The 57,671-nt window shown below is 72.0% G+C and carries 45 protein-coding genes and 2 pseudogenes (2 of these 47 only partly in view); 30 read left to right on the forward strand and 17 right to left on the reverse strand.

What is annotated here, in order from left to right; all coding sequences use genetic code 11:
- Window positions 1-1,250: the 3' portion of a pyruvate kinase gene (gene pyk, locus QP119_RS01595; protein WP_284773216.1), read on the forward strand. 196 nt of this gene lie to the left of the window's left edge; only the last 1,250 of its 1,446 coding nucleotides appear in the window; the start codon falls outside the window, past its left edge; its stop codon occupies window positions 1,248-1,250.
- 102 nt (window positions 1,251-1,352) lie between these two features.
- Here pyk and QP119_RS01600 read toward each other — a convergent pair whose 3' ends face one another.
- The 3 genes and pseudogenes from QP119_RS01600 to QP119_RS01610 all read right to left on the reverse strand — a co-directional run bounded on the left by QP119_RS01600 (window position 1,353) and on the right by QP119_RS01610 (window position 6,639).
- Complete coding sequence (locus tag QP119_RS01600; protein ID WP_284773217.1) at window positions 1,353-3,746, reverse strand: glycogen/starch/alpha-glucan phosphorylase; 2,394 nt, start codon at window positions 3,744-3,746, stop codon at window positions 1,353-1,355.
- 98 nt (window positions 3,747-3,844) lie between these two features.
- Window positions 3,845-5,107 (reverse strand): annotated as a pseudogene (locus QP119_RS01605) (amidohydrolase).
- A 206-nt stretch (window positions 5,108-5,313) separates the two neighbouring features.
- The gene (locus QP119_RS01610) at window positions 5,314-6,639 is read right to left on the reverse strand and encodes a DUF4921 family protein (protein WP_284773218.1); all 1,326 of its coding nucleotides are present in this window, start codon (window positions 6,637-6,639) and stop codon (window positions 5,314-5,316) included.
- Window positions 6,640-6,669: 30 nt separating this feature from the next.
- Here QP119_RS01610 and QP119_RS01615 point away from each other — a divergent pair, with 30 nt between their 5' ends.
- Entirely contained in the window at window positions 6,670-7,065 is a 396-nt protein-coding gene (locus QP119_RS01615; protein ID WP_284773220.1) for a hypothetical protein, read from the forward strand.
- Here the strand turns inward: QP119_RS01615 and QP119_RS01620 are convergent.
- Complete coding sequence (locus tag QP119_RS01620; RefSeq protein WP_284773222.1) at window positions 7,035-8,159, reverse strand: glycerate kinase; 1,125 nt, start codon at window positions 8,157-8,159, stop codon at window positions 7,035-7,037. The genes QP119_RS01615 and QP119_RS01620 overlap by 31 nt on opposite strands.
- Window positions 8,160-8,358: 199 nt before the next feature.
- Here QP119_RS01620 and gdhA point away from each other — a divergent pair, with 199 nt between their 5' ends.
- The 15 genes from gdhA (at window position 8,359) to ffh (ending at window position 30,958) form a co-directional block, all read left to right on the forward strand.
- Window positions 8,359-9,702 carry an NADP-specific glutamate dehydrogenase gene (gdhA, locus tag QP119_RS01625; RefSeq protein WP_284773224.1) on the forward strand — a complete coding sequence of 448 codons (1,344 nt, stop codon included), beginning with the start codon at window positions 8,359-8,361 and terminating at the stop codon, window positions 9,700-9,702.
- An 82-nt stretch (window positions 9,703-9,784) separates the two neighbouring features.
- Entirely contained in the window at window positions 9,785-10,594 is an 810-nt protein-coding gene (locus QP119_RS01630) for a DivIVA domain-containing protein (RefSeq protein ID WP_284773225.1), read from the forward strand.
- A gap of 14 nt (window positions 10,595-10,608) precedes the next feature.
- Complete coding sequence (locus QP119_RS01635) at window positions 10,609-11,139, forward strand: YceD family protein (RefSeq protein ID WP_284773226.1); 531 nt, start codon at window positions 10,609-10,611, stop codon at window positions 11,137-11,139.
- Window positions 11,136-11,912: a ribonuclease III gene (rnc, locus tag QP119_RS01640; protein ID WP_284773228.1), complete on the forward strand. Its 777-nt coding sequence runs from the start codon at window positions 11,136-11,138 to the stop codon at window positions 11,910-11,912. Before QP119_RS01635 ends, rnc begins: the two co-directional genes overlap by 4 nt.
- Window positions 11,905-12,777, forward strand: a complete 873-nt coding sequence (gene mutM / locus QP119_RS01645) for a bifunctional DNA-formamidopyrimidine glycosylase/DNA-(apurinic or apyrimidinic site) lyase (protein ID WP_284773229.1) — start codon at window positions 11,905-11,907, stop codon at window positions 12,775-12,777. Before rnc ends, mutM begins: the two co-directional genes overlap by 8 nt.
- Before the next feature lie 24 nt (window positions 12,778-12,801).
- A complete protein-coding gene (locus QP119_RS01650) occupies window positions 12,802-14,313 on the forward strand; it encodes an alanine/glycine:cation symporter family protein (protein WP_284773230.1) in 1,512 nt (503 codons plus the stop codon).
- Window positions 14,310-14,594: an acylphosphatase gene (locus QP119_RS01655; protein ID WP_284773231.1), complete on the forward strand. Its 285-nt coding sequence runs from the start codon at window positions 14,310-14,312 to the stop codon at window positions 14,592-14,594. The genes QP119_RS01650 and QP119_RS01655 overlap by 4 nt, the downstream gene beginning before the upstream one ends.
- A 40-nt stretch (window positions 14,595-14,634) precedes the next feature.
- On the forward strand, window positions 14,635-16,023 hold the full coding sequence (locus QP119_RS01660) for a YibE/F family protein (protein WP_284773234.1): 1,389 nt from the start codon (window positions 14,635-14,637) through the stop codon (window positions 16,021-16,023).
- Between the two features lie 42 nt (window positions 16,024-16,065).
- Entirely contained in the window at window positions 16,066-19,623 is a 3,558-nt protein-coding gene (gene smc, locus QP119_RS01665; RefSeq protein WP_284773235.1) for a chromosome segregation protein SMC, read from the forward strand.
- A 93-nt stretch (window positions 19,624-19,716) separates the two neighbouring features.
- The gene (locus QP119_RS01670) at window positions 19,717-23,205 is read left to right on the forward strand and encodes a hypothetical protein (RefSeq protein ID WP_284773236.1); all 3,489 of its coding nucleotides are present in this window, start codon (window positions 19,717-19,719) and stop codon (window positions 23,203-23,205) included.
- 110 nt (window positions 23,206-23,315) lie between these two features.
- Window positions 23,316-25,199, forward strand: a complete 1,884-nt coding sequence (gene ftsY, locus QP119_RS01675) for a signal recognition particle-docking protein FtsY (RefSeq protein WP_284773237.1) — start codon at window positions 23,316-23,318, stop codon at window positions 25,197-25,199.
- A 182-nt stretch (window positions 25,200-25,381) separates the two neighbouring features.
- Window positions 25,382-26,686: an ammonium transporter gene (locus QP119_RS01680; protein WP_284773238.1), complete on the forward strand. Its 1,305-nt coding sequence runs from the start codon at window positions 25,382-25,384 to the stop codon at window positions 26,684-26,686.
- A gap of 42 nt (window positions 26,687-26,728) precedes the next feature.
- Entirely contained in the window at window positions 26,729-27,067 is a 339-nt protein-coding gene (locus QP119_RS01685; RefSeq protein WP_284773240.1) for a P-II family nitrogen regulator, read from the forward strand.
- A 4-nt stretch (window positions 27,068-27,071) separates the two neighbouring features.
- The gene (locus QP119_RS01690) at window positions 27,072-29,240 is read left to right on the forward strand and encodes an HD domain-containing protein (RefSeq protein ID WP_284773242.1); all 2,169 of its coding nucleotides are present in this window, start codon (window positions 27,072-27,074) and stop codon (window positions 29,238-29,240) included.
- Window positions 29,241-29,317: 77 nt separating this feature from the next.
- Window positions 29,318-30,958 (forward strand): signal recognition particle protein, encoded by a 1,641-nt coding sequence (gene ffh / locus QP119_RS01695; RefSeq protein ID WP_284773245.1) that lies wholly within the window; start codon window positions 29,318-29,320, stop codon window positions 30,956-30,958.
- Window positions 30,959-31,123: 165 nt separating this feature from the next.
- Here the strand turns inward: ffh and QP119_RS01700 are convergent, their stop codons facing one another.
- Window positions 31,124-32,938 (reverse strand): fibronectin type III domain-containing protein, encoded by a 1,815-nt coding sequence (locus QP119_RS01700; RefSeq protein WP_284773247.1) that lies wholly within the window; start codon window positions 32,936-32,938, stop codon window positions 31,124-31,126.
- A 203-nt stretch (window positions 32,939-33,141) separates the two neighbouring features.
- The gene (locus QP119_RS01705) at window positions 33,142-33,618 is read right to left on the reverse strand and encodes an ankyrin repeat domain-containing protein (RefSeq protein ID WP_284773249.1); all 477 of its coding nucleotides are present in this window, start codon (window positions 33,616-33,618) and stop codon (window positions 33,142-33,144) included.
- A 231-nt stretch (window positions 33,619-33,849) separates the two neighbouring features.
- On the opposite strand from QP119_RS01705, the gene rpsP reads away from it, so the two are divergent.
- Entirely contained in the window at window positions 33,850-34,377 is a 528-nt protein-coding gene (rpsP, locus tag QP119_RS01710) for a 30S ribosomal protein S16 (RefSeq protein ID WP_284773250.1), read from the forward strand.
- A gap of 78 nt (window positions 34,378-34,455) precedes the next feature.
- Here rpsP and QP119_RS01715 read toward each other — a convergent pair whose 3' ends face one another.
- Together QP119_RS01715 and betA are read right to left on the reverse strand one after the other, a co-directional pair.
- Entirely contained in the window at window positions 34,456-34,788 is a 333-nt protein-coding gene (locus tag QP119_RS01715) for a hypothetical protein (RefSeq protein ID WP_284773252.1), read from the reverse strand.
- A gap of 651 nt (window positions 34,789-35,439) precedes the next feature.
- Window positions 35,440-37,224 carry a choline dehydrogenase gene (gene betA / locus QP119_RS01720; RefSeq protein ID WP_284773254.1) on the reverse strand — a complete coding sequence of 595 codons (1,785 nt, stop codon included), beginning with the start codon at window positions 37,222-37,224 and terminating at the stop codon, window positions 35,440-35,442.
- A 404-nt stretch (window positions 37,225-37,628) separates the two neighbouring features.
- Here betA and rimM point away from each other — a divergent pair, with 404 nt between their 5' ends.
- Both rimM and trmD read left to right on the forward strand, forming a co-directional pair.
- Complete coding sequence (gene rimM / locus QP119_RS01725; RefSeq protein ID WP_284773255.1) at window positions 37,629-38,138, forward strand: ribosome maturation factor RimM; 510 nt, start codon at window positions 37,629-37,631, stop codon at window positions 38,136-38,138.
- A 10-nt stretch (window positions 38,139-38,148) separates the two neighbouring features.
- A pseudogene (gene trmD / locus QP119_RS01730) lies at window positions 38,149-38,964 on the forward strand (tRNA (guanosine(37)-N1)-methyltransferase TrmD); the annotation flags it as partial.
- A 463-nt stretch (window positions 38,965-39,427) separates the two neighbouring features.
- On the opposite strand, the gene QP119_RS01735 reads toward trmD, so the two are convergent.
- Window positions 39,428-39,949, reverse strand: coding sequence for a CGNR zinc finger domain-containing protein (locus tag QP119_RS01735; protein WP_284773256.1), 522 nt, complete (start codon window positions 39,947-39,949; stop codon window positions 39,428-39,430).
- 39 nt (window positions 39,950-39,988) lie between these two features.
- Between QP119_RS01735 and QP119_RS01740 the strand changes: the two genes are divergently transcribed.
- Together QP119_RS01740 and QP119_RS01745 are read left to right on the forward strand one after the other, a co-directional pair.
- Entirely contained in the window at window positions 39,989-40,867 is an 879-nt protein-coding gene (locus tag QP119_RS01740) for a sulfite exporter TauE/SafE family protein (protein WP_284773257.1), read from the forward strand.
- A gap of 193 nt (window positions 40,868-41,060) precedes the next feature.
- The gene (locus QP119_RS01745) at window positions 41,061-42,446 is read left to right on the forward strand and encodes an anaerobic C4-dicarboxylate transporter (RefSeq protein ID WP_284773258.1); all 1,386 of its coding nucleotides are present in this window, start codon (window positions 41,061-41,063) and stop codon (window positions 42,444-42,446) included.
- Here the strand turns inward: QP119_RS01745 and QP119_RS01750 are convergent.
- Complete coding sequence (locus tag QP119_RS01750) at window positions 42,443-43,369, reverse strand: DUF1648 domain-containing protein (RefSeq protein WP_284773259.1); 927 nt, start codon at window positions 43,367-43,369, stop codon at window positions 42,443-42,445. The two genes, QP119_RS01745 and QP119_RS01750, sit on opposite strands and share 4 nt — an antisense overlap.
- On the reverse strand, window positions 43,366-43,812 hold the full coding sequence (locus tag QP119_RS01755) for a GntR family transcriptional regulator (protein WP_284773260.1): 447 nt from the start codon (window positions 43,810-43,812) through the stop codon (window positions 43,366-43,368). Before QP119_RS01755 ends, QP119_RS01750 begins: the two co-directional genes overlap by 4 nt.
- A 149-nt stretch (window positions 43,813-43,961) precedes the next feature.
- On the opposite strand from QP119_RS01755, the gene QP119_RS01760 reads away from it, so the two are divergent.
- Window positions 43,962-46,343, forward strand: coding sequence for a Tex family protein (locus QP119_RS01760; RefSeq protein WP_284773261.1), 2,382 nt, complete (start codon window positions 43,962-43,964; stop codon window positions 46,341-46,343).
- 52 nt (window positions 46,344-46,395) lie between these two features.
- On the opposite strand, the gene QP119_RS01765 is transcribed toward QP119_RS01760, so the two are convergent.
- Genes QP119_RS01765 through QP119_RS01785 form a run of 5 tightly spaced genes read right to left on the reverse strand, consistent with a single transcriptional unit; the run spans window position 46,396 to window position 50,407 of the window.
- Window positions 46,396-47,520, reverse strand: coding sequence for a ThiF family adenylyltransferase (locus tag QP119_RS01765; RefSeq protein ID WP_284773263.1), 1,125 nt, complete (start codon window positions 47,518-47,520; stop codon window positions 46,396-46,398).
- A gap of 11 nt (window positions 47,521-47,531) precedes the next feature.
- Window positions 47,532-48,323 (reverse strand): thiazole synthase, encoded by a 792-nt coding sequence (locus tag QP119_RS01770; RefSeq protein WP_284773264.1) that lies wholly within the window; start codon window positions 48,321-48,323, stop codon window positions 47,532-47,534.
- A gap of 2 nt (window positions 48,324-48,325) precedes the next feature.
- Complete coding sequence (gene thiS, locus QP119_RS01775) at window positions 48,326-48,523, reverse strand: sulfur carrier protein ThiS (RefSeq protein ID WP_075664109.1); 198 nt, start codon at window positions 48,521-48,523, stop codon at window positions 48,326-48,328.
- Window positions 48,524-48,572: 49 nt separating this feature from the next.
- Window positions 48,573-49,703 carry a glycine oxidase ThiO gene (gene thiO / locus QP119_RS01780; protein ID WP_284773265.1) on the reverse strand — a complete coding sequence of 377 codons (1,131 nt, stop codon included), beginning with the start codon at window positions 49,701-49,703 and terminating at the stop codon, window positions 48,573-48,575.
- Window positions 49,703-50,407, reverse strand: a complete 705-nt coding sequence (locus QP119_RS01785; protein ID WP_284773266.1) for a thiamine phosphate synthase — start codon at window positions 50,405-50,407, stop codon at window positions 49,703-49,705. Before QP119_RS01785 ends, thiO begins: the two co-directional genes overlap by 1 nt.
- 276 nt (window positions 50,408-50,683) lie before the next feature.
- Here QP119_RS01785 and rplS point away from each other — a divergent pair, with 276 nt between their 5' ends.
- A complete protein-coding gene (gene rplS, locus QP119_RS01790) occupies window positions 50,684-51,025 on the forward strand; it encodes a 50S ribosomal protein L19 (protein WP_075664106.1) in 342 nt (113 codons plus the stop codon).
- A 130-nt stretch (window positions 51,026-51,155) separates the two neighbouring features.
- Here rplS and QP119_RS01795 read toward each other — a convergent pair whose 3' ends face one another.
- A complete protein-coding gene (locus tag QP119_RS01795) occupies window positions 51,156-52,928 on the reverse strand; it encodes an ABC transporter ATP-binding protein (RefSeq protein WP_284773267.1) in 1,773 nt (590 codons plus the stop codon).
- A gap of 7 nt (window positions 52,929-52,935) precedes the next feature.
- Between QP119_RS01795 and lepB the strand changes: the two genes are divergently transcribed.
- From lepB to dprA, 6 genes are all read left to right on the forward strand, one after another.
- Complete coding sequence (lepB, locus tag QP119_RS01800; RefSeq protein WP_423777737.1) at window positions 52,936-53,763, forward strand: signal peptidase I; 828 nt, start codon at window positions 52,936-52,938, stop codon at window positions 53,761-53,763.
- A gap of 22 nt (window positions 53,764-53,785) precedes the next feature.
- Window positions 53,786-54,445, forward strand: coding sequence for a ribonuclease HII (locus QP119_RS01805; RefSeq protein ID WP_284773271.1), 660 nt, complete (start codon window positions 53,786-53,788; stop codon window positions 54,443-54,445).
- Window positions 54,442-54,750 carry a DUF2469 domain-containing protein gene (locus QP119_RS01810; protein ID WP_284773273.1) on the forward strand — a complete coding sequence of 103 codons (309 nt, stop codon included), beginning with the start codon at window positions 54,442-54,444 and terminating at the stop codon, window positions 54,748-54,750. Before QP119_RS01805 ends, QP119_RS01810 begins: the two co-directional genes overlap by 4 nt.
- 232 nt (window positions 54,751-54,982) lie before the next feature.
- Window positions 54,983-55,375 carry a YraN family protein gene (locus QP119_RS01815; protein ID WP_284773275.1) on the forward strand — a complete coding sequence of 131 codons (393 nt, stop codon included), beginning with the start codon at window positions 54,983-54,985 and terminating at the stop codon, window positions 55,373-55,375.
- On the forward strand, window positions 55,362-56,921 hold the full coding sequence (locus QP119_RS01820) for a YifB family Mg chelatase-like AAA ATPase (RefSeq protein WP_423777738.1): 1,560 nt from the start codon (window positions 55,362-55,364) through the stop codon (window positions 56,919-56,921). Before QP119_RS01815 ends, QP119_RS01820 begins: the two co-directional genes overlap by 14 nt.
- Window positions 56,918-57,671, forward strand: the 5' portion of a protein-coding gene (gene dprA, locus QP119_RS01825; protein ID WP_284773278.1) for a DNA-processing protein DprA. 410 nt of this gene lie beyond the right edge of the window; only the first 754 of its 1,164 coding nucleotides appear in the window; the start codon lies at window positions 56,918-56,920; its stop codon lies beyond the right edge, outside the window. Before QP119_RS01820 ends, dprA begins: the two co-directional genes overlap by 4 nt.

Here is a 57,671-nt window from a genome sequence, read left to right on the forward strand (position 1 = left end):
CCGACCTCCAGGGCCCCAAGATCCGTCTGGGCCGGTTCAAGGAGACCGAGACGGAGTGGAAGAACGGCGAGATCGTCCGGATCACCATCGACGACGTCGAGGGCACCCACGACCGCGTCTCCACCACCTACAAGGGCCTGGCGCGCGACGCCAAGCCCGGTGACCGCCTGCTTGTCGACGACGGCAAGGTCGCCCTCGTCTGCAAGGAGGTCGACGGCAACGACGTCGTCTGCGAGGTCGTCGAGGGCGGCCCCGTCTCCAACAACAAGGGCGTCTCGCTGCCCGGCATGGACATCTCCGTGCCGGCGCTGTCCGAGAAGGACAAGGACGACCTGCGCTACGCGCTGAAGCTCGGCGTCGACCTCGTCGCCCTGTCCTTCGTGCGCTCCCCGGCGGACGTCGACCTGGTCCACGAGATCATGGACGAGGTCGGCCGCCGCGTGCCGGTCATCGCCAAGCTCGAGAAGCCGGAGGCGGTCGACGCCCTGGAGTCCATCGTGCTGGCCTTCGACGGCATCATGATCGCCCGTGGTGACCTCGGCGTCGAGGTCCCGCTCGAGGAGGTGCCGCTGTTCCAGAAGCGCGCCATCCAGATCGCCCGCGAGAACGCCAAGCCGGTCATCGTCGCCACCCAGATGCTGGACTCGATGATCGACAACTCGCGCCCGACCCGCGCCGAGGCCTCCGACGTCGCCAACGCCGTCCTCGACGGCGCCGACGCGGTCATGCTCTCCGGCGAGACCTCGGTGGGCGTCAACCCGCAGCACACCGTGCGCACCATGGCCCGCATCGTCCGCGAGGCCGAGCACGGCGGTTCGGTGCCCCCGCTGGCCCACATCCCGCGCACCAAGCGCGGCGTGATCTCCTTCTCGGCCCGCGACATCGCCGAGCGCCTCAACGCCCGCGCGCTGGTCGCGTTCACCACCTCCGGTGACACCGCCCGCCGCCTGGCCCGCCTGCACTCGCACCTGCCGCTGCTGGTGTTCACCCCGGATCCCTCGGTCCGATCGCAGCTGGCACTGAGCTGGGGCGCGGAGACCTTCCTGACCCGCAAGGTCGCCTCCACCGACGAGATGATCGTCGAGATCAACGAGAACCTGCTCAAGATGAGCGAGTACGACCGCGAGGACATGATGGTCATCGTGGCCGGCACCCCGCCCGGAATCAAGGGCAACACCAACATGATCCACGTGCACCTGCTCGGCGAGGACTTCTCCGTCGGCGCCGCCGTGGACGCCGACCGCAAGTAGGCCGGCAGGCCCCGGTCCCGCCACCCACGGGTGAGCGGCACCGAGGCTGAACACGAGGAGAGGGGCCCCTCACGGGGCCCCTCTTCTCATGTCCGGGGGAGACTAGTCCCACTTCAGCGGGGTCGGCTCCAGGTGCCAGACCTCGTTGGCGTAGTCCGCGATGGTGCGGTCGGAGGAGAACCGGCCGGAGGCGCAGATGTTCAGCCAGCACATCCGGGCCCAGTGGTCCGGGTCGGCGACGTAGTCGCCGGCCATCCGGTCGCGGGTGTCGCGGTAGTCCGCGAAGTCGCCGAGCACGTAGTAGGTGTCCGGTTCGTTGTAGCCGTCGCCCAGCAGCGAGCGGCGCAGGTCGGCGAACCAGCCGGAGCCGGAGTCGTCGAGGAGCTCGCTGGTCAGGGCGTCGAGCACGCGGCGAAGACCCGGGGTGGCGTCGGCCACGACGTTCGGGTCGTAGTTCTCCCGCAGGCCGGGCAGCTCGTCCTCCTCGGCGCCGAAGATGTAGGCGTTGTCGTCGCCGACGGCGTCGAGGATCTCGACGTTGGCGCCGTCCAGGGTGCCCAGCGTCAGCGCGCCGTTCATCATGAACTTCATGTTCGAGGTGCCCGAGGCCTCCTTGCCGGCCGTCGAGATCTGCTCGGAGACGTCCGCGGCCGGGATGATGTGCTCGGCCGGGGAGACGTTGTAGTTGTGCACGAAGACGACGCTGAGGTACTTCGAGACCTCCTCGTCGTTGTTGACCAGGCGGGCGATCTCGTTGATCAGCTTGATGATCGCCTTGGCACGGATGTAGCCCGGGGCGGCCTTCGCACCGAAGATGAAGGTGCGCTTCGGCACGTCGCGCTCGCCGTCGACCTTGATGCGGAAGTACAGGTCCAGGATGTAGAGCGCGTTGAGCAGCTGGCGCTTGTACTCGTGCAGGCGCTTGATCTGCACGTCGAAGATGGAGTCGGGGTCGATCTCGACGCCCTCGCGCTCGGCGACCCACTCGGCGAAGTCGGCCTTGTTGGCCGTCTTGATCTCGCGCAGGCGCTTCATCGTCGCGGCGTCCTCGGCCAGCGGGGCCAGCTTGGCCAGCTCGGTCAGGTCGGTGACCCAGGCGTCGGAGCCGGCGGCCTCGGTCAGCAGGCCGGCCAGGCGCGGGTTGCACATGCGCAGCCAGCGGCGGGGGGTGACACCGTTGGTCTTGTTGTTGAACCTCTCCGGCCAGATGCCGTGCCAGTCGGCCAGGGTCTCGCGCTTGATGATCTCCGTGTGCAGCGCGGCGACACCGTTGATCGAGTAGGAGGCGTAGCAGGCGATCCAGGCCATGCGGACCTTGCCGTCCTGGACCGGGGCCATCCGGGCGATCTGGCCCTCGTCGATGCCGCGGGCGCGCATGTCCTCGCGGAAGCGGCGGTCGATCTCGCAGACGAGCTCCCAGATGCGGTGGAAGAGCGTCTGGAAGATCGAGACGTCCCACTGCTCGAGGGCCTCGGTGAGCACCGTGTGGTTGGTGTAGGCGAAGGTCTCGGTGACCACGCCCCAGGCGTCGTCCCAGCTCATCGCGTAGTCGTCGAGCAGGATGCGCAGCAGCTCCGGGATGGCGAGCACCGGGTGGGTGTCGTTGAGCTGGACGCAGTTGTACTCGGCGAAGCCGCGGAGGTCCTCGCCGTGGTTGTGCATGTAGTTGGCCACCATCGACTGCAGGGAGGCGGAGACGAAGAAGTACTGCTGGCGGACGCGCAGCACCTTGCCCTGGTAGGTGGTGTCGTTGGGGTAGAGCACGCGGCAGATGTCCGAGACCTTCTCGCGCTCCAGGATCGCGTCGGTGAAGCGCTGGGAGTTGAAGGCGTCGTAGTCGAACTCGCTCATCGGCTCGGCGTTCCACAGGCGCAGGGTGCCCACGTTGTCGGTGCCGTAGCCGGTGATCGGCATGTCGTGGGGCACGGCGCGCACGGTCATGTCGTCGAAGTGGACGATGCGCTGCTGGCTGTGGCGGCGGAAGGTGAAGGCGTAGCCGTCGTCGCGCCAGGAGTCCGGCGACTCCTTCTGGAAGCCGTCCTCGAAGGACTGGCGGAACAGGCCGTAGCGGTAGAGCAGGCCGTAGCCGGTCACGGGGTAGTCCTGGGTGACCGCGGAGTCCAGGAAGCAGGCGGCCAGGCGGCCCAGACCACCGTTGCCCAGTGCCGCGTCGTACTCGGCCTCGAGCACGTCGGCCAGCTCCCGGCCGTCCTCGGCCACGGCCTCGCGGGCCTCCTCGACCAGGCCGAGGTTGGTCAGGTTGTTCAGGAGGGCGCGGCCCATGAGGAACTCGGCGGAGAAGTAGTGCTGCTGGCGGCCCCGGCTGTAGGTCAGGTCGGTGGCCTCCCAACGGTCGGCGATCTGGTCCATGACCGCACGCGACAGGCCGAACCAGTACTTGCGGTTCGTCGCGTCGGCGGGGGAGGTGCCGGCGGCGCCGCGGACGTGGCCGGGCAGCGCCTCAGGCAGGCTGGGGATCGGGGACGGGTGGGGCATCAGTTGCTCCTGCTCTCACGGTTAAAGGGACGTGTCAGCGAACGCGTCCAGGTTAGCTCGCCCCCGTGGGTTGTGCTCGGCGACGGGGGTGGCCGCGCTCAGTTGTGGTTGCCCAGGTAGGTCAGCACCGCGGCGGCCGCGGCCCGGGTGGCAGAGGAGACCGTCGGCTCGTAGTCCGGTAGGAAGGTCGACATGTGGTTGACCGGGACGTCGGTGTCCACGGTGCCGCCGTGCACGGCCGCGTCCCACTGCTCGCGCGGGGTGCAGCCGACCAGCCAGAACAGGTACGGGGCCCCGAAGGCGCGGGGGATGTGCGAGAAGTCCTCGGAGACCGTGGAGCGCTCCGCGTCGACGGAGTCCGGCCCGAAGACGGCGTCGAAGACCGGGCGCACCCGCTCGAAGACCTCCTTCGAGTTGTCCGTGAGCTCCGCGTGCGAGAAGTACTCGAAGCGCGGCGGTTCCGGACAGCCGGAGGCCTCGCACTCGGCGTGTACGACGCGGCGGATGCCGGAGTAGACCCGCCGCTTGACCGTGTCGTCGTAGAAGCGGCAGTTCAGCGTCAGCTCCGCGGTGTCCGGGATGATGTTGTTGGTGGTACCGGCGCGCACCTTGCCCACCGAGATCACGGCGAAGTCGTTGGGGTCGACCTCGCGGCCGACCAGGCCCTGCAGCCGGATGATGATCATCGCGGCGACGTAGGTCGGATCGACGGCCTTGTGCGGCATCGAGCCGTGGGCGCTGCGCCCGGTGATGGTGATCGTCACCGAGTCCGCGGCGGCGAGCTGGCCGCCGGGCATCGTCTGCACCTCGCCGGCGCGGCCGGGCATGATGTGCTGGCCGAAGCAGACGTCCGGGGCGGGGATGCGCCGGGCCAGGCCGTCGGCGAGCATCGCGTCGGCGCCGGTGCCGATCTCTTCGGAGGGCTGGAAGAGCGCCAGGAAGGTGCCGGACCAGGAGTCGCGGTTGTCGTCGAGCAGCTCGCAGGCGCCCAGCAGCGCGGTGGTGTGCATGTCGTGGCCGCAGGCGTGCATGACCGGCACGGTCGAGCCGTCCGGGCGCGCCTGCACGCGCGTGGAGGCGTAGGGTACCCCGGTGGTCTCCTTGACCGGCAGCGCGTCGAAGTCGGCGCGGAAGAGCGCGGTCGGGCCGGGGCCGTTGCGGAAGACGCCGACGATGCCGAAGCCGCCGATCGGCTGGACGATCTCGCAGTCGAGGTTCTCCAGCCGGCCGAGGATCTTCTGCGAGGTCGCGCGCTAGAGCCCGGAGAGTTCCGGGTGCTCGTGCAGGTCCTCGTAGAGGGCGCGCTGGAAGCTCAGGTCGGTCTTCGCGTTGGCGAGCAGGTGGGCGGGGGTCAGGCTCATGCCTCGGGTCTGCCTTCCGGTCTGTTCGTGGTCGGCGACCACTATAGAGGCAGCGGGCCTAACGGACCAGGAAGTGACGACGCATGCGACGCCCCTGACGTGCGCGGGAAGGGGGCACCCTCCGGCGCGCGGCGCCCCGCGCCGCGCGGGGCGCGCACGGGTGGGGCGCGCCGACGGCGCGCTGCGCGGCGTCGGCAATTGGACCCTTAAGGCAGCAGCGGGTTGTAGCGCAGGGAGTTGGGTTCCACGTGGCACTCGGTGCCGATGCGCAGGTCCTGGGCGATGCGGCCCTCGCCGCGCAGGCGGATCATCTCGGTGGTCACGCGGTCGCGGATGTTCTCCGGCGAGAGCGTGTTGACGTAGATCTTCGTGCCGCCCTCGAAGCCGGCGAGGGTGGACACGCGCCACTTGATCATGATGCGCCAGGGCATCGGCACGTCGAGGTCGACGGGCTTGTGGTGCCACTCCTCGTTGCACGGCACGTCCGGGCCGGTGGCGGCGTGGCAGGCGTGCAGCATGTCGCTCATCGCGCGGACCTCGGAGGCGTCCTGCAGCCAGGGCTCGGCGACCGCCGACTTCGAGAAGACCTCGAGGGTGGGGTAGCGGTGGCCGAAGCCGGCGAAGCAGACGACGTGCTGGTTCTCCGCGATGATCAGGTTGTGGTAGTTCGCGTAGTCGACGGCCCACTCGTTGTACATGTTGTAGTTCGTGCGCAGGTGGGAGATCTCCAGCTCGGACTGCACGCCGCGCTCGTCGATGGCCACCAGCTGCTTGTGCAGGTGGTCGAAGCTGGCGCCGGCGGGCTTGAGCCAGTTCTGGAAGACGGCGACATAGCGGGCGTAGCGGTTGTGCTCGTAGATCTCCGCCATCGAGTCGACGGTGAAGCGGATGAAGGCGGCGTGCTCGTCCGGGGTCAGCGTGCCGGAGGACGCCAGCTGGGAGGTGTTCTCGGCGCCGTCGACAAAGTGGCGCCGGCCGATGACCAGGTCGTGGCCGCCGCCGAAGAAGGCGTCGCCGAGCTCGAGGAGACGCTCCTCGGGCAGGTTCGGGTCCTGACCTGCGGCCTTGAGCTTGTTCTGCACGGTGGCCAGCACGTGCTCGCGCCCGCCCGGGGCGGAGAGGTACTGCTCCCGGCGGGCGAGCTGCGCGGCGTCCATGCGGTAGTCGTAGTTCTCGCGCCAGTAGTCGTAGGAGACGATCTCGAAGAGGTTGGGCACCCGGCGGAACTCCGGGACCGTCTCGGTGAGCTGGTCCGGGGTCACCCCGCGCACGATGCGCCAGTGGTCGTCCTCGCGGATCATCCGGGCCTTCTCCGGCGGGGTCTGCAGCATGCGCTCGGCGCAGAAGGCGCAGGAGTCCTCGCGGTTGGCGTCGGTGACCGGCTCCGGGTCCGCCTTCGGGCGGGACAGCGGGCGGTTGCCGCGGCCCGGCACCGTCCAGACCTCGGTGCCGGTGAACGGGTTGACCTGCTTGATGGTGCCGTCGGCCATCACGTTCAGCGGGTTGTGCCGCGGAATGTAGGGGCTATTCATGGTCCACCTTTCCGGTTATGCTCTGGGGCCATGCCACAGATTCAGTTCGACGTCCTCGTCCCCGCGGACCGGGCGGAGGCGCTGAAGGAGCGCTTCGCCGACGCGGGGGAGAAGCTGGCCGCGGCCGGTGTCCTCGACGCGATGCCGGTGGAGTCCACGCAGGCCCGGCTGCAGGTCGGGGTCGCCGATCAGCTAAGGCAAACGTACCGCGATCAGCACCAGGGCCGCGACCTGGAGAACGCGGAGGTGGTGTGCTACCTGCTGCGCCCCGAGGGCTTTTCCGGCTCCGTCAACCAGCTGACGATGGCGCTCTCGCGCCTGCTCACCCCGGCCGCCGAGCTGCCGGACGACCCGGTGCTGCTCGAGAACGAGACCGCCCACGAGCTGCCCGCCGTCTACCCCTGGACGGTGGAGATCTTCCGGTAGGCCTCGGCCACCCGGGCGCCGGCCGCGCGCAGGGCGTCGGCGTCCTTACCGCCCGTCTCCTCGACGAGGCTGCCGGCCGGCAGCGCGCCGCGGGCGGCGGCGTCGGCGCGCCCGCAGACCACCGCGAAGCGCGCGCCCTCGGCCCGCTCGAGCCCGGCGAGCGTGCCGACGACCTTGCCGGTGAAGCTCTGCGCGTCCAGCGAGCCCTCGCCGGTGACGACCAGGTCGGCCGCGGCCACTGCGTCCTCGAGGCCCAGCGAGGCGGCCACGACGGGCGCGCCGGGCAGGATCCGCGGGTCCGGGTTGCCCAGCAGGCGGGCCAGCCAGGTCAGGCAGACCGGCACGCCGCCGGCCGCGCCCGCGCCGGGGGTGGCCGGGTCGAACTCGAGGACCTCGCAGAGGTGGGCGAGCGACTCGTCGAGCAGCTCGACGTCGTCTTCGGCCGCGCCCTTCTGCGGGCCGAAGACCCGGGCGGCGCCCTCGGGGCCGGTCACCGGGGCGGTCACGTCGGTGAGCAGGACGAACTCCATGGCGCCGGCGTCGGTGTTGAGCCGGGCGGTGTCCACGGCCTCGACGGCGCTGAGCCAGCCGCCGCCCTTGGGCACCGGCAGGCCGCGGCGGTCGAGGAGGCGTGCACCGAGGGCGACGAGGATGCCGCTGCCGCCGTCGACGGTGCCGGAGCCGCCCAGGGCGAGCACCACACGCTGCGCGCCGCGGGTGCGCGCGTCGGCGATGAGCACGCCGGTGCCGTAGGTGTCGCCGGTCAGCGGCACGGGCCGGTCGGCCACCGCGGGCAGGCTGGAGGCGGCGGCGACGTCGATGTAGGCGGTGGCCGCGGCGGCGTCGTAGACGTAAGCAGCCTCGGTCAGCCGGCCGGCGGCGTCGGTGGTGGGCAGGACGACGGTCTGGCCGGTGAAGCGGGCGGCGGTGCCCTCGCCGCCGTCGGCCATGGGGGCCAGGGTGATCTCGGCGTCGGGGAGCACCTCGCGCACGCCGGCACCGATGAGCTCGGCGGCGGCGTCGGCGTCGAAGGTGCCCTTGAAGGAGTCGGGGGCAATGACGACCCGGGGGTTCTCGGTTGCGCTGTTTTCCACGTCCCCATTGTGACGCACAGGGAGCTGTGACCAGCATCACCTAGTTTTTGTCGGTCGTTTGACCGGTATTTTGCTGCAGGTCAAACACCCTTGTGTCATAATTAGTCGCGTCCACAGCCACACCGGGCGTCTCTGGGCGACGTGTCTCACACGGTCGCCGGGCGTACGGGAAGAGACCCCAAGGAAGGACCGTCAGGACATGAACGTCGACGAACAGGTTTCCAGCTACTACGACCTCCTGCTCAAGCGCAACGCCGGCGAGCCGGAGTTCCATCAGGCCGTCGCCGAGGTGCTCGACTCGCTCAAGATCGTGCTCGAGAAGGACTCCCACTACGGCGACTACGGCCTGATCCAGCGCCTCTGCGAGCCGGAGCGTCAGCTGATCTTCCGCGTGCCGTGGGTCGACGACAACGGCGACGTCCAGATCAACCGCGGCTTCCGCGTCCAGTTCAACTCCGCCCTGGGCCCGTACAAGGGCGGCCTGCGCTTCCACCCCTCGGTCAACCTGGGCATCATCAAGTTCCTGGGCTTCGAGCAGATCTTCAAGAACTCCCTGACCGGCCTGCCCATCGGCGGCGGCAAGGGCGGCTCCGACTTCGACCCGAAGGGCAAGTCCGACGCCGAGGTCATGCGCTTCTGCCAGTCCTTCATGACGGAGCTCTCCCGCCACATCGGCGAGTACCGCGACGTGCCCGCCGGTGACATCGGCGTCGGCGCCCGCGAGATCGGCTACCTCTTCGGCCAGTACCGCCGCCTGGTCAACCAGCACGAGTCCGGCGTGCTCACCGGCAAGGGGCTGACCTGGGGCGGCTCTTTGGTGCGCACCGAGGCCACCGGCTACGGCCTGGTCTACCTGACCCAGGAGATGATGTCCTCGCACGGCCAGTCCATCTCCGGCGCCAAGGTCACCGTCTCCGGCTCCGGCAACGTCGCCATCTACGCCATCGAGAAGGCCCAGGAGCTCGGCGCCACCGTCATCGGCTTCTCCGACTCCTCCGGCTGGGTCGAGTGCCCGAACGGCGTCGACGTCGAGCTGCTCAAGGAGGTCAAGGAGGTCCGCCGCGGCCGCGTCGCCGAGTACGTCGAGGAGTCCGAGGGCGCGACCCTGCACACCGACGGCTCCATCTGGGACATGCCCTGCGACGTCGCCCTGCCGTGCGCCACCCAGAACGAGCTCGACGGCGAGCACGCCGGGCACCTCTTCGACAACGGCTGCCGCTTCGTCGCCGAGGGCGCGAACATGCCCTCGACCGCCGACGCCATCGAAGTCTTCCGCGAGAAGGGCGTCCACTTCGCCCCGGGCAAGGCCGCCAACGCCGGCGGCGTGGCCACCTCCGCGCTCGAGATGCAGCAGAACGCCACCCGTGACTCCTGGAGCTTCGAGTACACGGACCAGCGCCTGCACAAGATCATGTCCAACATCTTCCGCCACACCGCCGACGCCGCCGCCGAGTACGGCCGCGAGGGCGACTACGTGGTGGGCGCGAACATCGCCGGCTTCAAGAAGGTCGCCGACGCCATGCTCGCCCAGGGCGTGATCTAGGCGAAGTTCACGGTCCGCAAGGACCCGGAAAATGCGGCGCGGCGCGGGGAGAACCCCGCGCCGCGCCGGTACGCTTGGGGCCATGTACCGCGTGTTTGAAGCTCTCGATGAACTGGTCCAGACCGTGGAGCAGGCCTACGGCGTGCCCATGACCTCCAACTGCATGGTGCCGCGCAACGACGTGTTGGCGCTTCTCGACGACATGCGCAACGCGCTGCCCGTCGAGATCGACGACGCCCAGGACGTCCTCGACCGCCGCGACGAACTGATCCGCGGCGCCGAGGAGCGCGCCCAGCAGATCGTCTCCGACGCCGAGCACGAGGCCAACGACATCGTCGGCTCCGCCCACGAGGAGAGCGAGAACATGCTCGCCGACGCGCAGACCCGCTCGACCACCATGGTCTCGCGCGCCCAGGAGGAGGCCGAGCAGACTGTCACCCGCGCCCGCGAGGAGGCCGAGGACACCGTCGCCCGCGCCCAGTCCGAATCGGACCGCCTGGTCAAGGAGGGCAACGCCTCCTACCAGCGCAGCGTCGACGAGGGCCTGGCCGAGCAGAAGCGCCTGGTCTCCGAGTCCGAGGTCGCCCGCCGCGCCGAGGAGGAGGCCCACCGCGTGGTCGAGGCCGCCCACTCCGAGTCGCGCCAGCTGCGCCAGGAGTGCGACGAGTTCGTCGACGGCAAGCTCGCCGACTTCGAGGAGACCCTCTCCGGGGTCCTGCGCACCGTCTCCAGCGACCGCGCCGCCCTGCGCCGCGGCGCCGGGGCCTCCGGCGGCGCCCAGCGCGGCGACCGCGCGGCCGGGGCCGCGGGTGCCGCCGGCACGCGGGGCACAAGCCGCGGCGGCTACGACTATGACGAACGTGGCTGGTCGCAGCCGCGTCGTGAGGGGTAGGATCGTCGGCCGTTATGGATTCCCCGTTCATCTTCGACGTCTCCGGTCTCGACGGAGGCCGTGAGCGTCAGACCCGCACCGCACCCGCCCCCGAGCGCATCGGCGTGGCGATGATCGCCGTGCCCGAGGGCGCCGAGGTCACCGTGGACGCCGACCTGACCGACCTGGGCACCGGCGTGCAGGTGATCGCCGAGGTCACCGCGCCGCTCGACGGCCAGTGCTCCCGCTGCCTGCGCGAGCTGCACCGCGAGGGCGAGTTCCACGTCGAGCAGTTCTTCGCCTACGACGCCGACGTCTTCACCGAGTCCGGCGACGCGCCGGAGGACGGCGAGGACGACGAGGACGACCTCCCGCCGCTCGTCGTCGACGAGCGCGTCGACCTGACCCAGGCCGTCACCGACGAGATCGGCCTCAACCTGCCCTTCAGCCCCGTCTGCGAGGACGGCTGCGAGGGCTCGGACTCCGAGGTCCCCGCGCCCGATGGCGTCGCCGGCGAGTACCAGGGCACCGACCCGCGCTGGTCCGGGCTGGAGAAGTTCCTGTGAGCCGGCGCCGCAGCCAGCGGCCCACCGGCGTCGAGGCCCTCGAGGCCGCCTACGGCGCCGTCGACCACACCCCGCTGCTCGAGGCGCTGGGCGTCGAGGTCGACGACGAGCACCTGCGCCTGGCGCTGACCCACCGCTCCTTCGCCAACGAGAACGGCACGCTGCCGAACAATGAGCGCCTCGAGTTCCTCGGCGACGCCGTGCTCGGCCTGTCCGTGGCCGGCGAGCTCTACGAGCACTACCCCTCGCGCCCCGAGTCCGACATCTCCAAGATGCGGGCCTCGGTCGTCTCGCGCTACGGTTGCGCGGACATCGCCCGCGAGATCGACCTGGGCCGCCACATCCTGCTGGGCAAGGGGGAGCAGTCCACCGAGGGGCGCACCAAGGAGTCGATCCTGGCCGACACCACCGAGGCCGTCCTCGGGGCGGTCTACCGCCAGCACGGCTTCGAGACAGCCCGGAAGGTGGTGCTGCGCCTCTTCGGCGAGAAGATCGCCACCGCCACCGCCCAGGGCCACCACCAGGACTGGAAGACCGCACTGCAGGAGCGGCTCGCCGAGCTCAAGCTCGAGATGCCCGTCTACGCCGCCGAGTCGACCGGCCCCGAGCACGACCTGACCTTCACCGCCACCGCGAGCGTGCGCGACGTGGAGCTCGGCCGCGGCGTGGGCCACAACAAGAAGCTCGCGGAGCAGGAGGCGGCCCACCGGGCCTGGACGGCGCTGCGCGAGCGCGCCACCGTCCTGGCCCTGCGCATGGGCGAGGATGCCTGAGCTGCCCGAGGTCGAGGTCGTCCGGCGCGGCCTCGCCGGACACCTCACCGGGCGCACGATTGACGACGTCGCGGTGCGCCACTCACGGGCGGTACGTCGCTGCGCCGAGCCATGCGACGTCGCCAATCGTCTGGACGGCGCGCGCGTGCGCGCCGTGGAACGCCGCGGCAAGTTCCTCTGGCTGGACCTCGACGGGGTGGCCGACGACTGCCTGCTGGTCCACCTCGGGATGAGCGGGCAGATGCTCATCAAGCCCGCCGGCACCGGCGCGGAGGACCCGAATCACACGCACCTGCGCATCCGGGCGCGCGTCGGGGGAGCGCAGGGGCGCGAGCTGTGGTTCGTCGACCAGCGCACCTTCGGCTACTGGTGGCCGTGCGCGCTCGCCCTCGGCAAGGCCGGGCGCGCGGTGCCCGAACCGGTCGCGCACATCGGAGCCGACCTGCTCGAGGACGCCTTCGACGCGCACGCCGTGGCCGCGCTGATGAAGACGAAGCGCACCGAGATCAAGCGCCTGCTGCTCAACCAGGAGATCTTGAGCGGCATCGGCAACATCTACGCCGACGAGATGCTCTTCGCCGCCCGCATCCACCCGCGCCAGCGCGCCGACCGCGTCGCCCTGCCGAGGCTGGTCGAACTGCTCGACGCCGGGCGCGCCGTCATGGAGCGCGCCCTCGAGCAGGGCGGCACCTCCTTCGACTCGCTCTACGTCAACGTCAACGGGCGCAGCGGCTACTTCTCCCGCTCGCTCAATGTCTACGGCAGGGCGGGGCGGCCCTGCCCGCGCTGCGGCACGCCGGTGATCCGCGAGACGTTCATGAACCGATCCAGTCACCTCTGCCCGACCTGTCAGCGCAGGCACTGACTCGGCGGATTACGATTCTGGTTCATGGAATCTCTCGTCAACGCCGTACAGGCGTTCAACGACAAGTTCTGGTACCTGGTGATGTTCCTGCTCATCGGGTCCGGACTTCTCTACTGCTGGCGCACCGTCGTCGTGCAGATCCGCTACGTGCCGGACATGCTCAAGGCCGTCACCGAGACCCCCTCGGAGATCTCCGAGGGCCAGAAGGGCATTTCCGCCTTCAAGGCCTTCACCATCTCCGCGGCCTCGCGCGTGGGCACCGGCAACGTCGCCGGCGTGGCCATCGCCGTGGCCACCGGCGGCCCCGGCGCGGTGTTCTGGATGTGGCTTCTGGCCATCGTCGGCGGCGCGACCTCGTTCATCGAGTCGACGCTGGCCCAGGTATTCAAGGAGCGCGACGCCGCCTCCTACCGCGGCGGCCCGGCCTACTACATGACCAAGGCGCTGCACTGGCGCCCGCTGGCCGTCGTCTTCGCCGTTGTCATCTGCGTCACCTACGGCTTCGTCTTCAACGCCGTGCAGTCCAACTCCATCACCGAGGCCATCGGCCAGTCCGCCGGCAACGACTCGATGGGGCTCAAGGTCGGCGTCGGCCTCGTGCTCGCCGCGGCCACCGGCGTCGTCATCTTCGGCGGCGTGCAGCGCATCGGCACCGTCACCCAGACGATCGTGCCGGTCATGGCCGTCGCCTACATCATCGTCGCCTTCATCGTCATCGGCCTGAACATCAGCGAGGTCCCCGGCATGATCGAGGACATCGTGCTCAGCGCCTTCGGCATCCGCGAGTTCGCCGGCGCCACCCTGGGCGCGGTGATCCAGCAGGGCATCCGCCGCGGCCTGTTCTCCAACGAGGCCGGCATGGGCTCGGTGCCCAATGCCGCGGCGACCGCGAGCGTCTCCCACCCGGTCAAGCAGGGCCTGATCCAGACCCTCGGCGTCTATTTCGACACCCTGGTCGTCTGCTCGGCCACCGCCTTCATCATCCTGCTGGCCGCCCCGGACCTCAGCAGCGAGGAGGGCGGCATGCAGCTGACCCAGGCCGCGCTCTCCGACTCCGTCGGCGGCTGGGGCATCCACTTTTTGACCGTGCTGATCATCTTCCTGGCCTTCTCCTCGGTGGTGGGCAACTACTACTACGGCGAGTCCAACATCGGCTACATGGTCGGGCGCACCAACTCCACGACCCTGCAGGTCTTCCGCGGGCTGGTCGTCCTCTGCGTCTTCGGCGGCGCCATCGGCTCCGTGCCGCTGGTCTGGTCGCTGGCCGACGTCTTCTCCGGCCTGATGGCCACCATCAACCTCGTCGCCCTCTTCCCGCTGGCCGGCGTGGCCGTGGCCCTGCTGCGCCACTACGCCGTGCAGCGCCGCGCCGGGCTCAACCCGGTCTTCCGCCGCGAGGACCTGCCGCGAGACACCCTCGGCTGGGAGGAGATGGGCACCTGGGACGGCTCCGACCCGATCACCGAACGCTCCGCCGAGTACGAGTCGCTCGACTACGGCTGGGAGACGGCGCGCGGCACGGAGGCCGGTAAGTGAGCGCGACGCGCCTGACCGCCTTCGTCCACGGCCACGTCCAGGGCGTGGGCTTCCGCTGGTGGACCCGCTCCCGGGGTCTGGAGCTCGGCCTGGCCGGCTCCGCGAGCAACCTCGTCGACGGGCGCGTCTGCATCGTCGCGGAGGGGGAGCGGGGCACCTGCGAGCGCCTGCTCGAGCTCCTGCGCGAGGAGCCGACGACGACCGGGCGCCCCGGTTCGGTCGAGCTCGTCGTCGAGCAGTGGGGCGAGCCGAAGGGCGTCGAGGGCTTCCGCGAGCGCTGACCGGCACCGCCGCCCGCCGCCCGGCTACCATCTGCTGACCATGGGACGCCATCACCACCGCCCGACGGCGAGCCGGACCGCCCGCGCCGCAGACGCGGACGTCGACAAGCACGCAGACACTCACGCCGACCCGCACGGGCACTCCCACCTGCACGGGCACTCCGGGCCGCCGGACGACCGCCCGCTGCGCGAGCGGCTCGACCCGCGCACCACGGCCTGGACGCCGTCGCGGGTGGTGCTGGCGATCGCGCTCTTCCTCGGGGCGGTGGCCACCGCCGTCGCGCTCGTGGTCCAGTGGCCCACCGGCGCGGCGCCCACTCCCGCCGGCGACTTCTCCGAGGCCTCCCCGCTGGGCGTGGAGACTCAGGAGGGCACCGTCGCCGAGGGGCTGACCGCCGCGTGCACCACCCAGGCCGTCGGTTCCGTCCTCGACGTCATCCCCGCCGGAGTCGACCAGGTGCCGGCCGGCCAGGAGGCCTGCCACCTCGTCGCCGTGGACATCCACTCCGGGCCGGACGAAGGCCGCCGCACGCTGCTGACCGACGCCGCCGCCAGCGGCGCAGAGGGCGCGGCGCACCTCGAGAGCGGCGACGAGATCCGCCTGGCCGTGCACACGGGTGCCGACGGCACGCGCACCTACGGCTTCCAGGACTTCCACCGCACCAGCGCCTTCTGGTTCTGGCTGCTGCTCGCGCTGGCCGGCATCGCCGTCGTCGGCGCCTGGCGCGGCGTGCGCGCCGTGATCGGCCTGGCCGTCACCCTCGGCGTGATCGGGGTCTTCCTGCTGCCCGCCCTCGCCCGCGGCGAGTCCCCGGTGCCCGCCGCGATCACCGCGTGCGCGGCCGTGCTCTACCTCGTGCTCTTCCTGGTCCACGGGGCGAACTGGAAGACCGCCTCCGCACTGGGCGGGACGCTGACGGCGATGCTGCTCGGCGTCGGCATCGCCCAGGCGGCCATCGGCACCAACCGGCTGCGCGGCCTCGGCGACGAGAACAACTTGCAGGTGCTGCTCTACCTGCCCGGCATCGAGATCACCGGGCTCTTGACGGCCGGGTTCATCCTGGGCACCCTCGGCGTGCTCAACGACATCACCGTCGCCCAGTCGGCCACCATCGCCGAGCTGCGCGAGCTCGACCCGGCGGCCTCGCGCTGGAAGCTGTTCACCCGCGCGCTGCGGGTGGGCCGCGACCACCTGGCCAGCACCGTCTACACCCTCGTTCTCTCCTACGCCGGCGCCACGTTGCCGCTGCTGGTCCTCCTCGGGGTCTCCGGGCGCGGGCTGGCCGAGATCCTGACCTCCGACACGATGGCCACCGAGGTGATGCGCTCGGTGACCGGCTCGCTCGCGCTCGTCGCCGCGGTGCCGCTGACCACCCTGATCGCCGCCTGGACCGTCGGGGCACCCCGGCCCGCCCGCGCCGCCCGCTGAGCCTGCGGTGGGCGCCTGGCCGGCTGCTATCCTGGGAACACCATGCACCTGAAATCGCTGACCCTGAAGGGCTTCAAGTCCTTCGCGTCGGCGACCACGCTGAAGCTGGAGCCGGGCATCTGCGCGGTGGTCGGCCCCAACGGCTCGGGCAAGTCCAACGTGGTCGACGCCCTGGCCTGGGTGATGGGGGAGCAGGGCGCGAAGACACTTCGCGGGTCCTCCATGCAGGACGTCATCTTCGCCGGCGCCGGCGACCGCGGGCCGCTGGGCCGCGCCGAGGTCACCCTGACCATCGACAACCACGACGGCCGGCTGCCCATCGAGTACTCCGAGGTCTCGGTGACCCGCCGCATGTTCCGCGACGGCGCCAGTGAGTACGAGATCAACGGCTCGCGCGCCCGCCTGATGGACGTGCGCGAGCTGCTCAGCGACACCGGCATCGGCCGCGAGATGCACATCATCGTCGGCCAGGGCAAGCTCGCCGAGATCCTCGACTCGCGCCCCGAGGAGCGCCGCGCCTACATCGAGGAGGCCGCCGGCGTGCTCAAGCACCGGCGCCGCAAGGAGAAGGCCCAGCGCAAGCTCGAGAACATGCAGGGCAACCTGGACCGCCTGCGCGACCTGACCGACGAGCTCTCCCGCCAGCTCGGCCCTCTGGCCCGCCAGGCCGAGGCAGCCAAGCGCGCCGCGACCGTCCAGGCCACCGTCCGCGAGGCCCGTCTGGCACTCGCCGGCCACGAGATCACCCGCGTGCGCGCGGCCCTGGAGACCGCCGAGGCCGCCCACGAGCGCGCGCGCCTGGCCGCCGCCGAATCCGAGGAGCAGCTGGCCGAGGCCGCCGCCGCCCGCGAGACCGCGGAGGCCGCCGTCGCCGAGGCGGAGCCGGCCGCCGAGGCCGCCCAGCAGCTCTGGTTCCGCCTGTCCACTCTGGCCGAGCGCGTCTCGGCGACCCTGCGCGTGGCCGAGGAGCGCGCCCGCGCCGGCGGCGGCGAGGACTACCACGGCGAGGACCCCGAGGAGATCCTCGCCCGCGCCGAGGCCGCCGACCAGAAGAGCAGGGCGGCCGAGGCCGAGGCCGCCACCGCGGAGGCCCGCCTGGAGGCCGTGCGCGAGGAGCTCGACGCCGCCGAGGAAGCCTACCGCGACGCCGAGGAGGAGCACCTGGCCCAGGTGCGCGCCGTGGCCGACCGCCGCGAGGGCGTGGTGCGCCTGCTGGCCGCCGAGGAGTCCCTGGCCGCCCGCGTCGGGGAGCTCGACGCCGAGATCACCCGCGCCGAGGAGCGCGAGGCCGCCGCCAAGGAACGCGCAGGGGCCTCCGCCGCCGAGCTCGCGACCGCAGACGCCGCCGTCGCCGAGGCCGGCGGGGCCCGCGAGCCGCTCAAGGCCGCCGCCGAGAACGCCGCCGCCGAGCGCGAGGCCGCCGAGAAGCGCCTCGAGCAGCTGCGCGAGACCCAGCGCGAACGCTCCGGCGCCGTCTACGCGCTGCGCTCGCGCATCGAGACCCTCCGCGACTCCGAGACCGGCGCCGACGCCGCCGACAGCCTCGACGGATTTTCGCCCCTGGCCGGCCTGATCACGCCCGAGCCCGGCACCGAGACCGCCGTGGCCGCCGCCCTGGGCGACCACGCCGAGGCCCTGGCCGGACACGTCGGCGAGGAGACGTACTCGTCGTTTGCCGGCGGCGCCCTGGCGCGCACCACACTCATCGACACCGACCGCGCGGGCGGGACCTGGCGCATGGACGCCGACCTGCCCACGGAGGCCACCTGGCTGCTCGACCACATTGAGCTGGCAGAGGGCGCCCGGGCCGCGGTGACCCGCCTGCTTGCCGACGTCGTGCTGGTCGCCGACGCGCGCGCCGCGCGCGGCGTCGTCGACTCCGACCCGCGCCTGCGCGCGGTCACCCCCGACGGCGAGCTCTTCGGCGAGGGCTGGGCCCGGCTGGGCCGCGAGCGGCCCGGCACCGTCGAGGTCGCCGGCCAGATCGCCCGGGCCGAAGAGGAACTCGCCGCCGCCGAGGCCAGCCTCGAGGAGCTGGCGGGCACGCTCGAGGGCGCGCGCCAGGCCGCCGAGGAGGCCGGCGTGGAGGCCGCCGCCGCGACCGCCGAGCTGCGCGACCACGACGCCGCCGCCCGCTCGGCGGCCCGCGAGGCGGAGAACCTGAAGAAGCGCGCCGCCGCCGACGCCCGGGCCGCCGAGACCGCCCGCGGTCAGGTCGAGACCGCGCGCACCCGCCGCGACGAGGCCCGCAAGGAGCTCGAGGCGACCCGCGACCGCCTGGCGCGCGCCGAGGACGACGAAGCCCCCGAGGAGCCGTCGACCGCCGCGCGCGACGAGGCGGCGACCGTGCTTGAGCAGGTCCGCGCCATGGAGGTCGAGGCCCGCCTCGCGCTGCGCTCCGCCCAGGACCGCGCCGGCCAGGTCGCCGGGCGCGGCGACCAGCTGCGCCGCCAGGCCGAGGCCGAGAAGTCCGCCCGCACCCGCCACGAGCGCGCCGTCGCCGCGAGCCGGGCCCGCCGCGAGCTGGCCGCCGCCGTCGCCGAGTCCGCGGGTGAACTGGCCGAACGCGTCGCCGCCGCCACCGGCCGGGCGGCGGAGGCCCGCGAGGCCGCCGCCGAGCGGCGCACCCTGGCCCAGGCGCACCAGAACGAGGCGCGTCGGGCCGAGCAGTCCGCCCGCAGCGAGCGCGACCGGCGCTCCCAGGCCGCCCACGAGGCCGAGATCAAGCTCAGCCAGGCCCAGGTGCGCGCCGATGAGACCGAGCACACCACCGTCGAGCGCCTCGGCGTGCCGGTGGCCGACCTGCTCGCCGAGCACACCCCGGGCGAGGACTTCGACGTAGCCGCTGAGCGCAAGCGCCTCAAGCAGGCCGAGAAGGACCTCGGTGCCCTGGGCAAGGTCAACCCGCTGGCGCTGGAGGAGTACAAGGCCCTCGAGGAGCGCCACAGCTACCTGGCCACCCAGCTGGCGGACGTCGAGGAGGCCCGCGACGACCTGCGCGGGGTCATCGAGGACGTCGACGCGCGCATCCTGCAGCTGTTCACCGACGCCTGGCACGACGTGGCGAAGGAGTTCCCGAGGGTCTTTGCCACCCTCTTCCCGGGCGGCGAGGGGCGCCTCGTGCTCACCGACCCGGAGGACATGCTGGGCACCGGCATCGAGCTGGAGGCCCGCCCGCCGGGCAAGAAGGTGCGCAAGCTCTCGCTGCTCTCCGGCGGCGAGAAGTCGCTGACCGCGCTGGCGATGCTCGTTGCGATCTTCCGCGCCCGGCCGAGCCCCTTCTACGTGCTCGACGAGGTCGAGGCCGCCCTCGACGACGTCAACCTGCGCCGCCTGATCAACCTGCTCGTCGAGCTGCGCGCGGACTCCCAGCTGATCGTGATCACCCACCAGAAGGCCACGATGGACGTGGCCAACGTCCTCTACGGGGTGACCATGCGCGGCGACGGTGTCACACGCGTGATCAGCCAGCGCATGCAGCCCGCCGGCTGGACCGGCCCCACGGAGTCCGGTGCCGTGTCCTCCCCGGACTCCGCACCCGCGCCCGGCGCCGCGGCGGGGAACCCTGTTCCGGGTGGCGGCGCCGAGGTGCCGAACTAGGCTCGTGAGGCATGCCCCGCGGCCCCGTCCGGGCCGCCGCCACAACTGAAACGACGACAACCGCAGACACCACAGACAAGGAGCCCGTATTCCATGAGCGCCGGCCGCCCCGCCGAGGCCACCCCCTTCGCAGATCCCACCGACACCCTGCTGGGCTGGGCGTCCCGCAGCGAGCTGACCTTCGGTGAGGCGATGGCCGCCCACCCGTGGTTCCCCGCGGCCGGCTACACCGACGACCAGCTCGAGCGCACCGAGCGCCTCTACGGCACCTTCCTGGCCCGCCAGGTTGCCGCCGGAGCGGAGCTGTCCGACCTGCTCGGCGTCACCCCCTCGCTGGCGTGCGCGACGCTCATCGCGCGCGCCGGCCGCCTGCGCGAGCCTGACGCCCTGGCCGGGGAATACGTCGCCGGTCTCGGCCTCGAGGGCACGGAGGGGCAGGAGAAGCTCATCGCCGAGTTCGCCGACGGGCTCCCCGCCCGCGTCGGCCTCGAGGCACCCGAGTCCGCCACCCCGACCGAGGTGCTCACCCTGCACGCCGGGGTCACCGCCGCGGAGGTGCCGGGTCTGATCGAGATCCTCGACGCCGCCTCGCCGGCCGCCGACGCCGACGCCGGGGCCCTGGTCACCGACCTCGCCGAGCGTGCCGAGGAGCTGCCGCTGACGGCCGCCGTCATGCGCATCGCCCCCGAGCGCGGCCGCGAACTGATCGCCGGCATCGAGGCCGTGCGCGCCTTCAGCCTGGCGCACCCGACCTCCTGGCTCGACCGCGACCGCTCCGGGCTCGAGCCCGCCCTGCCGCGGCGCGTGGAGCTGGCCGTCGTCGCCGAGCTGCGCGAGCGCCCCGTCGGCACGCCCGAGCGCGCCACCGCCGTCGGCGTCGCCCCGCGCGAGCTGCGCCCGCGCCTGATTTTCGACGCCGTGCGTGACCGCGTCTGCCTGCGTCTCCCGGAGCAGCGCGTGGCCGCCGCCCCCGGCGCCGACGACGCCGAGCCGCAGGTGACCTGGCGGGTCACCCAGGGCGGCACCACCCGCGTCTTCCGCACCCAGCGCCCCTGGGGCGAGGAGGTCTACGCCGAGGCCCTCGACGTCGCCGTCGAACAGCCGGTGCGCGAGGTCACCGTCGCCGACACCACCAACGGCATCACCTGGGTCGTCGACGTCGTCGACGGCGAGGACCCGGCCCTGATCTTCGCCGCCAACGGCCAGGACATCACCGACAAGGCCTCGCTGCACCACTCCCGGATGACGGTGCTGGTGCCCGCCGACGCCCGGCTGGTCGACGTCGTCACCGGCGAGGACCTGCCCGTGACCGACTCCGGCGAGATCCAGGGCTGGGCCGGCTGGGAGCACCGCGTCATCGACGCCTCCCAGGCCGCCAGCCTGCAGGTCGTGCGCGCCGGCAAGGAGCCCAGCGCCATGCTGCCGCTGCGCTCGGTCGACCCGCGTCAGCGCGTGCGCTTCGTGCACCCCGCCGAGCCCGTCGCGGGCCTGCGCACCCACAACCGCCTGCCGGTCAACCCGGCCGGACTCATCGCCGAGTTCCCGCCGACGCTCTCGGGCAGCGACGAGATCTGGCAGCTGTCCATCTCGGCCTACGCTGGTGTCGGCGAGCCCGCCGAGGAGATCGCCGAGCCCGAGCCGCTCGAGGTGCCCGCCGAGGGCGGCGAGTTCGCCGTCTTCGACCCCGAGGCCTACGACTCGCCCTGGGTCGGCGAGTACCTGGTGCGCCTGAAAGGCCCGCGCAACGAGTCCTTCCGCCACCGCTACGCCGTGGTCGAGGGCCTGGGCCTGCACGGCGAGGTCGAGGGCGAGACGGCCGTGCGCATCCCCGCCGGCGCCGGGCTGTCGGTGGTGCACGGGCGCATCACCTGCGGCGAGAAGGAGTTCACCGCCGAGCCCGCCGAGCCGGTGGTGCCGGCCACCGAGGCCGGCTGTGAGATCGTCTTCGCCACCGCCGACGGCGACCGCCTGCCGCTGATCTGGGCGCCCGAGGCCCTGCGCTTCGAGCTGGTCCTGACCACCGAGCCGCCGCAGTGGCGCACCAGCCGCATCTGGCTGAATTCCCGCGAGGTCGACCCCGCCGGCCGCCTGCGCGTGCGCGCCGGCCGGGGGCTGAAGGACGTCAAGGTCACCGTGCGCAACCGGCACGGCTCGCCGGTGCGCACCGAGACCCTCGAGCTCGAGGACCCGGTGACCTACTCGACCGCCACCGCCGGCATCGCGCACGCCGTGGCCGTCATGCCCGAGGGCCGCATCGACCTGGAGTGGACCGACCCGGCCGCCGGCCGGCGCATCTCGGTGGCGCTGGCCCGGGTCAGCTCCGTGCCGCACGCCACCTCGGTGACCGTCGAGGACGGCGAGCTCGTCTTCGCCGACCTGGCCGCCGACCGGGACCTGGCCGCCTGGGTGTGGCCGGCGACCGCCCCGTGGGCGCCGGCGCGCACCGTCGGAAATCTCGCCGAGCGCACCGCACTGCCGGAAGGCATCGTCGGCGCCGGCGAGCTGACCGTTCAGCTGCACTCGGCCGACCCGTTCTCGGCGCTGCGCGCGCCCGAGCGCCCGGCCGCCGGCGCGCTCACCGCCGAGCAGGACGGCTACCTGACCGACCAGTCGGAGGCCTTGACCGCGCTGTCGGCGTTCTTCTCCGGGGCCACCGAGGAGCCGCCCGCCGGCGGCGAGGTGCTGCCGGTGATCTGGGACCACTTCGGCGCTACCCCGCGCGAGCGCGAGGTCGCCCGCAGCGTCTTCCAGGCCGAGCCGGCCCGAGCGCTGCTGGCGCTGTCGGCCTCGCTGGTGCCCGCGCACCTGCAGCCCGGCCGGATGATCTCCTCGGGTCTGGTCACGCTGCCGATGACCGGCGGCGAGGAGGTCTCGGAGCCGGGCCGGCACCGCTCGGCGTGGATCTCGACGATGCTCACCCTCGGCGAGCTCTCCGAGGCCATCGGCGAGGGTGCGGCGAGCCACGACACCGTGCGCGGGCTGCTCTCCCGCCTCGAGGAGCTGGCCGGACACCGCCTGGTGGAGACCGTGCTCACGGGCCGCGACGCCACGCTGGACACCGCGGTGATCGACAGCTCGACGGTGCGCATCAGCCACATGGACCCCGCGCAGCAGGAGCAGCTGATCAAGATGTTCTTCGCCAGCGCGGACATAGTGCCCGGCCCGGCGATGGACGACGGCCAGCGGCTCATGGCGGTCTTCGAGACCTTCCGCCGCCGCGACGAGCTCACCGAGATCGTCGCCAGCGAGGGCCTGATCAAGCCGGCCGTCTCGCTGCTGCGCGCGGTGCGCGGCGCCAACCGCGGGCTGTACTCGGCGGCGCGCGTGCGCTTCGACAAGATCGACGGCGTCAACACCGAGGACCGGGCCAACGCCTGGGCCCTGGCCCCGGTGGTCTCGCTGGTCTTCGCGCTGGCCGCGCGCCTGCACGCCCACGAGATGCTGGGCAAGTCGGCGAAGCTGGACCAGGCCGCCGAGGGCTGGGCGCAGCTCGCCGACGTCGTGCCCGACCTGGTCACCGGCGACCTGATGTCCGCCGAGGCGATGGTCATCGCGGCGAAGGCCGCGCGGGCCGCCCGCTGACCGGGCCGCCGGGGCGGGAGGCGTCTCCCGCCCGGCCATCGGAGGGGTGAGCCGCACGGGGCGGGGGCCTCGTGCTGCGCGGGGGCGGGTGGACCTGCCATCATGGGGCCATGACGAACTCGACCATCCTCATCATCGGCGGCATCGTCCTCGCCGTCGTCATCATCCTTCTCATCGCGCTTGTCGTCATCGGACGCAAGCGCGGTGAGGCCAAGACGGTCTCCTTCACCCCCAAGGAGGAGAAGGAGGAGCCGAAGGAGCTGACCCAGCAGGAGAAGTCCGGAAACTACCAGGCCAAGGGCGGCTTCAACTTCGCCGCCGGCGGGGGAGCGGCCCCGGGCGCGGCGGTCAGCGACTTCACCGGTGAGAAGAAGGCGGAGAAGCAGCCCGTCGCCGAGGCGGCCTCGAAGCCGGAGCCGAAGGTCGTCGACGAAAAGAAGCCGGAGGTCCCGGAGCCGAAGGTCAAGGCCGAGAAGTCTGCGGCTGAGCAGGTCGAGCCGAAGGAGGCCGAGACCGAGAAGCCCCAGAAGGCCGAGCCGGTCGAGGAGAAGAAGCCGGAGCCGAAGGTCGTCGACGAGAAGGAACTGGAGGTCCCGGACTCTGACGTCGACGCACCGGTCGCCGACGAGCCCGCCGTCGTCGACACCGAGGTCGTCGCGCCCGTCAAGGACGAGTCGAAGGGCGCTGCGGGTGCCGCGGCCGTCGGTGCCGCGGGCGCTGCGGGCGTCGCCGGTGCCGCCGCCGCAGCGGGGGACGTCTCCGCCGACGAGAAGTCCGAGGACAAGGCCGAGGCTGAGGCCCCGGCCGAGACCCCGGAGCAGGAGACCACCGAGTCGGAGACCCCGGCCGAGCCCGAGACCGAGGCGCCCGCCGAGGAGACCCCGGAGGAGATCGCCGACGACGCCGTCGACGAGGCCTCCACCGAGGACGACTCGGCCACCGAGGCCGAGGCCGAGGAGGCCGCCGCCGCGGCCGCCGTCACCGCGGACGCCGCCGAGGAGGCCCGCGAGTCCACCGAGGTGCCGGCCGAGCCGGCCGCCTCCCCGGAGCCGGAGGAGCCGGTCGAGGAGATCGCCCCGGCCGCCGGCCGCCTGGGCCGCCTGCGCGGCCGCCTGTCGCGCTCGCAGAACATGATCGGCAAGTCCGTGCTCGGCATCCTCTCCGCCGGCGACCTCGACGAGGACGCCTGGGAGGAGATCGAGGACACCCTGATCATGGCGGACCTGGGCACCAAGGTGACCATGGAGGCCGTCGAGAAGTTGCGCGAGCGTATCGCCGAGCGCGGCGTGTCCAGCGAGGCCGAGGCCCGCGCCATGCTGCGCGAGGTGCTCATCGAGGTCGGCCGCCCCGAGCTCGACCGCTCCATCAAGGCCATGCCCTACGACGGCAAGCCCGCCGTCGTCCTCATGGTCGGCGTCAACGGCACCGGCAAGACCACCACCACCGGCAAGCTCGGCCGCGTGCTCGTCTCCATGGACCACAAGGTCCTCTTCGGCGCCGCCGACACCTTCCGTGCGGCCGCCGCTGACCAGCTGGAGACCTGGGGCCGCCGCGTCGGCGCCACCACCGTGCGCGGCAACGAGGGCGCCGACCCGGCCTCCGTGGCCTTCGACGCTGTGGCCCGCGGCATCGAGGAGCACGCCGACGTCGTGCTCGTCGACACCGCCGGCCGCCTGCACACCTCGGTCGGCCTGATGGACCAGCTCGGCAAGGTCAAGCGCGTCGTCGAGAAGCGCGCCAAGGTCGACGAGGTGCTCCTCGTCCTCGACGCGACCGTCGGCCAGAACGGCCTGATGCAGGCGCGCACCTTCCGCGACGTCGTCGACATCACCGGCGTGGTGCTCACCAAGCTCGACGGCACCGCCAAGGGCGGCATCGTCTTCCAGGTCCAGGAGGAGCTCGGCGTGCCCGTCAAGCTCGTCGGCCTGGGGGAGGGCGCCGACGACCTGGCGCCCTTCGAGGTCGAGGGCTTCGTCGACGCCCTGCTCGGCTAAGAGCCACCCCGTCGGCGGCCCGGCCGACAGGCCCGCCGGACAACCCACCAGCTGACCGGCGGGCATCCGGACAAGAACCCGCAGAGTGACATGCCGCACACTCTGCGGGTTTTGTCTTCGGCGATAAACCTATAGGGCTACAGGTAGAAACTGTCAAGACATCCCGACCAGGAGGAAAGACCATGAACCCCACCGAACTGGCGGCCGCGACCGGCGACTCCGCCTGGATGCTGGTCGCGGCGTCACTCGTGCTGCTGATGACGCCCGCCCTCGCCTTCTTCTACAGCGGCATGACCGGCAGGGCCGCCACCCTGAACATGATGATGATGTCCTTCGGCGCCCTCGGCGTCGTCGCCGTCGTCTACGTGCTGTGGGGCTGGTCGATGTCCTACGGCACCCGCTCCATCGCCTGCGTGGTCGCCGACCCCTTCGAGTGCTTCGGCCTCCACGGCACCGTCACCGACGACGCGGGGGAGTACCTCGTGGGCGCCAACGGCTACGCCAACATCATCGACGTCGGCTTCCAGCTGACCTTCGCGGTGATCTCCACGGCGATCATCTCCGGCTCGCTCGCGGCCGCGCTCTTCGGCGCCGACGCCGAGGACGAGGCGCTCATCGAGCCCATCGACTTCGCCGGCGGCACCGTCGTGCACATCTCCGCCGGCACCGCGGCCCTCGTGCTCGCGCTCGTCGTCGGCAAGCGCCGCGGCTTCCCCGGCAATGTCTCGCGGCCCTCCTCGTTGCCGCTGGTCATGCTCGGCGCCGCGATGCTGTGGTTCGGCTGGTTCGGCTGCAACGGCGGCTCCGCCTTCGCCGCCGACGGTCTGGCCGGCCTGGCCTGGCTGAACACCACCGTCGCGGCGGCCGCGGCCATGCTCGGCTGGCTCTTCTGCGAGCGCCTGCGCGACGGCCGGCCCACCAGCCTCGGCGCCGCCTCCGGCGTGGTCGCCGGGCTCGTCGCCGTCACCCCGGCCGCCGGCGACCTCGTGCCGGCCACCGCGGTGCTTCTCGGCGCGATCGGCGGCGTGCTCGCCTGCCTCGGCGTGGGGCTGAAGTACCGCTTCGGCTACGACGACTCCCTCGACGTGGTCGGCGTCCACCTCGTCGCCGGCCTCTGGGGCACCGTCGGCGTCGGCTTCATCGCCACCGACACCGGCCTGTTCACCGGCGGCGGCGTCAACGGCCTGAAACTGTTGGCCATCCAGGTCATCATCGCCGTCGTCGCCATGCTCTTCGCCGGGGCCGTCACGGCCGTCATCGCCCTGGCGCTGGCCAAGACCGTCGGCTGGCGCGTCGACGCCGAGGCCGAGCACGACGGCATCGACCTCGCCGAGCACGCCGAGTCCGCGCGCGACCTCGGCGGCGACCGCCCCGGCACCTCCCGTGGGGCGCTTGCCGCCCCGGTAGAATCGAAGGCCACGGTCCCGACCGTCCCCGCCGTGCCGCGGGAGGTGCCGGCCACCGGCCGCGACGAGCGCGACGCCTGAGCCGCAGCAGAGTCCACCTCGAGAACAGGAGCCAGTACCGCCATGAAGCTAGTCACCGCGATCGTCAAGCCGTTCACCCTCACCGACATCCGCGCCGCCCTCGACCAGGCCGATGTCCACGGCATGACGGTCACCGAGGTCCAGGGCTACGGCCAGCAGCGCGGCCACACCGAGGTCTACCGCGGTGCCGAGTACGCCACCGACTTCGTGCCCAAGGTCAAGGTCGAGGTCCTCGTCGCCGACGACCAGGTCACCGACGCCCTCGACGCGATCATGCAGGCCGCCTACACCGGCAAGGTCGGCGACGGCAAGGTCTGGGTCAGCCCCGTCGACCGGGTGGTGCGCGTGCGCACCGGCGAGGTCGACGACGACGCCCTGTGACCGCGTGACGCCGCCGCGCACCACCCCGCCCCGCGCCCACGGCGCGGGGCGCACTGCACCCGCCGCCGACGGGGCGGGGCCCGCGACGGCGACCGCCGCGGCGTCGGCAATCGAGCGCCGCAGGCTCGCCACGCTGGAACTGCCCGCAGGCACCGCCCTGGCGGCCACCGGCTCGCTCGCCCGCGACGAGCTGACCGGCCACTCCGACCTGGACCTGGTGCTCATCCACCGCCCCGGCGCCGCCCCCGAGGCCGACGCCGTCGAGGCCGTCTGGGACGCCGCGCGCGCCTCCGGGCGCCACGTCGACCACGCGCTGCGCACCCCGGCCGAGAACGCCGAGGTGCTCGCCGCCGAGCCCACCGCCGCGCTGGCGCTGCTGGACCTCTCGACGGTGGCGGGGGAGGCAGCCCTGGTCGAGGAGGCCCGCCGGCTCGTGCGCACCGCCTGGCGTCGCGAGCTGCCCCGGCGCCTCGACGCCGTGCTCGACGCGGCGATCGAACGCTGGCGGCGCTCCGGCTCCGTGGTCGCCATGACCCGGCCCGACGTCAAGCACGGCCGCGGGGGCCTGCGCGACCACGAGCTGCTGCGCGCCCTGGCCCTGGCCAACCTCTGCGACGCGCCGGCGCTCACCGACGAGCGCGACCTGCTGCTACGCGTGCGCGCCGCCCTGCACCGCCTGGCCCGGCGCCGCCGCGACATCCTCGACCCCGAGTTCGCCGCCGACATCGCCGTCGAACTCGGCTTCGCCGACCGCTTCGACCTCGCCCGCGGGGTCGCCGACGCCGGGCGGGCCATCGACGCGGCGCTGACCGCCGCCGTCGCCGGCAGCCGCGATGTGCTGCGCACCCCGGCGAGGCGGGAACCGCGCCGCCCGCTCGACGTCGACGTCGTCGAGTCCGGCGGTCAGGTGCGCCTGGCGCGCAACGCGGCGCTGGAGGACCCCGGCCTGCCGCTGCGCGTGGCCGCCGTCTCCGCGCGCACCGGCCTGCCCGTGCCGGCGGCGACCTGGGACCGGCTCACCGGCGCCCCGGGGCTGCCGCGGCGTCTGCCCAAGCCCGCCGCCGCCGACTTCGTCACCGCCCTGTCCTCACCGCTGCGCACCGCCGAGAACGTCGCCGCGCTCGACGCCCGCGGCCTGTGGACGCCGCTGGTGCCCGAGTGGGACCGCATCCGCGGGCTGATGCCGCGCGAGCGCACCCACGTCCACACCGTCGAGCGCCACACCCTCGAGACCGTCGCCGGCTGCGCGCGGGTGGCCATCCACGTCTCGCGCCCGGACCTGCTGCTGATCGCCGGGCTCTACCACGACGTCGGCAAGGGCAGCGGACGCCCGCACGCCGCCGTCGGCGCCGAGGCCGTCGCCCGCCTCGCCGGCCGCCTCGGCCTGCCGCTGCGCGACCGCTCCTGCCTGCAGACCGTGGTGGCCGAGCACTCCACCATCGCGCGCATCGCCGCCCGCCGCGACCCCGACGACCCGGCGGCGCTGGGCGAGCTGCTCGACGCCACCGCCCACGACCTGCGCACCATCGAGCTGCTCGCCGCGCTCGTCGAGGCGGACTCGAAGGCGACCGGACCCGGGGTGTGGACCCACCAGCTCGCCCTGTGCCGCGACACGCTGCTTGCCGCCGCGCGCCGCAGGCTCTCGCGCTTCACCCCGGTCGCGCCCGTGGTCTCCGCGCCGGCCGGCGGCGAGATGTCGCTCGTGGAGCGCGGGGAGGGCCGCGGCGTGCTGCACTGGCGCGGCCGGCCCGGTGAGCTCTCCCGACTGGTCGCCGTGTGCAACGCCCTGGCCTGGGTGATCGACCAGGCGCGCTGCCGCGTGGACCCCGAGGGCCTCCTGGTCACCGAGCTCGAGGTGCGTGGCAGTCTCGGCGGGCGCCTGGACCTGCCCGGCTTCCGCCAGGCCTTCCTCTCCGGGGTGCACACCACCCCGCCGGTGCCCGCGCCGGGGCCCGTCGCCGTCAGCTGGGAGGGCCGCTTCGTCGACGTGCACACCCGCGACCGCCCCGGCGTGCTCGCCGTGCTCGCCGACGTCCTGCCCGAATTCGAGTGGCTGACACTGACCACGGCCGGGGCCACCGTCACCGCGCGCGCGGCGTTGCGGGTCCGTCCCGGGGTGGCCGAGAGACCCGCGCTTGATGACGCCGTGCGCGCCGGGCTGGGCGGAATGTGACCGGTCCCCGTTGCGACGGCTACCATGGGTAGGCAATTCGCTTGAGGAGCCACGACCACGAGGGAGCGTAACCACACGTGTTTGAGTCACTGTCCGATCGTCTCGCAGGGGCGCTCAAGGGCATCCGGGGCAAGGGCAAGCTGACCGAGGCGGACATCAACGCCACCGCCCGGGAGATCCGCCTGGCCCTCCTGGAGGCCGACGTCTCGCTGCCGGTCGTCCGCGGCTTCATCAAGCGCATCAAGGAGCGCGCCGCCGGTTCCGAGGTCTCGCAGGCCCTCAACCCGGCCCAGCAGGTCATCAAGATCGTCAACGAGGAGCTCACCGACATCCTCGGCGGCGAGACCCGCCGGCTGAACCTGGCCAAGCGCCCGCCGACGGTGATCATGCTCGCCGGCCTGCAGGGCGCCGGTAAGACCACTCTGGCGGGTAAGCTCGCCCGCCACCTGGCCAAGCAGGGCCACACCCCGATGCTGGTGGCCTGTGACCTGCAGCGCCCGGGCGCGGTCCAGCAGCTGCAGATCGTCGGCGAGCGCGCCGGGGTGCCCACCTTCGCCCCGGAGCCGGGTGCCACGCTCGAGTCCGCCAACGAGGAGGAGGCCCACTCGGGCACCGTCTCCCACGGCGACCCGGTGGCCGTGGCGCGCGCCGGTGTCGAGGAAGCCCGGCGCACCCAGCACGACGTCGTCATCGTGGACACCGCCGGCCGCCTGGGCATCGACGAGACCCTGATGACGCAGGCCCGCGACATCCGCGACGCCGTCGAGCCCGACGAGGTCCTCTTCGTCATCGACGCGATGATCGGTCAGGACGCGGTGACCACCGCCGAGGCCTTCCGCGACGGCGTGGACTTCACCGGTGTGGTGCTCACCAAGCTCGACGGCGACGCCCGCGGCGGTGCCGCCCTGTCGATCCGCGAGGTCACCGGCAAGCCGGTCATGTTCGCCTCCACCGGTGAGAAACTCGACGACTTCGACGTCTTCCACCCGGAGCGCATGGCCAGCCGCATCCTGGGCATGGGCGACGTGCTCACGCTCATCGAGCAGGCCGAGGGCATGGTCGACGAGCAGACCGCCCAGAAGACCGCCCAGAAGATCGGCACCGGCGAGCTGACCCTCGAGGACTTCCTCGAGCAGATGCTGATGATCCGCAAGATGGGGCCCCTGGGCAACCTTCTCAAGATGCTGCCCGGCGGCAAGCAGATGGACCAGATGGCCGACATGGTCGACGAGAAGCAGCTCGACCGCATCCAGGCCATCATCCGCGGCATGACCCCGGCCGAGCGCGAGAACCCCAAGATCCTCAACGCCTCGCGCCGCAAGCGCATCGCCAACGGCTCGGGCGTGAAGGTCTCCGACGTCAACCAGCTGGTCGACCGCTTCTTCGAGGCCAAGAAGATGATGGGCAAGATGGCCGGCCAGTTCGGCATGGGCGGCTCCAAGCGCAGCGCCACCAAGAAGCGCCCGAAGGGCCGCAAGAACAAGAAGGGCAAGCGCAAGGGAGGCGGCGGCCGCAAGGCCCCGCAGATGCCGGGCATGGGCGGCGGCATGCCGAGCATGGCCGAACTGCAGAAGATGCAGGAGCAGATGGGTGGCGCCATGCCCGGGATGGGCGGCGGCATGCCGGGCCTGGGCAAGATGGGCATGCCCAAGCTGCCCAAGGGCATGGAGAACATCGACCTGGACAACCTCGACTTCGGCCAGGGAAAGAAGAAGTAGGGGAGAGTCCCCGGACGGCGGAAGGCGCCACCTGCAGAGATGCGCAGGTGGCGCCTTTGCCGTGGGCGGGGCCGGCGATGGTCCGAGCCGGGGTGGCCGAGGCCGTCAGGCCCGCCGGGGCCGGCCGGGGCCGGGGCCGTCTGGCGCCCGGCAGGCCGCGGTGGGTTATTGCTTGGCGATGCCGTAGGAGTTGTAGAGCTTGACGGTGCGCTCCTCGCCGCCGTGGAGGTCGCCCTCGACGAAGTAGAAGTCGATCTTGAAGGTCTCCGGGGTCACGGTGTAGACCGCGAAGGTCTGCAGCTGCGACTGGCGGTCGTTCTCGTGCGACTCGGCGAAGCGGTCGACCTGGTTGGGCTGCTCGGCGATGTCGTAGAGGCCGTTCCAGAGCTCGACGTCCTCCTCGGTCATCCAGTCGAGCTTCGGGCGCACGTGGTGGACGTGTTCGGCGCCCTTCTGGTAGATCGCGTCGTAGTTCTTGGTGCCCGAGGTGTTCGGGATGACGTAGGTGACGCCGTCGGGGTTGACGTGGTGCTCGACGCCGTCGATCTCCTTCTTCTCGGTCTCCTCGACCTCGCCGTAGGCGTAGTTGTCCGGGGTGTAGACCAGGGACTTGGTGCGCGTCAGGTTGTGGTCGTGGCCCTGCATGACCACGTCGACGTCGAGCTCGTCGGCGAGCTTGACGAACTCCTCGCGGGTGACCTGCACGTCCTCGTCCTGCAGCGCGTGGTAGGACGCGGAGTAGACCGGCTTGTGGTAGGCCAGCACGATCCAGTCGGCGCCGTCGGCGCGGGCCTTCTTGATGTCGGCCTTGGCCCACTCCAGCTGCTTGGTGCCGATGGCACCCTCCTCCGGGTTGTCCTCCGACTCCTTGTTGTCGTTGGTGTTGAGGACGACGAAGTGGGCGCCGGCGTAGTCGTAGGAGTAGTAGGAGCCGCCGTCGACGGCGTCGTTGGCCGCCGGGACATTGGTGTGCTCGTTGAAGGCCTCGGTGTCCTTGCCGTCCTGCCAGCCGACGGTGTACTCGTCGTGGTTGCCGGAGGTGTAGGCGTGCGGCAGCTTCATGTTGGACTCACGTGACATGTCCAGGTTGTCGACCCACTCGTCCTCCACCTGCGCGGTCTCGACGAAGTCGCCGGTGTGCAGGGCGAAGTCGGCGTTGGGCGCGACCTCGAGGGCGTGGTTGAGGGTGTCGGCGCCGTAGGCGGCCTCGTTGTTGACGTTGGCGTTCCAGTAGGCGTTCTGGGTGTCGGTGTAGTGGATGAACTGGAACTCGTCGCTGTCCGCGGCGGCGGTGCGGAAGGAGCCGGTCTCCGAGAAGCCCTCGGCCTCGCTGCCGAGCTGGTAGTAGTACTGCGTGTCCGGCTGCAGGCCCGTGGCGGTGGCCTTGTTGGTGTGCTCCTTGACCTCCTGCAGGTCCAGGTAGCCCAGGTCGCTGCCCTCCGCGGTCCACTGGGTGTTCTCCAGGGTGATCTGCTCGTCGGTGAAGTAGCCGAGGATCTCCTCGGGCTCGCCGTTGTCGTCGAGCAGGAACTCCCCCTCCTCGTCCGTGGTCACCGAGGCGTAGATGTAGTAGCCGTCGGCGTCGCGCTCGGCGTACTCGGAGGTGACCTCGGCGGTCTCGGCGGGGAACTCCTGGGCGTCGGCGAGATCCTCGGAGGTGGACACGCGCACCACGGAGGAGTCCGTGGCGTCGGTGGTGTACCAGTTGAAGGACATCGAGGTCGAGGGGTCCTCGGGGATGTTCATCGCGATGCGGTTGGGCTCGTTGCTCTTCTCGACCTCGGCGACCTCCGGCTTGGTGTCGCTCAGTTCGATCAGGTCGAGGCCGTTGCGCTCGCCGTATACCGGATCGACCTCGGAACTGGCCGAGGTGGTGGTCTCCTGGGACTGCTCGGAGTCGGTGCCGGAGCAGCCGACGAGGACGGCCGCGGCGGCGACCACGGCGGCGGTGGTCCGCCAGGGGCGGAGGGTGGTGGACACGGGTGGGCTCCTGTCGGGTTCAAAGGCTGGGGTCCAACTGAAAATTATTTCCGATTAATGTTCCGGCCAGCTTTCCCGAAGGTCTACGGGAGGTAAACTCTCGGTGCCGGCCAGGTTGCCCGTATCTCGTGTTCAGACAGTCTTTATCTGCGTGCTCGGGGCGTGTCTCGGCGCCTGAGGTCGATCGCCGGTGGTGGCCGGGTCTAGAGCATGTCCTCCGGGCAGACCCCGTTGCGGTCGCGCGCGAAGCGGTCGGCGCCGGCGCGCAGCAGCATGTCGACGATCTGCGAGTCCGGTAGGTTGTGCGCGCAGGCCTGCCACAGCGCGGTGCGCCCGTCGTTGTCGCGGGCCTCGATCTCGGCGCCGGCGGCCAGGAGCTGCTCGACGACCGCCTCGGCACCCGCACGGGCGCCGTGGTGCAGGGCGGTGGCCCCCGCGACGTCGGAAAGCGCCACGTCCGCGCCACGGTCGAGCAGGGCGGCGGCGACGAAGAGGTTGTTGCGCCCGGCGGCCAGCATGAGGGCCGTGCGCCCGTCGGTGGTGCGCGCGTCCACCCCGGTCGAGGAAAGCAGCCGGTCGAGGCCCGCGAGGTCCGCGGTGAGCACGAGCGACTCGAGGCGCGAGTCGTCGACGTAGCGGATCACCTCGTAGCCGCGCCGGGCGGCGGGAAGCAAGCTCACGGGCGTATATGTTACCCCTGTGCGCAGGCGATTTCCATGCTCGCGCCAGCGCGGGTACCCTTAGTCGGGTTGTGTGCCGTTGCATGGCGCGCACACCCCTGCGTCATCGCCGTCACCGACCCCGGTCGGCCGGCCTGATCACGGCGCAGGTTAATCCCAAGGGTTGAACCGGCCCGCCGGAGAAGACGGCGGGTGTCAGAACTGCCCAGTGACCAGAAAGGTGGCCCCTCCATGGCCGTCAAGCTCAAGCTGCAGCGCATCGGTAAGCTGCGCACCCCGCACTACCGCATCATCGTCGCCGACTCCCGCTCCAAGCGCGGCGGCAAGGCGATCGAGAACCTCGGCATCTACCAGCCGAAGGTCGAGCCCTCCTACATCCGCCTCGACTCCGAGCGCGTCCAGTACTGGCTCGGCGTCGGCGCCCAGCCGACCGAGCCCGTGCTCGCCATCCTGAAGGTGACCGGCGACTGGCAGAAGTTCAAGGGCCTGCCGGGTGCCGAGGGCACCTACAAGGAGCCGGAGGCCAAGCCCTCCAAGCTCGACCTGTTCAACGCCGCCCTCTCCGAGGCCAACAACGGCCCGTCCGCCGAGGAGGTCCTCGAGGCCAAGCGCAAGGAGCGCGAGGCCGCCGAGGCCAAGGCCGCCGCCGAGAAGGAGGCCGAGGAGAAGGCCGCCGCCGAGGCCGCCAAGGCTGAGGAGGCCGCTGAGGCCTCCGAGTCCGAGGAGTCCACCGAGGAGGCCGAGGAGAAGTCCGAGTAAAGGATCTCCCGGCCCCGGGTGCACCCCGGGACTGAGACAAAGGGCCGCAGGTTGTTCCTGCGGCCCTTTTTCGTGCGCTCAGTCCGTGGTGTTCGGGGCGTCCTCCGCGCCCGCCTCGTCCGGCGTGTGATCCGCGCCCGCCGCGCCCGCCTCGTCCGGTTCCTGCGGCACCGAGTGCCGCTCGCCGGTGAGCATGCTCAGCAGGAACACCGACTCGCCCTCGTTGTCGGCCGGGGCCTCGATCCAGTGCACCAGCCCGGCGGGCATGTGCACCACCACCCCGGGCACCAGGTCGACGACCTGCCCGCAGCCGCACTCGCAGCCGTAGCGCACGTGGCCGGTCAGGCACTGCACCGTGATCGGGTGGGCTGCCGAGTGCCGGATCATCGACTGACCGGGCCGGAAGCGCATCGCGATCAGGTTGACCCCGTCGCCCTCGAGCAGGCGCTGGACGGCCGGCCGGTTGCCGGAGCGCGGCGCAGGGGCGAGGCGCAGGACCTTCTCGCCGACGCGGGTGAGCGGCCAGTGCCCGGACGCGTGGGCGGCGGCGCGGCTGGCTTGGGCAGCGGAGCGGTGGTGGCCATGAGGTCGACCTTACCCCGGAAGAGTCATTTGAGCCGAAGAGAGTCGTGGAAAAGATTTGGCGGGACGCATGCGTTGACGCCTTCCGGCGGTGGTCGGTCGCCTACAGACGTCCGGCCGGCGCCCTCAGAGGCCTGCCCAGCAAGGCCGCGTATAGCAAGGGCGTTCCTCGACCCAGCAAGGCGTCCGCCTGCTATAGAGGAGCTTGCTGGGTAGGAGCGCCACGGGCAGGGTAGGAGCGCCACGGGCAGGGTAGGAGCGGTGCGGGGCCAGGGTAGGAGCGCCGCGGGCTGGGTAGGAGCGCCACGAGCAGGGCAAGGGCGGTGCGGGGTCGGGGCAGGAGCGCTGCGCCCCCAGCACACCGCACGGCTGCCGGTGCCGCCTGTCTCCGCTGCCAACTACCGACCCGGCCGCCACACACAAGCGTCGCCCGGCCCCACATGGGGAACCGGGCGACGCTCAGGCGTTCAGCCGCGGACCTTACTTCCCGCCGCGCGGGGCGGTGGTGTGGTCCTTGGCGGTCTCACCCTCGGCGTAGAGCGGCATGTCCGCCTTCGCCTTGTAGTACGGCGCGTTGTTCGGCGCCAGCGGCTTGCGGCCGCGGATGAGGTCGGCGGCCTTCTCGGCGACCATCATCGTCGGCGCGTAGATGTTGCCGTTGGTGATGTTCGGGAAGACGGAGGCGTCGACCACGTAGAGGTTCTCGGTGCCGTGCACGCCCATGGTGTCCGGGTCGACCACGGCCATCGGGTCGGAGGCCGGCCCCAGCTTCGCGGTGCAGGAGGGGTGCAGCGCGGTCTCGGCGTCGTTGCGGACCCACTCGAGGATCTCCTCGTCGGACTCGACGTTCTTGCCGGGCGAGATCTCGTAGTCCCAGTACTCGCGCATCGCCTTGGTGTCGAGCAGGCGGCGGGAGACCCGCACGGCCTCGACCCACTCGCGGCGGTCCTGCTCGGTGCGCAGGTAGTTGAACAGGATCGACGGCTTCTTGCGCGGGTCCTTGCTGGTGATGCGCACGTGGCCCTTGGTGTCGGAGTACATCGGGCCGACGTGGAACTGGAAGCCGTGGTCGGAGTCGGACTTCGTGCCGTCGTAGCGGATGGCCGCCGGCAGGAAGTGGAACATCAGGTTCGGGTAGTCCTCGTCGTCGTTGGAGCGGGCGAAGCCGCCGCCCTCGAAGTGCGAGGAGGCCACCGGGCCGGTCTTGGACAGGATCCACTGCAGGCCGATGAAGGGACGCTTCCACAGCTTCAGGGCCGGCTGGATCGAGACGGGCTTGGTCACGTTGTACTGGATGTAGACCTCGAGGTGGTCCTGGAGGTTCTCGCCGACGCCGGGCAGGTCGGAGACGACGTCGATGCCGTTGGACTCCAGCAGCTTCCGGTCACCGACGCCGGAGAGCTGCAGCAGCTGCGGGGTGTTGAAGGCGCCGCCGCAGAGGATGACCTTGTCGGCGGTCACGCGGCGCTTCCTGCCCTTCCACTCGTACTCGACGCCGACGGCCTTCGTGCCCTCGAAGAGCACCTTGGTGGTGAAGGCGCGGGTGCGCACCTCGAGGTTGTCGCGGTCCTTGACCGGGTACAGGTAGGTGCGGGCGGCGGAGAGTCGCTTGCCCTTGTGGATGTCGCGGTCGAAGGGGGCGAAGCCCTCCTGGCGGTAGCCGTTGACGTCGTTGGTTAGGTTGTAGCCGGCCTCCTGCACGGAGCGGAAGAAGGCCTGGAACAGCGGGGAGGTGGCCGGCCCACGGGTCAACTTCAGCGGGCCGTCGTGGCCGCGGCGCGGGTCGTCCGGGTCGGCGGCCAGCGCGGTCTCCATCTTGTTGAAGTAGGGCAGGCAGTGGGCGTAGTCCCAGTTCTCCATGCCCTCGTGGTTTCCCCACTTCTCGTAGTCCATGGGGTTGCCGCGCTGGAAGATCATGCCGTTGATGGAGCTCGAACCACCCAGCACCTTGCCGCGCGCGTGGTAGATGCGCCGGCCGTTCATCTCCGGCTCCGGCTCGGACTCGTAGCCCCAGTCGTAGTGCTTGTTGCCGATGGGGAACGAGAAGGCCGCCGGCATGTGGATGTAGAGGTCCCACCAGGAGTCCGGGCGGCCGGCCTCGAGGACGAGCACGTCGGTCTCCGGGTCCTCGGTCAGCCGGTTGGCGATCACGGAGCCCGCGGAGCCGCCGCCGACGACGATGGCGTCGCGGTGCTTGTCCTGGATGAACTCGTAGTCGTCGGACTTGCCGGTCAGCTTGCTGAAGAAGTTCGAGATTGCGCTCATGCGTTCCTTCCGTTGGCTGTAGAGGGACGGCGATTACCCGGGCGCAATTCTGCGGGTCACGCCCGGTCGGTCGTAGTCGCCGGAAGCGTTCCTTCTCGCGCTTTTCACGCGATTGGACAAAGTACTACTTTAATCTAAATGGACCTATATGTCAACTATAGAAGCCTGGGGTGCTGGCTATAAAACCTGGTTAGAACATACTTCCGCACGGGTGGTCGAAGCCGTCGGCGCTGGCAGCGTCGTAAATTTCCAGCTTTATGCAAGCGCATTGTGGGACGTTTAACGCAAAGTAAACAGGCGGAATAAAAAGTGTTAATGCGGGTGGAAATGCGGTCAATTGACGACGCCCCCGGCCGGGCGCGCGCTCACCGTGTGCGCGGGCGGTGCGGGTAGCATTGCCGGACATGGAACTGAGGATCGGACGGGTGGTCAAGACCCACGGCATCCGCGGCGAGGTCGTCGTCGACCCGACCACGGACACCCCCGCGGAGCGCTTCGCCGTCGGCGAGCACCTCGTCGGGCGCCGGCACGGACGCACCCACGAGCTGACCGTCGCCGGCGTGCGCCCGCACAAGGGCCGCCTGCTCGTCAGCTTCGAGGAGATAGCGGACCGCACCGCCGCCGAGAGCCTGCGCGGCACCCAGTTCTTCGCCGCCCCGCGCGAGGACGCCGACGACGACGGCTACTACGACCACCAGCTCGAGGGCCTGGCCGTGCTGCGCGCCGGCGAGCGCATCGGCACGGTCACCGGTGTCACCCACGCCCCGGCGCAGAACCTGCTCGAGATCGGGCTGGACGGCGGCGGCGAGGCGCTGGTGCCCTTCGTCGCCGACATCGTCCCCGAGGTCGACCTGGACGCCGGGACGCTGACCGTCGACCCGCCGGAGGGTCTGCTCGACCTCCAGGGCGGCTAGACTGCGCCACGTGCGCCTCGACGTCATCACCATCTTCCCCGAGTACCTCGACCCCCTGCGCCACGCCCTGCTGGGCAAGGCCATCGAGCAGGGCCGCCTCACCGTCGGCGTGCACGACCTGCGCGACTGGGCGCCGGGCGTGCACCAGTCCGTCGACGACTCGCCCTACGGCGGCGGGCCCGGCATGGTCATGAAGCCGGAGGTGTGGGGCCCGGCCCTCGACGACGTCGCCGCCGGGCGCTCCGGCCACGAGCTGGCCAGCGCCGAGCCCCACCGCGACGCCGCGCGCCACGACGAGCTCAACGGCGTGGCCCCGCAGGCCTACCCCGGCGAGGACGCCGACCTGCCGCTGCTGATCGTGCCGACGCCCGCGGGCCGGCCCTTCACCCAGTCCGACGCGCGCGCCTGGTCCGCCGAGGACCACATCGTCTTCGCCTGCGGGCGCTACGAGGGCATCGACCAGCGCGTCATCGACGACGCCGCCGGCCGCTACCGTGTGCGCGAGGTCTCCATCGGCGACTATGTGCTCATCGGCGGCGAGGTCGCCGCCCTGGTCATCGCCGAGGCCGTGGTGCGGCTCATCCCCGGCGTGCTGGGCAACCGGCGCAGCCACGAAGAGGACAGCTTCTCCGACGGGCTGCTCGAGGGGCCCTGCTATACCAAGCCGCGCAGCTGGCGCGGGCTCGACGTGCCCGAGGTGCTCTTCTCCGGCGACCACGCCCGCGTCGACCGCTGGCACCGCGAGCGCTCCCTGGAGCGCACCTGGCGGCGCCGGCCCGAGCTGCTCGACGCCGCGGAACTCACCGCGGCGGACAGGGACTTCCTCGCCGGGCTCGCCGAGGCCGCCGAGGCCGAGCCGGCGGGCGCTGGAGACGACGCCGCCGGGGCGGTCACCGGCCGCGCGGTGCACTGCGACCTGCAGCTGCTCATCCCGCCGGTCGAGTGGCCCGCGATCGCCGAGGCGATGCCGGGCACGCTCGCCGCCGCGCGTGTGGCCGGCGCGCAGGTCTGGGCCGCCGAGACCGACTTCACCTGCGAGCCGGACAACATGCTGGTCACCGAGTACGCCCAGCGCGAGGGCCATCCGCCGATCGCCGAGGTGCTCCACCGGGTCACGGTCACCGGCACCACCGAGCTGGAGCTTCGCGAGGTGACCAAGGCCGTCGTCGCCGCCCTGCCCAAGGGCGCCTACTGGTACGGCTCCTCCTACGAGGGCGGCGTCGACCCCGAGGCCGGCGACGCCGGCTCGGCCGCCTGCGCCTGGCAGGGCGACGACTGACGCTCGCGGGTCACCGCGCCCGGCGCCGGTGGCGGCGCACCGCCTCGCGGTTGGCGCACGCCGGCGAGCAGTAGCGCTGGGTGCGGTTGCGCGAGCGGTCGGCGAAGACCGCCTGACAGCCCTCGGCCGCGCAGGTCGCGATCGCGTCGGTGCCGCGCTCGATGAGGAAGAGAGCGGTGCCCACCGAGAGCATCGTGCACACGATCCGCGCCGTGGACGCCGGCGCCGGGCGGTAGTGCAGGTGCCAGCCGTCGCCGGCGTGGTCGGTCAGCTGCGGCGGGCCCGCCCAGGCCGCCAGGAGCTCGTTGACCCGCCCGATGCGTGCGGCCTCGTCCGTTCCGGGGTCCGGCACCGCGGCCCAGTCGTCGAGGAAACCCAGCACCTGCTCGAGGTCCCTCCCGGTCGTCTTCTCCTCGAGGTTGAGACCGTGCTCGGCGCAGACGGCGTCGAGCTCGGCGGGGGAGGAGGGCGGCCGATTGCGCAGTGCACAGGCGAGAACCGCCGCGTCCGAGCCGTAAGGGTTGATATGCATAATGCCATTACACCAGACTGAGGTCCATGACTGACGTACTTGCCGCGGGACTGCCCTGGGAGGGTTCCCTCGGGGACGCGGGCCTGTGGCGACATTCGGCGACTTCGGCTTCTGCGGCACCAGGGTTCCCTCGGGGACGCGGGCCTGTGGCTCGCGCTGCTGGCACTGCTCGCCGTCGGGATCGCCGCCGGCATCGTCGACGCCACCACCGGTGGTGGCGGCATGCTGCAGATCCCCGCGTTGTTCGCCCTGGCCGGCCCCGGCGCCGGTGCCGTGGCGCCGATCATGGCGCTCAATAAGGTCTCTGCTGCGGTGGGAAACGCCGTCTCCTTCACCCGCTTCCGGCGGACCGAGGGCGTGGCCAGCCCTGACGGGCGCACGACCGCGGTCGCGCTCGGGGCGGGGCTTCCCGGCGTGATCGCCGGCGTGTGGCTGGCCAGCAGGCTGGACACCGACCAGTTCACCCCGTTGCTGGTCGCCTCCCTGGTCGTCGTGCTCGCCTACGTCCTGCTCATCCAGCCGAAGGTGCGCGTGCCCGAGCGCGCCGGGGCGCCCACCGCCGGGGTGCTCGCGGGCATGGCCGGCGGTGTGATCGTGCTGGGCTTTTACGACGGCCTGCTGGGGCCTGCCACCGGCAGCGTCCTCATCCTCGTCATGCAGTTCGTGCTGGGGGCGGGCCTGCGCACCGGCCTGGCCACCGCCAAGCTGGTCCAGCTGTCGTTCAACCTGACCGGCGCGATCTCCTATGCGCTGGTCGCCATGCCCGCGCTGGCCGCCGTCGTCGCACTCTCGGCGGGCAACGCCGTTGGTGGCTGGCTGGGCACCAAGATCGTCGCGCGCATCGACGACCGCGTGCTGCGCCTGCTCGTCGCCGCCGGCGTGGCCGGTGCCATCGTGCTCACTGTCACCACGCGCTGACCGGCGGGCCCTCGGCCGTCCTGGCGCGGTCGGCCGACCGCTGAAACCGGAAGTTTAATTCTTTCGAATGTGTCTGAAAATACGCGGAAGTGTGTCCGATTAGACGTGGGATCGCGCCCGGTTGGTTTCCGGTTTCCTGGTAAAGCGAAATGATATTGACAGGCACTGTCAATCGATCCGAAAGCGAGCTACCATGCTGGCTTCACTTCTCGACCCCTCCTCCGGGGTCGCCATCGTGCTGCAGATTCTGGTGATCCTCGGCTGTCTGCTGATGGGCACCCGCTTCGGCGGCATCGGGCTGGGCCTCATCTCCGGCATCGGCCTGGTCATCCTCGTCTTCCTCTTCGGCCTGACCCCCGGCGAGCCGCCGGTCTCGGTGATGCTGACCATCGTCGCCGTCATCGGTTGTGCGGCCACCCTGCAACAGGGCAAGGGCCTCGACGTGATGATGCAGTTCGCGGAGAAACTGCTGCGCAAGAAGCCGGAGATGGTCACCATCCTGGCGCCGATCACCACCTGGTCGCTGACCGTGCTGTGCGGCACCGGCCACGTCGTCTACACGATGTTCCCGATCATCCAGGACATCGCGCTGAAGAAGGGCATCCGCCCCGAGCGCCCCATGGCCGTCTCCTCGACCGCCGCCCAGATGGGCATCACGGCCTCCCCGGTCTCGGTGGCCACCGTCTCGCTGGCCTCCATCCTCGCGGAGAACGCCGGGATCACCCACGTCTCCTTCTCCATCCCGCAGATCCTCATGGTCGCCATGCCGGCCTCCCTGTCCGGCGTGCTGCTTGCCGCGCTGTGGTCGCTGCGCCGCGGCAAGGACCTGGACAAGGACCCGGCCTTCCAGGAGCGCATGAAGGACCCGGAGTTCGCCGCCCAGCTCGAGGGCCAGGGCCAGACCCTGATCGGCAAGACCTTCCCGCCGTCGGCCTACCGGGCCGTGTGGATCTTCTTCACCGTCATCATCCTCGTGGTCATCCTCGGCGCCTTCGAGGGCCTGCGCCCGTCCTTCCCGGACGACGACGGCACGTCCAAGCCGCTGTCGATGAACCTGGTCATCCAGATGCTCATGCTCGTCGGCGGCGCGGTGATCCTGCTGGCCTGCAAGGTCGACCACAAGAAGATCGCCTCGACGGCCGTCTTCAAGGCCGGCATGACCGCCGTGTTCTCCGTCTTCGGCGTCGCCTGGATGGCGGACACCTTCTTCTCCTCGCACCTCGACCAGCTCACCGACGTCCTCGGTGAGGTCGTCGCCGCCGCCCCGTGGACCTACGCGCTGGCGCTGCTGATCACCTCGAAGCTGGTCAACTCCCAGGGCGCGGCCCTGGTCGCCATCGCCCCGATCGGCCTGGCCCTCGGCGTGGACCCGGTGGTCGTCATCGGCTTCTACGGCGCCGCCTACGGCTACTGGATCCTGCCGACTTACCCCTCGGACCTGGCCTGCATCGGCTTCGACACCACGGGCACCACGCGCATCGGCAAGTTCGTGATCAACCACTCGTTCCTGATCCCGGGCGCGATCGGCGTGTTCACCTCCTGCGTCGTCGGCTCCGGCCTGGCGCAGCTGCTGCTCTAGGCCCTGCCTCCCGCGTAGCGGTTGAGCACCGCCGCGGCCCCCTCGGGATCCGAGCAGGTGGCCGCGAAGGTCCGCCCGCCGGTCAGTCGCAGGCGCAGCGCCGTGCCACCCCGGGTGACCAGCGCTGTCGCCCCGGGCTGGGTGCGGTAGCCCCACCCGCCCCACTGGCCGGGACGCAGGTCGAAGACCTCGGCTGACTCGATCTCGGCGGCCGGCACCAGCGAGTCCGGCCAGCCGAAGACCCCGGTGTAGTGCAGGCCCTCGGAATCGGCGCGCAGCCGCCAGCCGCCGGCGAAGATCCCGGCGAGCACCGTCAGCGCCGTGGCCGCCAGCGCGTACCAGTTGGCCGTGGCCAGCGTCAGTATCACCAGCGCGACGACGAGGCCGACGAGCAATGCGCGGAACCATGCGGGGTAGACCGCCACGCCGGCCCACGCCACCGCCCCGCCCGCGGGGACCTCGGCGGGCGCGGGCGTGCGCGCGGTGTCGTCGATCTCCGGGGCCGGGGGCACTGCGGCGACGATGAGCCCCAGAGCGAGGCCGACGCCGAGCACGGCCGCGAGATCGCCCCAGCCGAGCCGTGCCGCGGCGGCATCGGCCAGCCCGGCGTTGGTCATCGCGATGTTGACCTGCACCGCGGCGGTCAGGCCGAGGCCGAAGGTGCACACGCCCGCGGACCAGCGGCTGGCCGCGGCGCGCGCGGAGGCGGTGTAGATCACCAGGATCAGCACGTTCAGGGCGAGCATGCCCGCCCAGGCCACCCAGGGGGTGGCGAAGCCGTCGGCGACGCCGTCGGGGCCGAAGTGGACGGCTGCGGGGTCGGGGGAGCGCGGCAGGAGCAGCGCGGACCAGACGGCGGCGCCGACGGTGACCAGTGCGCCGGCCCCGGTGGTCAGCACGAGGTGGCGGGTGGTGGGGGTCATGACAGTCCTTTCCGGTGCAGCAGGTGCACCATGTCGTCGAGGGAGGCGCCGGCGGCCCGGGCGGCGGCGGCCAGTCGCGCGGCGAGCGCGTCGAGCTCGCCGTCCGGGTCGGTGGCGGGGGAGGGGGCCGAGGTGACGGCCCCGGCAGTCGCGGCGGGTGTGGCGGGCGTGGCGGGTGCGCGCGCCGGTGCGGGGGTGTCGGCGCCTGGTGTGCGCACGACGGCCCCGCGGCCGCGGCGCAGGTCGATCAGGCCCTCGTCGCGCAGCAGCCGGTAGGCCTGCAGCGTGGTGTTGCGGTTGACGTCGAGGGAGGCGGCCAGCTCGGCACCGGTGGGCAGGCGCTCGCCGCGGGCCAGCGTGCCGTCGCGGATCTGGGCGGCGACCTGGCCGGCAATCTGCCGGTAGATCGGGGTGGGGTCGGAGGGGTCGGTACGGATGATCACGGCTTTAAGTATAGATGAACTAGTACAACTAGTGCAATGTGCTCATTGGGACACTCCCACCGGCGTCATGGATGCCCACGGGCGTCTTCCCGCTCGTGAACGTCCGCCCTCGCACCCGCGCGTCCCGCGGCACCCCTAGAATTACCGCAATGATCTCCACCCGTATCGCAGAGGAACTCGGGGTGCACGTCGACCAGGTCGACGCCGCCCTCGCGCTACTCGACGAGGGCAACACCGTGCCCTTCATCGCCCGCTACCGCAAGGAGGCCACCGGCGGCCTCGACGACACCCAGCTGCGCCGCCTCGAGGAACGCGCCACCTACCTGCGCGAACTCGAGGAGCGCAAGGAGACGGTGCTCGCCGCCATCGAGGAGCAGGGCAAGCTGACCGACACCGTGCGCGGGCTGATCGCCGCCTGCGAGACCAAGGCGCGCCTGGAGGACCTCTACCGCCCGTTCAAGAAGCGCCGCAAGACCCGCGCCGACAAGGCCCGCGAGGCGGGACTGGCCCCGCTGGTGGAGAAGCTCGTCGCCGAGCCCGGGGCCGACCCGGCCGCCCTGGCCGAGGCCTTCACCACCGAGGGCTACGAGGACACCGCCGCCGCGCTCGAGGGCGCGCGCGACATCCTCGTCGACGACCTGGCCATGGACGCCGACCTGGTCGGTGAGGTGCGCGAGGAGTTCTACTCCCGCGGCACCGTCAGCTCCGGGGTCATCGAGGGTAAGGAACAGGAGGGCCAGAAGTACCGCGACTACTTCGAGTTCTCCGAGCCTCTGACCGAGCTGCCCGGCCACCGCATCCTCGCGCTGCTGCGCGGCGAGAAGGAGGGCGTGCTCCACCTCGGCCTCGACGGCGGCGACGAAACCTTCTACACCGGGCTGATCGCGCGCCGCGCCGAGCTGCCCGTCGAGCGTTCCAGCTGGATTGCCGACGCCGTGGGCTTCGGGTGGCGCACCAAGCTCGCCGTGAGCGCGGGACTGGACGCGCGCATGCGCCTGCGCGAGCGCGCCGAGGACGACGCCCTGGGCATCTTCGCGACCAACCTGCGCGACGTCCTGCTGGCCGCCCCGGCCGGCCAGCGCGCCGTGCTGGGGCTGGACCCCGGCTACCGCAACGGCGTCAAGTGCGCCGTCGTCGACGCCACAGGCAAGGTGCTCGACACCGTGGTCGTCTACCCGCACGCCCCGCAGAACCGCTGGGGCGCCGCCCGCGACACCCTCGCCGGTCTGGCCGCCGAGCACGGCGTCGAGCTGATCGCCGTGGGCAACGGCACCGCCTCGCGCGAGTCCGACAAGCTGGCCGGCGAGGTCGCCGACCTCATCGCCGCCGCCGGCGGGACACGTCCGACCCCGGTCGTGGTCAGCGAGTCCGGCGCCTCGGTCTACTCGGCCAGCGAGGTCGCCGCCGCCGAGTTCCCGGACATGGACGTCGCCCTGCGCGGCGCGGTCTCCATCGCCCGCCGCCTGCAGGACCCGCTCGCCGAGCTGGTCAAGGTCGACCCCAAGGCCATCGGGGTGGGCCAGTACCAGCACGACGTCAACCAGACCCGCCTCGCCCACACCCTCGACGACGTCGTCGAGGACGCCGTCAACGGCGTCGGCGTGGACCTCAACACCGCCTCGGTGCCTCTGCTCGAGCGCGTCGCCGGCATCTCCGCGACCGTGGCCGGCAACATCGTCGCCTACCGCGACGAGCACGGCAGCTTCACCACCCGCAAGGAACTGGGCAAGGTCCCGCGCCTGGGCCCGAAGGCCTTCGAGCAGTCCGCGGGCTTCCTGCGCATCAACGGCGGGGCGGACCCGCTGGACGCCTCGGCCGTGCACCCGGAGGCCTACCCGGTGGTGCGCCGCATCGCCGAGGCCACCGGCCTGGGGGTCGCCGAGCTGATCGGCAAGAGTGACGTGCTCAAGAAGCTCAAGCCCGCGGACTTCGCTGACGAGCGCTTCGGCGTGCCCACGGTCACCGACATCATCGCCGAGCTGGACAAGCCCGGCCGCGACCCGCGCCCGGAGTTCCGCACCGCCGAGTTCCGCGAGGGCGTGGAGAAGGTCTCCGACCTGACCCCGGGCATGGTGCTCGAGGGCACCGTGACCAACGTCGCCGCCTTCGGCGCCTTCGTCGACGTCGGCGTCCACCAGGACGGCCTGGTGCACGTCTCGGCGATGTCGCGGTCGTTTGTCAAGGACCCGCACGACGTCGTCCACTCCGGCCAGGTGGTCAAGGTCAAGGTCATGGACGTCGACGTCGAGCGCCAGCGCATCGGGCTGTCCCTGCGCCTCGACGACGAGCCCGGCGGGGACAACAACAAGGGCAGGGGCGGGCGCCGCGGCGGGCGCGGCGAGAAGAACTCCGGCGCAGAGCGCGGCGGGCGCGACGGCTCCCGCGGCCGCGGCAAGAACGGCTCACGCGGCAACGGGCGGGGAAACGGCAGCGGAAACGGGCGTGGCGGCAACGGCCGCTCCGGCCGCGGCGGCAACACCGGCGGCGGCGCGATGGCCGACGCCCTCAAGCGCGCCGGGCTCGCGGACTAGACCCCCGCCCGGGCACCGGTGCCGCGCCGGCCGGGCGGAACCGCCGCCCGGCTCAGCGCTGCGCGGCGGTCCCACCCGGCAGGCTGACGATCTCGACGCCGTCGAGCTCGACGTTGTCGACGACCATGCCGCTGCGCACCCCCGAGGCGCAGTAGACCACGACCTTCTGCGCCTGACCCACCGCCTCGGCCAGCGCGTCCGGGTTCAGCTGCGAGAGCGGCAGCTTGACCGACTCACAGTCGAGGTCCTCGACGAGCACCTCGTGCGGCTCGCGCACGTCGACCGCCACCGCCTTTCCCGCCCGCACCTCCTCGAGCAGACGGCGCGCCTCGGCGCGCTCGGGGTCGAACGCGACGTCGTCAATCGAGGCCGCGCACGCCGCACCGTAGAAGTCGCGCAGCCCCGTCACCGGCTCGCGCGCGGCGTCGGCGCGCACCGTCAGCGCGCGCACGGTGCCGGTCAGCGCGTCGTAGTTGAGCACGCGGCCCGCAACCGACGCGGGCTCCCCGTCGGGGCGGGTCAGCCCCGCGAGGTACTTGACCGCCTCGGTGGCCATGAGGTTTCCCACCACGGCGGTGGTGGCACCCAGCACGCCGGCGGTGGCGCAGTCGGGGGCGAAGGCGGCGTCGGGCTGCTCGGGGAAGAAGTCGCGCAGGCCCACCCCGCGGTCCGCCCCGCCGCCGGGCCCGGAGTGCCACAGCGCGGCCTGGCCGGCGAAGCGCAGCACCGTGCCCCACACCAGCGGGGTGCTGGTGGCCTCGCAGGCGTCGGCCGAGAGGTACTTGGTGGCGAAGGTGTCCGAGCCGTCGATGACCAGGTCCGCCGCCTCGCACTCGGCGAGGGCGTTGTCGGTGGTCAGCCGGGTCTGGGCGGCTTCGACGACGATTCCCGGCTGCAGGGCGGTAAGCCGCTCGGCGGCGACCTCGACCTTGGGGCGGCCGACGTCGCCGGCGCCGAAGAGGACCTGGCGGTGGATGTTGGTGAGATCCACCGTGTCGTCGTCGAGCAGCCGGATGTGGCCGACCCCGACGGCGGCCAGCGACTGCATGAGCGGGCAGCCCAGGCCGCCGGCGCCGATGACCAGTACGCGCGCGGCGTGCAGCCGCTCCTGCTGGGCGGCGGTGATCAGGTTGAGCTGGCGGGCGACCCGGCGCAGCTCGCCTTCCTCGATCGTCATCGGCTCACCCCCTAGAGCACCTGGTCGGCCCAGCTGGCCAGGCCCTCGAAGCTGGAGGAGGCGCGGGCGTGCTCGCGCTGCGGTATGCGCCCGGCGGTGCGCGCCAGGCGGCCGGCCTCCACGGCGTGGCGCACCGCGCGCGCCATGGCCACCGGGTCCTGGCAGCGGTTGATCGCGCTGGCCAGGAGCACGCCGTCGCAGCCGAGCTCCATGGCGCGGGCGGCGTCGGAGGCGGTGCCCACCCCGGCGTCGAGGATGACCGGCACGTCCTGGCGGTGGGCCTCGGTGCAGATCAGCTCGATGTTGTGCGGGTTGAGGATGCCCAGCCCGGTGCCGATCGGCGAGCCCAGCGGCATCACCGCGGCCACGCCCACGCCGACGAGGTGGCGGGCGACGACGGGGTCGTCGGGGCAGTAGGCCAGCACGGTGAAGCCCTCGGCGACGAGGAGCTCGCAGGCGTCGATCAGCTCGACGGCGTCGGGGAGCAGGGTGTGCTCGTCGGCGATGACCTCGGCCTTGATCCAGTCGGTGCCCAGCGCCTCACGAGCGAGCTTGGCGGTGGTCACCGCGTCGCGGGCGGTGCGGCAGCCGGCGGTGTTGGGCAGCGGGGCGATGTCGAGGCGGCGCAGCATCTCGAAGATGCTCTCGCCGCCGCCGGTGGCCGCGGAGTGACGGCGCATGGCCACGGTGGTCAGCTGGGTGCCGCTGGCCACCAGCGACTCCTCGAGGATGGCCTGCGAGGTCGCCCCGCCGGTGCCCATGATCAGGTGCGAGTGGAACTGCTTGTCGGCGATGGTGAGCATTCTTAACCTCCCTGGACGGCGGTGAGCACGTCGACGCGCTCGCCCTCGTTGATGCGGCGGTCCCACCCGGAGGCGGGCACGACCTCGCCGTCGACGGCGACGGCGACCCCGGTGCGGGTGCCGACCTCGGCGTCGACAAGCTCGGCGACGGTGAGCGGCTCGCCCTCGCGGGGCTCGTCGTTGACCGTGTAGTGGATCATGGTGCTGTTTCGCTCCTTTTCCTTTTGGGCTTGTCTGGTGCGCGGCGCGTCAGCGTCGCGCACGGCGCGGGTCGCAGGCGGCGATGAGTTCGGGGGCCTCGGCGCCGAGCGCCATCTCGGCGCCGACGGCCGCGCCCAGCGCGGTCAGCAGGATGCCGTGGCGGAAGTACCCGGTGGAGATCACCAGGTTCCTGCCCTCCCGGCCCAGGTACGGCAGGTCGTCGGGGGTGCCGGGGCGTGCGCCGGTGCCCCACTCGACCATGCCCGCCTCCTCGAGGCAGGGCGCCACCCGGCAGGCGTCGCGCAAAAGGTCGCGCACGGCGAACAGCGGGGTGTCGGCTCGGTGGTCCTCGCGGCTGGTCGCCCCGATGGCGATGCGCCCCTCGGCGCGCGGGATCAGGTAGATCGGCCGGTCCTCGACGAAGCCGCGCACCACGCGGGTGATCAGCTCCTCGCCGTGCGGTGCGGCGGCGATGAGGATGTCGCCGTAGACCGGGCGCAGTTGCAGCGGTGCGTTGACGCCCTCGATTTCCGACGCCCCGAGCCCCGTCGCGAGCACGACTGAGTCACCGTCGGTGACGGGCAGCGTGTGCGACTCCGTGCGCACGGCGGTCACCGCGGCCGCCGCGTCGTCTGCGGCCCGGACCAGGGCGGTGGCCTTCTCGGCGATGAACTCGACGCCGCGGGACCTCAGGGCGTCGATGAGCGCCTCGGCGAACTGGCGCGGGGCGACCTCGTGGTCGCCGGGGATGGACACGGCGCCGGCCAGGTTGGGGGAGAGCCCCGGCTCCAGGCGGCGGGCCTCGCGCACGGTGATGCGCTCGACGGTCATCTCGTGGGCCGACTGGTGGGCGGCCAGCTCCGCCAGGTGAGTGGCGTCGGCGCGGTCGGCGGCGACGACGAGCGTGCCGTCGGTGCGGTGGCCGGTCGGCAGCTCGGTGGCGGCCGAGACCCGCTCGATCAGGTCCGGGTAGCGCGCCGCGGAGTCGAGCATGAGCGGGTAGAGCGGCTCCTGGCGGTACTGCACCTCGGCGACCGGGGCGAGCATGCCGCCGGCGAAGTGGGTCGCCTGGCCGGCGGGGGCCGGGTCGACGACGGTGACGTCCGCCCCGCGCTCGGTCAGCTCGAAGGCGGTGGCCAGGCCGACCAGGCCGGCGCCGATGACGGTGACGTGGCTCATCAGAATTCCTCGTTTCCATGTCCGTTGGCCCCGCCGGGCGCGGCGCCCGCGGGGGAGAAGGCCGCGACGATGCGGGCGGCGTATCCGGCCGGGTCCTCGGCGTTCATCAGGGCGCGCACCACGGCGACCCCGGCGACACCTGTGGCAGCCAGGGCGGGGGCGTCCTCGGCGGTCACCGAGCCGATGGCGACCATGGGGACCTCGCAGAGCTCCGTGAGCTCCCGGTAGGCCTCGACGCCGAGGGGATTGCGCCCGGAGTCCTTGGTCGGGGTGGGCTTGTAGGGCCCGCAGCCGACGTAGTCGATCAGGCCTGCGGCCGCGTGCACGTTGGCGGCCTCGACCAGCTCGCGGGTGCCGGTGGTCAGCCCGATGATCGCGTCCTTTCCGAGCAGGCGGCGCACGTCGGCCACGGGCAGGTCGGTCTGGCCGACGTGGACGCCGTGGACGTTCTCGCCGCGGGCCATGGCGGCGGCGGCGACGTCGACGCGGTCGTCGACGAGCACCCTCGTGACGGGGTTGGCCTCAGCGACGGCGCGGGCGACCGAGACGGTCAGCTCGAGCAGGTCGCCGGCGTCGATGGGCTTCGAGCGCACCTGGATGACCCCGGCTCCGCCGCGGGCGGCCGCGGCGGCGACCTTCGTGATGTGCTCCGGGGTGCCGGCCCCGGTGACCAGGTAGCATCTCAGGTCTGGTTCTGCGGCCACGACGGCCCGACCTCTCTTCCTCCGCCGGTGCTGGCCGGACAGGTTCAAACGGTTTCGCGCGCCGCACGCGCTCTCTCAGCCCCTGGGGCCTCCGGCGTGACCGGGGCAGGGCTCCCGTGGATTTCTGGTTGCGATGCGCAAGTGTAGGCCCGCCGGCCGTGATTTGTCCGCGAGCCTGCGGTTATGGCACAATGTCCCAGTTCCATGTAGCGGATACGAACCGGTCGAGCCTCACCGCCGCCAGGGTCCTCTGTCCAGACTCATCGAAGGATTTCAATGAACATTCTTGACAAGGTCGACGCAGCCCAGCTGCGCGACGACATCCCCGACTTCCGCCCGGGCGACACCGTCGCCGTCGACGTGAAGGTCATCGAGGGCTCCACCGAGCGCACCCAGCTCTTCACCGGCGTGGTCATCCGCCGCCAGGGCTCGGGCATCCGTGAGACCTTCACCGTGCGCAAGGTCTCCTTCGGCATCGCCGTGGAGCGCACCTTCCCAGTGCACTCGCCGAACCTGGCCTCGATCAAGGTCGAGCGTCGCGGCAAGGTCCGCCGTGCGAAGCTGTACTACCTGCGCAACCTGCGCGGCAAGGCGGCCCGCATCAAGGAGCGCCGCTAAGCGCATCCCGGGCCGGGTACCACCCGGCCCACCGCATCACCCCGTCCCCGGACCCGGTCCGGCGGCGGGGTTTTCGCGTCCCCGGGGCCGGCCACCCGGGTCCCCGGCGGCGGCGCGTCAGCGCCGTCGCCTACTGCATGAGCTGGCGGCTGGCGAGCTCCTGGTAGACCTCGTTTCCGGCCATCAGCTCGTGGTGGGTGCCGCGGCCGACCACCCGGCCCTCGTCGAGGACGATGATCTGGTCGGCGTCGGTGACCGTGGACAGCCGGTGGGCGATGACCACCACGCTGCGGCCCCGGGAGGCCGTGGCCAGCGCATCGAGGATGAGCTGCTCGTTCATGGAGTCCACCGCGCTGGTCGGCTCGTCGAGGAGCAGCAGCGGGGCGTCGGCCAGCAGCATGCGCGCCAGGGCGAGGCGCTGGCGCTGACCGCCCGATAGCGTCATGCCGCGCTCGCCGAGGACGGTGTCCAGCCCGCCGCGCTCGCGCAACGGGGAGTCCAGGCCGACCTGCTCGAGGACGCGCCAGCACTCCCCGTCGGTGGCGTCCTCGGCGACCAGCCGCAGGTTCTCGCGCACGGTGCCGGCGAGCACGGCGGCCTCCTGCTCGACGTAGCCGATCGCCGGGCGCAGCGCGGCCGGGTTGAGCCCGGCCGTGTCGCGCCCGGCGACGAGCACGCGGCCGGAGTCGGGGGAGTAGAAGCGCTCGATGAGTGCCAGCGCGGTGGACTTGCCGGCGCCCGAGGGGCCGACGAGCGCGGTGGTGGTGCCGGCCGGCACCGTGAAGGAGACGTCGTGGAGCACCACGGTGCGGGCGCCTCCGGCGTCCGCACGCGCGGCGTCGTCAATCTCTTCTTCCCCCTCCTCCGTCGTGTGCGCGTAGGAGAAGGTGACGCGGTCGAACTCGACGGCCGGGGCGCCGGGCACCGGCTCGAGCTCGGCGCCGGCCTCGGACTCGACGGGCTCGCCGAGGATGCGCTGGATGCGCTCGATCGCGCCCATCGCCTGGCGCACGGTGGTCACCGCGCCGAAGACCGCGCCGAGCGGGGAGGCCAGCATGAACAGGTAGAGCACGAAGGAGACCAGGTCGGCCACGGTGATCGCGCCGGCGGCCACGCGCATGCCGCCGATGCCGAGCACGGCGAGAAACGCCACCTGCAGGGACAGCCCCGTGGCGGGGAAGAGCAGGCCCTCGACCTTGGCCACGTCGCGGCCGTGCCCGAAGGCGCGGCGGGCGTCGCGGCCCAGGGCGGCCTCGATGCGGCCCTGGGCACGGGCACCGGCCGCACGGATGGTGCGCACGGCGACCAGCGCGCGCTCGAGGCCGGCGCCCAGCTCGCCGACGGACTTCTGGGCGGCCTTTGTCGAGCGCTGGATCCTGCCGGAGGCCACGATCACCGCCAGCAGGGCGAGTGCGACCACGGTGAGCACCACGCCGAGCATGACGACGTCGATGAGCCCCATGAGCACCACGGAGCCGACCATGGTCACCGCGCTGCCGACCGCGCCGACCAGCCCGCCGGTGAACGCGGAGCGCACCAGGGTGGTGTCGGCGCCCACACGGGTGACCAGGTCACCGGTGCGCAGCCGGTCGTAGGCCGTGACCGGCAGGCGCAGCACCCGGTCGATCAGGCGGGTGCGCGTGTCGTAGACGGCGGACTCGGCGGTGCGCGTCATCACGTAGATCGACGCGCCGTCGGCCACGGAGCTGACCGCCAGGAGCGCCACGAGGATGCCGGCGCGCCCGGCGACCCCGTCGGGGAAGTCGGCGATCATCCGGTTGACCACCAGCGGCTGGACCAGGGCGACCACGGAGCTGACCAGGCTGAGTGCCACCGCGAAGGCCAGGGCACCGCGGTGGTGGGCGAGCATGCCCAGCAGCGTGACAAATGGTCTCGTTCGCATTCCGCGAATGCTAGTCCGCGAATACCGGGACCGCCGGCTGTGGCTGCTAGAGTTGCCGGGCGTGAGTGCAGCAGCAGCCGAGAACGCCGCCGAGAGCGGGACCGCCGGGCAGGACGAGGGCGACAAGAAGGAGCTGCCCTGGTTCGTGGAGATTCCCCTGGTGATCGTCGCCACGTTTTTGGTGATCTTCCTCGTGCAGACCTTCATCGGCCGGATCTACCTGATCCCCTCGGCCTCCATGGAGCCCACGCTGCACGGCTGCGCGGGCTGCACCGGCGACCGCATCTTCGTGGAGAAGATCTCCTACTACGCCTCCGACCCGGAGCCCGGCGACGTCGTCGTCTTCGCCGGCACCGACTCCTGGAACGAGTCGTTCACCTCCCAGCGCTCCGAGAACGCCGTGGTCCGCGGCCTGCAGAACGTCGGCGCGCTAGTCGGCCTGGTCGCCCCGGACGAGAACGACCTGGTCAAGCGCATCGTCGCGACCGGAGGCCAGACCGTCAGCTGCCAGGAGGGCGACCCCTCGGTGATGGTCGACGGCGAGCCGACCGACCAGTCCTTCACCCTGCAGCCCCCGCAGTACCCCGTCGACCCCGCCACCGGGTCGACCGAGTGCGGCGGCGACTACTTCGGCCCGCTGACCGTGCCGGAGGGCAACGTCTTCGTCATGGGCGACAACCGCACCAACTCCCAGGACTCCCGCTACCACATCGGCGACGAGTACCAGGGCACGATCCCCGAGGACAACATCCGCGGCAAGGTCGTCGCCCGTGTGTGGCCGCCCTCGCGCATCGGCGGCGTCGAGCACGCCGACCTGCAGGCCGCGGCGAACTAGGCGCGGGGGACACGCGGCGATAATGCGCCGACTGACCCAGATGCGCACCCACGAGGTCGCGCTGTGCCGCGCCGGGCTGGGCCCGGTCGCCGGCGTCGACGAGGCCGGACGAGGAGCCTGTGCCGGCCCCTTGACCGTGGCCGCCTGCGTGCTGCCCGAGCGCACCTTCCCGCAGCTCAAAGAGCTGACCGACTCGAAGAAGCTCACGTCCAAAGCCCGCGAGCGGCTCTTCCCGCTCATCCAGAAGGCCGCGCTGGCCTGGTCGGTGGTGCACATCCCCGCCGCCGAGTGCGACTCGCGCGGCGTGCAGCGCGCCAACCTCGCCGGCATGCGCCGGGCCGTCGCCCTTCTCGACGTCGCGCCCGGCTACGTGCTCACCGACGCCTGGTACGTCGCGGGGCTTACCGCCCCGCACCTGCCGGTCATCGGCGGAGACGCGACCTGCCGCTGCATCGCCGCTGCCAGCGTGCTGGCCAAGGTCTCGCGCGACCGGCTGATGGCAGGGCTCGACGAGACGTACCCGGGCTACGGCTTCGCCGGGCACAAGGGCTACGGGACACGCGCGCACATGGACGCGGTGCGCCGCCACGGCGTGAGCCCGGTGCACCGTTACACTTATGCCAATGTCGCGGCCGCCAACCGCGAGTTCGTGCAGCACGGGAAGGACGGTTCAGCCCCATGAGCGCTGAGGACCTGGACAACTACGAGGCAGAGGTCGAGCTCTCCCTGTACCGGGAGTACCGCGACGTCGTCAGCCAGTTCTCCTACGTCGTGGAGACCGAGCGCCGCTTCTACCTGGCCAACGCCGTCGAGCTGATCCCGCACACCAAGGAAGGCGACGTCTACTACGAGGTGCGCATGTCCGACGCCTGGGTGTGGGACATGTACCGCCCGGCGCGCTTCGTGCGCTACGTCCGCGTGATCACCTACAAGGACGTCAACATCGAGGAGCTCGACAAGCCCGACTTCGTGCTCCCCGAGCAGTAGTCCTCCGCGGGGACTGACCCGCACCCGGACCCGACGCGGCCTGCGCTGCGCCGGGTCCTTCCGCTGTCCGCGGGTGGTTGTGCGGTGGGGTGGCGTCGGCGCAAGTGGGCTGTTGCGGGCCTGTGGACGCAGCCGAGTTGTCCACAGAATTGCCGACGTCGCGTCGCACCCGCCGCGCGACCCCGTCAGGGTGGTGCGTGGACAACGACCACAGCTGAACGGGGAGCAGATGATGACCACCAGACCACGACCGAGACCCACGGGACCGCCTGCGCAGGCCGCCCTCGGGCGCCGCGGGGAGGACCACGCCGCCGCGGCCTACGAGAAGGCCGGCGCGCACGTGCTGGGGCGCAACGTGCGCGAGGGCCGCGACGAGATCGACCTGATCGTCGAGGAACCGGACGGCACCGTCGTCTTCGTGGAGGTCAAGACCCGCCGCGGGCACGGCTTCGGCGCGGCGGAGGCCGTCACCGCCGCCAAGCTGCACCGCATGCGCCGTGCCGCGGCCGCCTGGCTGGGCGACAAGCTCTGGGCCGAGGTGCGCCTGGACGTCGTCGAGGTGGTGGTCGCCGGCGACGGCACCGCTGCGCTGACCTTCTTCAAGGGGGTCGATGAGGGTGCCTGAGTTGGCCGGGAGACTCGGGCGCACCCGCACGGTCGCCCTCAACGGGGTGGACGCCCACCTGGTCACCGTCGAGGCGGACATCGGCCCGGGGCTTCCCGGCGTGCACGTCGTCGGGATGGGCGACACCGCCGTGCGCGAGTCGCGCGACCGGATCCGCACCGCGGTGACCAACAGCGGGCTGGACTGGCCGCGCACCAAGATCGTCGTCTCGATGTCGCCGGCCGACCTGCCCAAGGCCGGCTCCCAGTTCGACCTGGCCATGGCGCTGGCCATCCTCAGCGGCGCCGAGCGCGGCCGCGGGGAGCACAGGCTGCACGAGGCGATGGTTATCGGCGAGATCGGACTCGACGGCACCGTGCGCGAGGTGCCCGGCGCGCTGCCGGCGGCACTGGCGGCCCGCGCCCACGGCCTGGACACGGTGGTGGTGCCGCCGGGCAACGCCGCCGAGGCCTCGGTGCTGGTCTCGGTCGAGGTGCTCGTCGCCCCGACGCTATCCGCCGCGTGGGACTGGGCGCGCGGTTACGCCGAGCTGCCGCGCGCCGGGCGGCCCGGGGATTCCGGGGGACCGGGTGAGCTGCGCGCCGGGCAGGCGGCCCGGGTGCCGGACCTCGCCGACGTGGCCGGCCAGCCCGAGGCCCGCCTGGCCCTCGAGGTCGCCGCCGCCGGCGGCCACCACATGATGATGGTCGGCCCGCCGGGCTCGGGGAAGTCGATGCTCGCCGAGCGCCTGCCCGGGATCCTGCCGCCCCTCACCGAACGCGAGATGATCGAGGCCACCGTCGTGCACTCGGTCGCCGCCGCCACCGGTGCCGGACCTGTGACCCGCCCGCCGTTTGTCGCCCCGCACCACACCGTCACCCGCGCGGCACTCCTCGGCGGGGGAGCCGGCCACCCGCGGCCCGGGGCGGTGAGCCTCGCCCACCGCGGGGTGCTCTTCCTCGACGAGGTCTCCGAGGTTCCGGCCGCCGTGCTCGACGGGCTGCGCCAGCCGCTGGAGACCGGGGAGGTGCACCTGCTGCGCTCGCGCAGCCGGGTCACCCTGCCCGCAGGCTTCCAGTTGGTGCTCGCCGCCAACCCGTGCCGCTGCGGGGCCGCCGAGCCCGCCGCCTGCCGCTGCAGCCCCGCCGAGCGGGCCCGTTACCTGAATAACCTCTCCGGGCCGCTGCGTGACCGCCTCGACATCTTCGTGCGCACTCAGGCCACCGGGACGCTCAGCGCCCCGGCCGGCGAGTCCAGCGCGGCCGTGGCCGAGCGGGTCGCCGCCGCCCGGCAGCGCGCCGACGCCCGCTGGGCCGGTACGGGCGGGGCGGGCCGACGCGTGCCCGGACCGGTGCTGCGCCGCCGTTTCCCGGCCACCGAGGAGGCCATGGCGCTGCTCGAGGCCTTCCTCGCCGAGGGCTCGGTCAGCCAACGCGGCGTCGACCGTACCCTGCGGCTGGCTTGGACGCTGGCCGACCTCGAGGAGGTCGCCCGCCCGGGACTCGACCACGTCCACCGCGCCGTGGCGCTGCACGCCCCGGCCGCCGACCTGCAGGAGGCCGCATGAGCACCGACCCCCACGCCGAGCTACTCGCCTGGGCCTATCTCAGCCGCGTGGTCGAGGGTCCCTCACGCGCGCTGCAGTCGCTGCTCGAGGCCGGTTGGAACGCCCGCGACATCGCCGCCGGCGTGCACACCCGCGATCCCGCGGTCGGCGGGCTGATCAGGGAGACCGCCGCGCGCCACCGGGAGTGCCACCCGGAGGCCGACCTCGAGGCCGCCGCCGCGGTGGGCGCCCGGCTGATCCACCCGGGGCATCCCGACTGGCCGGCCGCCGAGTTGGATGCCGCCTTCGGCTTCGCCGGCCAGCAGGCCGGCGGGCGGGCCGACGCGGTTGCCCCGCACGCGCTGTGGGTGCGTGGCGGTTCGCCGGCCGCACTGTGCGCCCAGGCCGTCGCCCTGGTGGGCACCCGGGCGATCTCCCGCTACGGCGCCGAGGTCACCGGCTCGCTTGCCCGGGGACTGGCCGGCCACCGCTGGACGGTCGTCTCCGGCGGGGCGCTCGGCGTGGACGCCGTGGCCCACACCGCCTGCCTCGACGCCGGGGGATCCACCGTGGTCGTAGCCGCGTGCGGCATCGACGTCGACTACCCGCGCCGGCATGCCCGCCTCTTCGACCGGGTGACCGAGCACGGTGCGGTGGTCAGCGAGTACCCGCCCGGGGCCACCCCGCACCGCCACCGTTTCCTGACGCGTAACCGCCTGGTCGCCGCGCTCAGCCTCGGCACCGTGGTCACCGAGGCCGCCTGGCGCTCCG

The sequence above is a fragment of the Corynebacterium frankenforstense genome, from assembly GCF_030211955.1.
GTDB lineage: Bacteria > Actinomycetota > Actinomycetes > Mycobacteriales > Mycobacteriaceae > Corynebacterium > Corynebacterium frankenforstense_A.

What these genes read in the sequence shown, in the direction of transcription:
- QP119_RS01600 (WP_284773217.1), bottom strand. Translation starts at nt 3,746, where the DNA reads ATGCCCCACCCGTCCCCGATCCCCAGCCTGCCTGAGGCGCTGCCCGGC.
- QP119_RS01610 (WP_284773218.1), bottom strand. Translation starts at nt 6,639, where the DNA reads ATGAATAGCCCCTACATTCCGCGGCACAACCCGCTGAACGTGATGGCC.
- QP119_RS01615 (WP_284773220.1), top strand. Translation starts at nt 6,670, where the DNA reads ATGCCACAGATTCAGTTCGACGTCCTCGTCCCCGCGGACCGGGCGGAG.
- gdhA (WP_284773224.1), top strand. Translation starts at nt 8,359, where the DNA reads ATGAACGTCGACGAACAGGTTTCCAGCTACTACGACCTCCTGCTCAAG.
- QP119_RS01630 (WP_284773225.1), top strand. Translation starts at nt 9,785, where the DNA reads ATGTACCGCGTGTTTGAAGCTCTCGATGAACTGGTCCAGACCGTGGAG.
- QP119_RS01635 (WP_284773226.1), top strand. Translation starts at nt 10,609, where the DNA reads ATGGATTCCCCGTTCATCTTCGACGTCTCCGGTCTCGACGGAGGCCGT.
- mutM (WP_284773229.1), top strand. Translation starts at nt 11,905, where the DNA reads ATGCCTGAGCTGCCCGAGGTCGAGGTCGTCCGGCGCGGCCTCGCCGGA.
- QP119_RS01650 (WP_284773230.1), top strand. Translation starts at nt 12,802, where the DNA reads ATGGAATCTCTCGTCAACGCCGTACAGGCGTTCAACGACAAGTTCTGG.
- QP119_RS01660 (WP_284773234.1), top strand. Translation starts at nt 14,635, where the DNA reads ATGGGACGCCATCACCACCGCCCGACGGCGAGCCGGACCGCCCGCGCC.
- smc (WP_284773235.1), top strand. Translation starts at nt 16,066, where the DNA reads ATGCACCTGAAATCGCTGACCCTGAAGGGCTTCAAGTCCTTCGCGTCG.
- QP119_RS01670 (WP_284773236.1), top strand. Translation starts at nt 19,717, where the DNA reads ATGAGCGCCGGCCGCCCCGCCGAGGCCACCCCCTTCGCAGATCCCACC.
- ftsY (WP_284773237.1), top strand. Translation starts at nt 23,316, where the DNA reads ATGACGAACTCGACCATCCTCATCATCGGCGGCATCGTCCTCGCCGTC.
- QP119_RS01680 (WP_284773238.1), top strand. Translation starts at nt 25,382, where the DNA reads ATGAACCCCACCGAACTGGCGGCCGCGACCGGCGACTCCGCCTGGATG.
- QP119_RS01685 (WP_284773240.1), top strand. Translation starts at nt 26,729, where the DNA reads ATGAAGCTAGTCACCGCGATCGTCAAGCCGTTCACCCTCACCGACATC.
- rpsP (WP_284773250.1), top strand. Translation starts at nt 33,850, where the DNA reads ATGGCCGTCAAGCTCAAGCTGCAGCGCATCGGTAAGCTGCGCACCCCG.
- QP119_RS01715 (WP_284773252.1), bottom strand. Translation starts at nt 34,788, where the DNA reads ATGCGCTTCCGGCCCGGTCAGTCGATGATCCGGCACTCGGCAGCCCAC.
- betA (WP_284773254.1), bottom strand. Translation starts at nt 37,224, where the DNA reads ATGAGCGCAATCTCGAACTTCTTCAGCAAGCTGACCGGCAAGTCCGAC.
- rimM (WP_284773255.1), top strand. Translation starts at nt 37,629, where the DNA reads ATGGAACTGAGGATCGGACGGGTGGTCAAGACCCACGGCATCCGCGGC.
- QP119_RS01735 (WP_284773256.1), bottom strand. Translation starts at nt 39,949, where the DNA reads ATGCATATCAACCCTTACGGCTCGGACGCGGCGGTTCTCGCCTGTGCA.
- QP119_RS01745 (WP_284773258.1), top strand. Translation starts at nt 41,061, where the DNA reads ATGCTGGCTTCACTTCTCGACCCCTCCTCCGGGGTCGCCATCGTGCTG.
- QP119_RS01750 (WP_284773259.1), bottom strand. Translation starts at nt 43,369, where the DNA reads ATGACCCCCACCACCCGCCACCTCGTGCTGACCACCGGGGCCGGCGCA.
- QP119_RS01760 (WP_284773261.1), top strand. Translation starts at nt 43,962, where the DNA reads ATGATCTCCACCCGTATCGCAGAGGAACTCGGGGTGCACGTCGACCAG.
- QP119_RS01765 (WP_284773263.1), bottom strand. Translation starts at nt 47,520, where the DNA reads ATGACGATCGAGGAAGGCGAGCTGCGCCGGGTCGCCCGCCAGCTCAAC.
- QP119_RS01770 (WP_284773264.1), bottom strand. Translation starts at nt 48,323, where the DNA reads ATGCTCACCATCGCCGACAAGCAGTTCCACTCGCACCTGATCATGGGC.
- thiS (WP_075664109.1), bottom strand. Translation starts at nt 48,523, where the DNA reads ATGATCCACTACACGGTCAACGACGAGCCCCGCGAGGGCGAGCCGCTC.
- thiO (WP_284773265.1), bottom strand. Translation starts at nt 49,703, where the DNA reads ATGAGCCACGTCACCGTCATCGGCGCCGGCCTGGTCGGCCTGGCCACC.
- rplS (WP_075664106.1), top strand. Translation starts at nt 50,684, where the DNA reads ATGAACATTCTTGACAAGGTCGACGCAGCCCAGCTGCGCGACGACATC.
- QP119_RS01795 (WP_284773267.1), bottom strand. Translation starts at nt 52,928, where the DNA reads ATGCGAACGAGACCATTTGTCACGCTGCTGGGCATGCTCGCCCACCAC.
- lepB (WP_423777737.1), top strand. Translation starts at nt 52,936, where the DNA reads ATGCTAGTCCGCGAATACCGGGACCGCCGGCTGTGGCTGCTAGAGTTG.
- QP119_RS01805 (WP_284773271.1), top strand. Translation starts at nt 53,786, where the DNA reads ATGCGCCGACTGACCCAGATGCGCACCCACGAGGTCGCGCTGTGCCGC.
- QP119_RS01810 (WP_284773273.1), top strand. Translation starts at nt 54,442, where the DNA reads ATGAGCGCTGAGGACCTGGACAACTACGAGGCAGAGGTCGAGCTCTCC.
- QP119_RS01815 (WP_284773275.1), top strand. Translation starts at nt 54,983, where the DNA reads ATGACCACCAGACCACGACCGAGACCCACGGGACCGCCTGCGCAGGCC.
- QP119_RS01820 (WP_423777738.1), top strand. Translation starts at nt 55,362, where the DNA reads ATGAGGGTGCCTGAGTTGGCCGGGAGACTCGGGCGCACCCGCACGGTC.